This is a genomic window from Streptomyces sp. NPDC046308 (assembly GCF_055588065.1).
This window is the reverse complement of record NZ_JBVJFB010000002.1, coordinates 658,526-715,922: the sequence shown is the minus strand read 5'-3', so window position 1 is coordinate 715,922 and position 57,397 is coordinate 658,526. Positions and strand designations below refer to the sequence as shown.

Sequence of the window (57,397 nt, the reverse complement as noted above, 5' to 3'; positions counted from 1 at the left end):
GTTGACGACCGGCGTACCACTGGCCGAGGCGGAGACCTTCGGGAAGTTCCTGGGCGGCTCCCCGGCCAACGTGGCCGTCGCGGCCGCCCGGCTGGGACGGCGGGTGGCGGTGATCACCCGGACCGGCGCGGACCCCTTCGGCACGTATCTGCGCTCCGAGCTGCGGGGGTTCGGGGTGGACGACCGATGGGCGACCGAGGTGACGGGCCTGCCCACGCCGATCACCTTCTGCGAGATCTTCCCGCCGGACCACTTCCCCCTGTACTTCTACCGGCTGCCCAAGGCCCCGGACCTGGAGATCGCCCCGGACGAGGTGGACCTGGAGGCGGTACGGGCGGCCCGCGTGTTCTGGATGACGGGCACCGGCCTGAGCGAGGAGCCCTCGCGGGCGGCGACGCTCGCGGCGCTGGAGACCAGGGCCAAGGCGGGGACGACGGTGTTCGACCTGGACTGGCGGCCGATGCTGTGGCGGGAGAAACCCGGGCCGTACTACGAGCGGGCGCTCGCTTCGGCGACGGTGGCCGTCGGGAACGCCGAGGAGTGCGAGATCGCCACGGGCGAGTCCGAGCCGTACGAGGCGGCGCGGGCGCTGCTCGCCGCCGGGGTGGAACTGGCCGTGGTCAAACGGGGCCCGGAGGGCGTGCTGGCCGTCCACCGCGACGGGACGGTGGCACAGGCGCCGCCGGTTCCCGTCCGGGTGGTGAACGGGCTCGGAGCGGGGGACGCGTTCGGGGGCGCGCTGTGCCACGGGTTGTTGGCGGGGTGGGAGCTGGACCGCGTGGTGCGGTACGCCAACGCGGCGGGGGCGATCGTCGCCTCGCGGCTGGCGTGCTCGACCGCGATGCCGTTCTCTCACGAGGTGGAGGAGGTGTTGGGGCGTGCCGGTGGTGTCTGAGTGGGGGATGGAGTGGACGCGGTTGAAGGTGCTGGCGCTTGACCCGGGCGAGACGTACGGGTTCGCCTGCGGCGATGCGGAATGGATCGTGCTCCCGCTGTCGGGCGGCTGCGAGGTCCGCTCCCGGGACTCCGCCCCGGACCCCGCGCCTCAAACGCCGGCGGGGCTGGATCATCGGGGCTCCGCCCCGGACCCCACGCCTCAAACGCCGGCGGGGCTCGGTGGTGCGGCGGGGCCGGGCAATTCAGCCTCGCCGGCGTTTGAGGCGCGGGGGTTCGGGGGCGGCGCCCCCGCAGCGGAGCCGCACGTGTTCGAACTGCGAGGGCGGAACGGGGTGTTCGCAGGTGTCACCGACTTCGCGTACGTGCCTCGCGACGCGCACGTCGAGGTGACCTCCGCCGCCGGCGGGCGGTTCGCGCTCGCGGGGGCCCGCTGCCGGCGGCGCCTGCCCGCGCGCTACGGCCCGGCCAGCGGGGTGCCCGTGGAGCTGCGCGGCGCGGGCCAGTGCTCCCGGCAGGTCAACAACTTCGCGGCGGCCGGGGCGTTCCCCGCCGACCGGCTGATCGCCGTCGAGGTGCTGACCCCCGGCGGGAACTGGTCCTCGTACCCGCCCCACAAGCACGACGAGCACCACCCCGGCGAGGAGTCCCGCCTGGAGGAGATCTACTACTTCGAGATCGCCCCGCACGGGGACACCCCCGGGTACGGCTACCAGCGGGTCTCGCCTTCCCCCGCCGGGAAGACCGACGTCCTCGCCGAGGTGCGGACCGGGGACGCCGTGCTGATCCCCGACGGCTGGCACGGGCCGTCCATCGCGGCCCCGGGGCACGATATGTACTACCTGAACGTGATGGCCGGGCCGGGCGAGACCCGGGAGTGGCTGATCCGGGACCACCCCGACCACGGCTGGATCCGCGGCAGCTGGGACGGCCAGGACGTCGACCCCAGGCTCCCCTTCCCCTCCGACCCCGCCGACCCCTCTGACCCCTTCGACCCCTCCGAGGAGGCCAACCGGTGAGGCTCACCGTCGCCCAGGCGCTCGTACGCTTCCTGGCCCGCCAGTACACCGAGCGCGACGGCCACAGGCAGCGCCTGATCGCCGCCACCTGGGGCATCTTCGGGCACGGGAACGTCGCCGGGATCGGGCAGGCGCTGCTGGAGGCCGGGCCGGACGCCATGCCCTTCCTCCAGGGGCGCAACGAGCAGGCCATGGTGCACGCCGCCGTCGGGTACGCCCGCCAGCGCGGCCGGCTCTCCGCGCACGCCGTCACCACCTCGATCGGGCCCGGCGCCACCAACCTCGTCACCGGCGCCGCCCTCGCCACGATCAACCGGATCCCGGTGCTCCTGCTGCCCGGGGACACCTTCGCGACCCGGCCCGCCGACCCCGTGCTGCAGCAGCTCGAGGTCCCGTACGCAGGGGACCTGTCCGTCAACGACACCCTGCGGCCCGTCTCCCGCCACTTCGACCGGATCACCCGCCCCGAGGCCCTGATCCCGGCCGCCCTCCAGGCCGTGCGGGTGCTGACCGACCCCGTCCAGACCGGCGCCGTCACCCTGGCGCTGCCCCAGGACGTGCAGGCGGAGGCGTACGACTGGCCCGAGGAGTTCTTCGCCGAGCGCGTGTGGGGCGTACGGCGGCCCCGGCCCGACCGCACCGAGCTCGCCGCGGCCGCCGCGGCCGTACGGGGCTCCGCGCGCCCCCTGATCGTCGCCGGCGGCGGAATCCGGCACAGCGGGGCCGGGGCCGCCCTCGCCGCCTTCGCCGACGCCACGGGGATCCCGGTGGCCTTCACGCAGGCGGGCAAGGGCGTGCTCCCGTACGACCACCCGGCCGAGGTGGGCGGGATCGGCCACACCGGCACCGCCACCGCCGACGAACTGGCCCGGGAGGCCGACCTGGTGATCGCCGCCGGGACCCGGCTGACGGATTTCACCACCGCCTCCGCGACCCTCTTCCAGAATCCGGCCGTCCGGTTCATCGGCCTCAACCTGGACCCGTACGACGCCCACAAGCTCGCCGCCCGCCCGCTGGTCGCCGACGCGCGCGAGGGGCTCGACGAGCTCCGGGAGGCGGTCGCCGGGTACCGGGTGGACCCGGCGTACGAGAGCGCGTACGCGGGGCGCAGGAGCGCGTGGGAGGGCCGAGTCGACCGCGCGTACGCCGTGTCCGCGGCCGAGGAGGGCCTCCCGCCCACCCAGGCCCAGGTGCTCGGGCTGCTCGACGGGCTGGTCGACGGCACCGACATCCTGATCAACGCGGCCGGATCGCTCCCCGGAGACCTGCACAAGCTGTGGCGTGCCAGGTCGGCGGACCAGTACCACGTGGAGTACGGGTACTCCTGCATGGGCTACGAGATCCCGGCCGCGATCGGGGTGGGGATGGCCGCGCCCGGCCGGCCGGTGTGGGCGCTGGTCGGCGACGGGACGTACCTGATGAACCCGACCGAGATCGTCACGGCCGTCCAGGAGGGCGTCCCGATCAAGCTGGTGATCCTCGACAACCACGGCTACGCCTCCATCGGCGGCCTCTCGGGGGCGGTGGGCGCCGAGGGATTCGGCACCGCGTACCGCTTCCGGGCGCCCGACGCCTCGTACACCGGCGACCCCCTTCCGGTGGACCTCGCGGCCAACGCCGCCTCCCTCGGAATGGCCGTGATCCGCGCCCGCACCGTACGTGACCTGCGCGAAGCCCTGGCGCAGGCCCGCTCGGCGACGGCTCCCACATGTGTCTACACACAGACCCGAACGCCCGACACTGTGTCGGGCCCACCCCCGGCACAGGCGTGGTGGGATGTTCCCGTGGCCGAGACCGCGACCCGCAAGGCGGCGGCCCAGGCCCGTGAAGAGTACGACCGGCAAGCCGCGCAGCGACGTCGCCATCTGTGAAGGAGCAAGGCAATGAAGACCGTCAACCACTGGATCGGTGGCAAGACCGTCGAGGGCGCGTCGGGCAACTACGGCCCGGTCACCGACCCGGCCACCGGCGAGGTCACCACGCAGGTCGCGCTCGCCTCGGCCGAGGAGGTCGACGCGGCGGTACAGGTCGCCAAGGAGGCCTTCCAGACCTGGGGCCAGTCCTCGCTGGCCGCCCGCACCAAGGTGCTGTTCGCCTACCGCGCCCTGCTGGACGCCAACCGCGACGCCATCGCCGAGCTGATCACCGCCGAGCACGGCAAGGTCCACTCCGACGCGCTGGGCGAGGTCGCGCGCGGCCTGGAGATCGTCGAGCTCGCCTGCGGGATCACCACCCAGCTCAAGGGGGAGCTGTCCACCTCGGTCTCCAGCCGGGTCGACGTCGCGGCCATCCGTCAGCCGCTCGGCGTCGTTGCCGGCATCACCCCCTTCAACTTCCCGGCGATGGTGCCGATGTGGATGTTCCCGCTGGCCGTCGCCTGCGGGAACACCTTCATCCTCAAGCCGAGCGAGAAGGACCCGTCGGCCTCCAACAAGCTGGCCGAGCTGGCGAGCGAGGCCGGTCTGCCGGCGGGCGTGCTGAACGTGGTCCACGGTGACAAGGTGGCCGTCGACGCGCTGCTGGCCCACCCCGACATCGCGGCCGTCTCCTTCGTCGGCTCGACCCCGATCGCCCGCCACATCCACACCACCGCCTCCGCCAACGGCAAGCGCGTGCAGGCCCTGGGCGGCGCCAAGAACCACATGCTGGTGCTCCCGGACGCCGACCTGGACGCGGCCGCCGACGCGGCGGTCTCCGCCGCCTACGGCTCGGCCGGCGAGCGCTGCATGGCGATCTCCGCGGTCGTGGCCGTCGGCTCCATCGCCGACACCCTCGTCGACAAGATCCGCGAGCGCGCCGAGAAGATCAAGATCGGCCCCGGCAACGACCCGACCTCCGAGATGGGCCCGCTCATCACGGCCGCCCACCGCGACAAGGTCGCCTCGTACGTCAAGGGCGCGGCCGCCCAGGGCGCCGACGTGGTCCTCGACGGCACCGGCTACACGGTCGAGGGCAACGAGAACGGCCACTGGATCGGCCTCTCCCTGCTCGACAACGTGAAGACCGACTCCGACGCCTACCGCGACGAGATCTTCGGGCCGGTGCTGTGCGTGCTGCGCACCGAGACCTACGAGGAGGGCGTGGCGCTCATCAACGCCTCGCCGTTCGGCAACGGCACCGCGATCTTCACCCGCGACGGCGGCGCCGCCCGCCGCTTCCAGCTGGAGATCGAGGCCGGCATGGTCGGCGTCAACGTCCCGATCCCGGTGCCGGTGGGCTACCACTCCTTCGGCGGCTGGAAGGACTCGCTCTTCGGCGACCACCACATCTACGGCAACGACGGCACCCACTTCTACACCCGCGGCAAGGTCGTCACGACCCGCTGGCCGGACCCGTCCGAGGCCCCGGTGGGCGTCGACCTGGGCTTCCCCCGCAACCACTGACCGCCGGCCGCGCGCAAGCGCCGTAGTCCCGCCCCGCCCCCCGCACACCTCACCGCGGGGGGCGGGGCGCGTTTCAGAGCAGCGACCAGACGTCCTTCGCCGCTCCCGTGCCCCAGACCGCGTCGCCGTGGCCGTAGCCCGGGACGACCGTGAAGGCGACGCGGTCGTTGCCGGCGGCGCGGATCAGCTCCGCGCCGCGCGGGTGGTCACCGCGGCCCAGTCCGGTGTTGACCCAGGCCACCTCGGCGCGGATCCGGTCCCAGGCGATCCGGTACGTCTCGTCACCGTCACCGTCACCGTCGTGGTCGCCGTCGCCGTCGTCGCCCGCCCAGACCGCGGCGAGGTCCCGCATCAGCGCGGTCGGCAGGAGCCCGCTCCCGAGGGCGGCGGTCGCCGCGTGCCAGGTGGCCAGCGGGGTGTGGGTGAGGGCGTACCGGTCCTCGGCCGGCGTGGCGCCGAAGGTGTAGGTCCCGGCGCTGTGCCCCTGGGCGTAGATCCAGTTCGCCGGTCCCGGGAGGGCGGCCGTGCGGATCAGCGCGAAGTGCGCGAGCCCGGCGTGGGTGAAGCGCCGGGTCGGGTCCGGCGGCCAAGGCGCCGGGGAGACGCCGTCCGGATCGGCCACCGCCTTGGCGATCACGGCCGCCAGTCCCGGATCGACGATGTGGACGCCCTGCGCGAGCTGGGTGGCGTACGCGTCCCGAGTGTCGGCCGCGCGCACCGCCAGGTCGCCGGTGTACGGGCCGGTGGTGTCCAGGACCAGCACCCGGCGCAGCCTCGGCGAGGTGTCGTGCGAGGCCGCGTCCAGGGCGAGGGCGGCCCCGGCGGAATGCCCGGCGTACTGGTAGGGCAGGCCCAGTACGGAGTCCAGTGCGCCCACCACCCGGGCCAGGTCCCGGCGGTGCGCCGCGAGGCCCCAGTCGGCGGTGATGTCGGCGGCCGCCGCGGCGTCCTCGCGCGGGGTGACCCCGACCACGAGCAGGCCGCGGCCGCGCAGTTCGTGGGCGAGGTTGTGGTCGGCCGGGCCGCCCGGGGTGAAGAAGTCCGCCGCGAAGTTCAGCCCGCCGCCGGGCAGCAGGTACGCGATCCCGCGCGGGGCCCGTCTCGTGTCAGCGATCACGTCCACGGTGACGGGGGCCGGGCCGCCGTCGTCGAGCGGGAGGGTGAGCCGGATCCAGCCGTCGCCCGGGAGGTAGACGGCGGTGCCCGTGCCCAGCGCGCGCTCGATGCGGGTCAGCAGCCCCGTGCCCTTGGCCGCGTCGCCGTGCTGTCGTTCCATCGAAGGTGCCTCCCCGCCCCAGGGTGATGGCCGAATACCGTCACCCTGGGACACCTTCGCCGGTCAGCGCGCCTGAGCCAAGTCCGGGGCGGGTTCGTCCTGTTCGTGTTCCGTGCGGCGCCGGCGGCGCAGCACCCACAGGGTGACTCCGGCGCCCGCCACGACCAGGAACACGCCCACGGCCGGCCACGGGACGGCGATGAAGTCGGTCTCGGACCGCGAGACCAGATCGGGGTGGGCGCTCGCGCCCGCCGTGATGCCGACGGTCACCCAGTCGGACTGGGGGGCGTCCGGCCAGGGTTCGGTCAGCTCGACGCGCTGCCCCGGCAGCAGGGTCAGCTTCAGCTCACGGGCCGGCCGGTCCAGCACCCGGCGCCCGAACAGGCCCTCCGCGGAGACCGCCACCTTGGGCTCGACGACCACGTTGCCGCGGTTGACCAGCGCGTACGAGACCGTGGCGCGGGCGCTGCGGATCCACGGCAGCAGCGGCGCCGACCGGCTGATCCGCACGTCCTCCACGCTCAGCCCCGGAGTCAGGGGCCCGGGAACCCGGAAGTACAGCCGGGCGCCCACCGAGCGCTTCACCCCGACCTGCACCTTGCCGTCCTGCTGCACGCCCTCCACGGCGGTGTTCAGGGCGACGATCCCGCCGACGTGGTCACCGGGCGTCGCGTCCGCCGGGACCTGCACGGTGAACGGGATGTCCTTGCGGCCCTTGGCCGGCACGGTGACGGCGGCGGCGGTCTCCGGCGGCAGCGCGATCCACGCGCCGACGTCCTTGGGCCTGGTCTCCACCGGGAGCAGTGCGAAGGCGCCGCCCGCCGGGGTGTTCATCGCGTCGGTGGCGAAGACCTGGAACGTCAGTTCCTTGTCGGAGGAGTTGAGGATCGTCACGCTGTCGCCGAGGGTGGTCCCGGCCGTGCCCTGGTGGAAGAAGTACGCGCGGTCGGTCATCGCCGCACCGGCCGCGGGGGTGGGGAAGACCCCCCACGTGCCGTTGTCCGCGGCGCTCGCCGCGCCGCCCGGGAGCAGGCCCGCACCCAGGAGCAGCAGGCCGAGGAGCAGGCCGTGGAGCAGACCGTGGAGAGGGGTGCGGGTGCGGCGAAGCGTACGGCTGCGGGTGCGCATGGGCGGTCTCCAGTCGGCGCCGGAAGGGGAAAGGGGTGGTGCGGCGCCGGAGCGCCGCACCACCCTGGCGGAGCGGGCCGTACGGGTCAGGCGATCGAGAAGGTCACGACCGTCTGGTAGGTGTCGGCGAACATGAACGGCGGGAGCTGGATCATCCCGGCGCCGCCCACGGCGAACTCACCGCCGGTCAGCTCGTCCCCGCCGGCGGCCTGGGAGGCCACCTTCATCGGGACGTCGGAGATCGCGCCGGGCGTGCCCGCGGTGCAGGTGCTCGGGCTGTCGGGGTTGGTCACGGTGCAGGACGGCTGGATGCCGATCTGCGCCTTCGCCATCGAGTGGCCGGTGGCCTGGTTCAGGAACGGCGTACGCGTCGCCGTCACGTCCCAGCCGAGCGAGCCGCCGCGGAAGTCCTGGACGGTCGCGGCGTTGAAGACGCCGACCACCGACTGGGCCTTGCCGTTGATGGTGACCGAGCCGAAGCTGACGGCCGGCTGGCCGTCCTTCGGGCCGAGGGCCAGCGGGCCGGGGAGGACCTCGACGTCGACCGGGTTCTTGACGCCGGCCTGCTGCTCCACGAAGACGAACGGCTTGGAGGTGGTCGCACCGTTGATCTTGATCGTGTCGGCCTTCTTGGTGACCGTGAGGGTGCAGGTGGCCACGCCGGCGGCGTCCGCGGTGCCGGTGCCGTTGTCACCGGTCGGCGTGCCCGCGAGGAGGGCGGAGCAGGTGACGGCGCCGGGCGGCATGTTGGCGCCGCTGACGACGACCTCCTGGCCCGCCGGGCCGCTGTTGGGCGTCAGCTTCGTCGTGATCGGGTCCTTGGGCAGGGCCTCGACCGCGACGGAGCCGAGCGAGGCGCTCGGGCGGGGCGCCGGGGTACAGGTGGTGGTGAAGACCGAACCGGAGAGGTCCGCGTCGGTCACCGCGAGGTCGAGCGCGACGTTGACCGTGGTGCCCTCGGTGCCGTCCGGGATCTTGATCGTTCCGGCGAAGGCCTTGGGGTCGAGCGGCTGCCCGGCCACGACGCTGACGGTCTCGGGCGGGCTGGTGACCACCTGGGTGGTCGTCCCGACCTTGAGGGTGATCTTGGAGGTGTTCACCGTAGTGACGGAGAACCCGGGGATCAGCGGGCTCGCGCCCGGGTCGATCGTGATCGGGACGACGTCGCCGGCCTTGGCCCCGTCGGGCAGGGTGACCGTCCAGTTCTGGTTGCCCGAGCCGTCCGGCTGCGGCGCCGGGGCGTCGCAGTTCTCGAAGACGGCGGTGGTCTTCGTCGCGGCCTGCGCGGAACCTGCCAGGCCCACCACGCCGCCCGTCAGGGCCAGAGACAGGGCTCCCGCCCCGGCCAGCACTCTTCGTCTGAGCGTTCTCGTACTCACTGGGTCGCGACTCCTTCGTCATGACGAACCCCTCCCCCCACCCGCTGTGTGGGGGAGGCCGAGCCGGTGCGGTGGCCGATATTGACGCGTCGCGGTGATGAGAAGTCAATGACTTGCTTTCGCCCGAAGCACACAGAAATTGATGGGCCATCAGGGGCGGTCTGATGGCCCATCGGATACCGACTGGTCGGGGTGGGCGCCGGGTGTGCCGGGTGTGCCGGGTGTTGCCCTCGGTGCCCCGGGTTCGCCGGGTTCGCTGAAAGAGGCGGCCTAGCGGTCTGCGGGGACGTGGAGCAGCCGGTTCGGGGTGTCCGCCGGCAGGGCGGTGATCCGGTCGGGCACGGCGTCGCGCAGCAGCGCCTCGGAGACCTGGGCGGGAGTGCGTGCCGTACCGCGCGCCAGGACGAGCGCGGCGACCCCCGCCACGTGCGGGGCGGCCATCGAGGTGCCGGAGGCGCGGGCGGTGGCGGTGGTGGAGTCCTTCCAGGCCGAGGTGACGCCGACGCCCGGGGCGGAGAGGTCCACACAGGGGCCGTGGCTGGAGAACGGAGCGCGCCGGTCCGCGGCGTCGGTCGCGCCGACCGTGATCGCCTGTGGGACGCGGGCGGGGGAGCCGACGCAGGCGTCCTTGCCGTCGTTGCCCGCGGCCACGGTGAAGGTGATCCCGGCGGCCACGGCCCGCACCACCGCCGCGTCGAGGGCGTGGCTGGGGGTGCCGCCCATGCTCATGTTGGCCACCGCCGGGGTGCCCGGGGCCTTCGCCGCGTCCTTCACCACCCAGTCGAGGCCCTTGAGGATGGCCGACAGGCTCCCGGAACCGCGGCAGTCGGCCACCTTCACCCCGACGAGCGAGACCCCCTTCGCGACCCCGTACGTCTCCCCGCCCACGGTCGCGGCGACGTGCGTGCCGTGCCCGTTGCAGTCGCGGGAGCTCCCGAGGAACACCGCGTTGTAACCGAACCGGGCGCGGCCGCCGAACTCCCGGTGGAGGGTGTTGATCCCGGTGTCGACGATGTAGACGGTGACGCCCTCGGCCCGGGTGGCGTACGTGTACGAGCCGTCGAGCGGGAGCTCGCGCTGGTCGATGCGGTCCAGCGGCCAGGGCGCGGACGCCTGGGCCTGCGGCTGCGTGCCGGGGGCGGCAGGGGTGTCGGCGGTGGCGCGGGTGGTCGTGGCGCTGGGGGTGCTGGTAGGGGCGTTGGTGTGGAACTCCGCGTCCGGCTCCACGGAGGCCACCCGGGGGTCGGCGGCCAGGGCGGCGGCCCGGGCGGCGGTGGTACGGACGGCGAAGCCGTTGAGGGCGGCCTCGTAGACCGGCCCGACCTCGTCGCCGGAGTCCGCGACCTCGGCGGCCAGGGCGCGGGCCGGGGCGCGGGCGCTGGTGTCCTTGAGGACGACGACGTAGGGGGCGACGGGGGTTTCGGCGGAGGCGGAGGCGGAGGCGGGGTGCGGCGGGAGGGCGGCGGCCGTGGTGGCCGCCGCGAGGAGCGCGACGGCGGCGGGGAGGAGCGGGACGAATGCGGTCATGCGGCCGATGCTCGGCGAGCGGCGGCGCGGGCGCGCGGAGGGTGCGCCGAGTGGGCGCACGACACGCCGCCGCGCGGGCTACGGGGTGAGGGGCCAGCCGCGCATCGCGAAGACGCCCTCGTCGCGGGCGCCGGCGGCGTCGTAGGTGGCCAGGGCGGCCTCGTTGTCGGTGTCGACCCCCACCCACATGCCGTAACAGCCGCGGGCCTTCGCCTCGTCGGCGAGGGCCAGGGTCAGGGCGCGGCCGATCCCGCGGCGGCGGTACCCCTCGTCCACGGACAGCTCGTACAGGCACATCTCGGTGCCCTTGTCGGGGTGGCTCATCTCGATGCCGGAGACCATTCCCGCGGGCACGCCGTCGACGTAGGCGATGAGCATCACGTGCCCCGGGGCGGCGAGGAAGCGCTCGGACCACTCCTCGCGGGCCGGCCCGTCGAGGAGCGATTCTGCGGCGGAGAGCTCGGCGGGGGTGAGGGCCCGGCGGATGTCCATGCCGGCCACGATAATGCGCGCGTGACGGATGGTGAGCCCAAGTCCGGCGCGGCGCGGCGGGCGGCCGGAAACTCCCGACCGGACGGCCGCGGACGGGCCGGCGTCGCCCGCGGACCGGCCGGCGTCGCCCGCGGCGAAACGTCCCGGTCGTGGCGCCCGGAGGGGGACGGCCTAGCGTGGCCCTTCCGTCGGACAACTGAGGGGGAGTCTCGTGAGAAGTGCCGTCGTCACTCCGGAAGAGGACCGGATCCGCTGGGTCGAGCTGCCGGGGGAGGAGCCGGCCCGGGTGTACGTGCACGGGCTCGGGGCCACCTCGCCGGCCTACTTCGCGGCGAGCGCCACGCATCCGCTGCTGGCTGGGAGGCGCTCCCTGCTGGTCGATCTGCTGGGCCACGGGCACAGCGACCGGCCCGAGCGGTTCGACTACAGCCTCGAAGCGCATGCCGACACGCTCGCGGCCGCCCTCGTCGAAGCCGGGGTGGGAGGCGCCGAGCTGATCGCGCACAGCATGGGCGGATCCGTGGCCATCGTGCTCGCCGATCGCCATCCCCACCTGGTGTCCCGGCTGGTGCTCGTCGACGCCAACCTCGATCCGCTGCCGCGCGTCCCGGGCACGGCCGGCAGCAGCGGGATCGCCGCCTACACCGAGGAGGAGTTCCTGGCCGGCGGCTGGGCCGAGGTGCGTGACCGGGTCGGCGCGCACTGGTGGTCCACGATGCGGCTCGCGGACCGGACGGCCCTCCACCGCTCGGCCATCCACCTCGTCGCCGGCACCACGCCCACCATGCGTGAACTGCTGCTGGAGCTGAAGATCCCGCGCAGCTACCTGCTGCCCGAAGCGGGCGGCCCGCTTCCAGGCGCCGAGGCCCTGGAGGCGGCGGGCGTGGCGGTGGTGCCGGTCCCCGACTGCGGTCACAACATCATGCTGGACAACCCCGAAGGCTTCGCCCGCGCCACCGCGACCGCGCTTGCCCGCGGATAGAAGTCCGCCCGGACGGGGTCTAGTTACCACCGGGCGGGGACGGGGTGCCGTCGGTCCAGGCGTAGACGTGCTTGCCGCGCACCGCGACCTGGTACTGGTGGGCGTCGCGGCACTCGGAGCGCACCTCGGCCCGGAGGCTGCCCGGCCACCACTTGGCGTGCAGGGCCGGGGCTCTCAGCTGCTTCGGCGAGCCCGCGCTGCACTGCGGGCCGTCGAGCGGTGTCGCGCCCAGGGTGAACCGGATCACCCGGGCCTCGCCGTTGGTGCGCATCCGTATGCGGACGTCGGTGGCGTCCCTGGGTATCCAGTACGGCAGGGCGAACCCGGTCTTCGTGCGCGGGGGCGCGTCGGCGGCGGTCGCGAAACGCCGGCCCTTCTCCTTGTACACCCGCTGCTCGATCGTGTCGGTGACGGGATTGGGCGGCAGGTTGGGCAGGGCGAAGGCCGCGGTGGCGAGGACTCCCACCGTGGCGGCGGCGACGACGAGCGGGCGGCGTTTCATAGGTCCAGTCTCGGCTGGGAGACGCTCCTCGCGCGTCCCTCCGTAGGACGAACCGTGCGTGGGTCGGAAGTCTTATCCCGTCTCATACCTGGGAGGGGCGCCGGTTCGGGCCGCACCGGCGCGCAGTAACCGGACGGCGCCCGCGGGAGTTGGCCGGAGGTGATCCGTCCACCCCGGCCCCGAGGACCTTCCATGCGCCGTCGCCGCCTCGTCCCCGCTCTCGCCACCGCAGCCGCCACCGCGGTGCTCGCCCTCGCACCGGCCGCCTGGGCCGCGCCGGCGGTCCCGGCCGACAAACCGCTGGTGCTGAGCCGCTGGACGCAGCCCAGCGCCGCCAGTTACCACGCGTGGGCCGACGCGCGCGAGCACCGGGACGCGTGGGCGGCGTACGGCTTCGACTGGTCGACCGACCAGTGCACGTCCTCGCCGGACAACCCCTTCGGCTTCCCCTTCGCCGGGGCCTGCGCCCGGCACGACTTCGGCTACCGCAACCACCGGGCGGCAGGGCTGTTTCCGGCCGCCAAGGCACGGCTGGACCAGGCGTTCCACGCGGACATGAGGCGGGTGTGCGCCCAGTACTCGGGCAGCCGCAAGAGCTCCTGCGAGGGCACCGCGTGGACGTACTACCAGGCGGTCAGGGTCCTCGGAATCTCGTAGCGACCTCCGGGCGCACACGTTTTCTGTTCGTGCCACGGGTGGACGTCGCACGACGCCCAGTCGTCGGCACGGCTCGGACCAGGGCGCCAAGCGCGGCGGTCCCGAAGCTGCGGCGCCAACATCCACGAGCTCGGCCGCAGTCCGCACGCGCACAGCAGCCTCGCGGAGGCCGACTGGGTGACCGCCCTCGGGGTGATGTCCCCCAGCACGGGCACCAGCGCCCCCACCCGCACCGGCAGCCCGATGTCGGTCTACGGGGATCCGCGCCTCGGCGAGGCGAACGTGTGAATGGAGGTCCGCGACCGGCTGCGCCAGCCCGGCGGCGCCTTCTCCGGCGGCCGGTAGCAGCGCCCGCGCACCGCCCGTTCCCCCGCGGTCCGCCCCCGGATCCTGCTGGTGGACGAACCCTGCTCCGCCACGAACCCGCCCAGGTAACCAACGTGATCGTCACCCACAACACGCAGCAGGCGGCCCACGTTTGCGACCAGTGCGCCTTCTTCCTGGCGGAACACGGCCCCGCCGCGCCCACGTTCTCCACCCCCTCCGCCCCCGCACGGCGGACTACGTCGAGGGCCGCTCCGGCTGGCGCGGCGCCCGGCCGGCGGGGCTACCGGACGAGGTGCCGGACGAACCAGTCCCTGGCCAGGGCGGCCACCTCGTCCAGGGCACCCGGCTCCTCGAAGAGGTGGGTGGCTCCGGGGACGATCTCCAGCCGGTTCTCGCAGCGCAGAGCGCGCTGGGCCCCGCGGTTGAGGTCGAGCACCGTCGTGTCCCGGCTCCCGACGACGAGGAGCGTGGGCGCCCGTACGGCGGCCAGCCGCGGGCCGGCGAGGTCGGGCCGGCCGCCGCGGGAGACCACCGCGCCGATTCCGGCGTCCGCGTCGCCTTCCGGGGCCTCCGCGGCCTCCGCGGCCGCCCACAACGCCGCCGCGGCCCCGGTGCTCGCCCCGAAGTAGCCGATCGGCAGGGGCACACGGCGCCGCAGCCAGCGGGTCGCCTCCGCGAGCCGGCCGGCCAGGGGCTCGATGGCGAAGACGTTGGCCCGGTCGGCCTCCTCTGCGGGCGTGAGCAGGTCGAAGAGCAGGGTGCCGAGGCGCGCCCGGTTCAGCTCCGCCGCCACCGCGCGGTTGCGCGGGCTGCGGCGGCTGCTGCCCGAGCCGTGGGCGAACACCACGACCGCCCCGGCATCCTCCGGCAGGGCGAGGTCCCCGGCCAGGGCGAGGCCGCCGGCCTCCACCTCGACCGCGGTAGCCCGGATGTTCGCGCCGGGAGCCGGCCCGGGAGGGGCCGCGGCCCGCGCCAGCAGGGCGACGACCTCCTCGTCGGAGGTCTGGGCGAAGTCCTCGTACCACTCGCCGACGGCGCGGAAGGCGTGCGGTGCGGACAGGCACACCACCTCGTCGGCCGCGGTGCGCAGCCGGGCGACGGCGTCCGGCGGTGCCACGGGAACGGCCAGCACCACCCGCGCCGCGCCCTGCGCCCGTACGACCTCGCAGGCGGCCGCGGCCGTCGACCCGGTGGCGATCCCGTCGTCCACCACGATCACCGTGCGCCCCGCGAGGGCCACCCGCGGCCGCTCGCCGCGGAACCTCCGCGCCCGCCGGGCCAGCTCGGCCTCCTCGGCCTCCTCGACTGCGGCGAGGTCCTGTGGCCGGATCCGGCTGCTGCGGACGATGCCCTCGTTGATGACGCGTACGCCGCCCTCGCCGATGGCGCCGAAGCCCAGCTCGCGGTGGTACGGGACGCCGAGCTTGCGGACCACGATCACGTCGAGCGGGGCGCCGAGCGCCCGCGCCACCGGGAAGGCGACCGGCACTCCGCCGCGGGGCAGGCCGAGAACGACGGGATCCTCCCCCCGCAGGTGACGGAGCGCCTCGGCGAGACGCTCACCCGCATCCGTGCGGTGGAGGAACAGCACGGGGTTCACCCCCAAACGAGGGGAGACGACAACCATGCCCCGAGATCCACGCTACTCCGCCCCGGCGGGCCCCGGCGGGCCCCGGCGGGCCCCGGCGGGCACCGGCGCGTCCCCGCGTTTTCGCGCGAGGGAGGTGTCCACGGCGGGGAGTTGAGCGGGCGCGCCACCCCGGCCGACCCCTTGAGGACCGCCCTGACCTGCACGAAAGCCCTCCGCAAGGGGAGGGCTCGGGCGGTGCGGAAAGTGTGCCCCCGGCAGGACTCGAACCTGCGGCCAAGTGCTTAGAAGGCACCTGCTCTATCCACTGAGCTACGGGGGCCGGAAGGTGGCCGTGGTGGGCCTGGAGCCCCTGGTGGGGGTGGGACTGCGGTCCGTGCCGGGTCAAGGATAGGGCTCCGGCCGCCTTGTCCCGGTTGCTTCACTCGCGGGCCACGATGTGGAGGTTCCGTGAAGCGGTCCCGATAATCGCAGGCAGGTGCGATTCTCGCATCGCTTTTGCGCCGCGGCGCCCTTGGTGTTGTGCACTCGTTATGCCTGCGCCCCACTCGTCCGTCGTGCCCAGAATGTCCCACTGGAGTCGCGGTCGGCGCGCAGAGGGCGTATAAGCTTCAAAAATGGTCCTAAATTGGGCATTCTTCGCATGTGGTGACCTTGGATGTTCGGCCTCAGCTGCTCGATGCCCTGTCCGCCCTGCGCGACCGGGTCGCGTCCGTGCGTCTGCCGCTGCCCCTGCCCGGCGCCCCGCGCGCGCGCCAGACCAGAGCCGAGCTGCTGGCGCAGCTCGACGACTACCTCGTACCCCGGCTGAAGGCGCCCGAGGCGCCGATGCTCGCCGTCGTCGGCGGGTCCACCGGAGCCGGTAAGTCCACCCTCGTCAACTCCCTCGTCGGACGGCAGGTCAGCGAAGCCGGGGTGCTGCGCCCGACCACGCGCACGCCGGTGCTGGTCTGCCATCCGGACGACCACCACTGGTTCGCCGGAATGCGCGTGCTGCCCGACCTGATGCGCGTCTGGGTGCCCCCCGAAGAGGAGGAGCCCCCGACCAAGTCCCGGGCCCGGCCCCGCGACCGCGGCCAAGGCCACACCCACGCCACCCGCGAAATGCGCATCGAGACCGTCTCCAGCCTGCCCCGCGGACTCGCCCTCCTCGACGCCCCCGACATCGACTCCCTCGTCGTCGAGAACCGGACGCTCGCCGCCGAACTCATCTGCGCGGCCGACGTCTGGGTGATGGTCACCACCGCCTCGCGGTACGCCGACGCCGTCCCCTGGCACCTGCTGCGCACGGCCAAGCAGTACAAGGCCACCCTCGTCACCGTCCTCGACCGGGTACCGCACCAGGTGCTCGCCGAGGTCTCCCGGCAGTACGGGGCCCTGCTCACCAAGGCCGGGCTGGGCGATGTGCCGCGCTTCACCGTGCCGGAACTGCCCGAATCGGCCGGCGGGGGCGGGCTGCTGCCGGCCAGCGCCGTCGCCCCGCTGTACGCCTGGCTGGCCCACCACGCCCAGGACCCGGCCGCCCGGCAGTACGCCGTCGGACGGACCGCGCTCGGCGCGCTGGACTCCCTGGGCCGGCGGATGCCGGAACTCGCCTCCGCGGTCGCCGCCCAGCACGCCGCCGCCGTACGGCTGACCTCGGCCGTCGAGGACGCGTACCGGCGCGAGGGCAAGAGGGTCCGGGCCCGCCTCGACCACGGCGCCGTACTCGCCGGGGACGCGCTGACCCGGTGGCGCGGCTACCCGCTCGACACGAGCGCCGACGAACTGCTCGACTCCCTCGCAGAGTCCCTCGCCGCGCTGCTCCAGTGCGCCGTCGCCGCCGCCGACGAGCGGATCGCCGAGGCCTGGCGGCGCGAGCCCGCCGCCGGTGCGGTGACCCTGCCCGCGCCCGACCGGCAGGCGGGCGAACGCATCGGCATGGCCGTGCGGCGCTGGCGGCGCGTACTGGAGGAACTGGCCGAGGAGGAGGTCGCCAAGCTCGACAAGCAGCCCGCGCCCGACCCCGACGGCGTCGCGGCCCTGCTCGTCGCCGCCCTGCTCGGCGGCAAGCGGGCCCGGCCCGCGGGGGAGAAGCTCGCCGAACGCATCGGCGCCCAGGCCGCCCTGCGGCTGCGCGACCGGGGCGGCGAACTCGTCGGCGACCACCTCGACCAGGTGCTGCGCGCCGAGCGCGACCGCCGGCTCGCCCCGCTCGAAGCGCTCGAAGTGAGCCCGGAACCACAGGCCGAGCTGATCGCCGCGCTGTCCGTACTGCAGAAGGAGAGGTGACGCGGTGACCGCCCTGACCGACCGCACCGACGACCGCTGGGACGACGGACTCATCGCGCGCTCGCGCCCCCGGGCCGCCGGCGGGATCGAGGAGGGCGGGGCCGACGGAGCCGACGGGTCCGAAGAGGACGACATCGGCGACGACGCGCTCGTACGCGCCGTCTCCGGCGCCGGCAGCGACGGCGGCAAGTCGCCCGCGCCCCCGCTCAGCCCCGAGGCACAGGCCCTGCGGCTGCGCCTCGACGCGCTGCGCCAGCTCGTCGGGCTGTCGCGCACCAGGCTCGACGGCAAGACCCTCGCCGAGGCCGGGCGGGTCCTCGACGAGGCGGCCGCGCGCCGCGGACTCTCCCCGCAGCACACGGTCGTCGCCATCGCCGGAGCCACCGGAAGCGGCAAGTCCACACTCTTCAATTCACTCGCCGGGGTGCAGATCTCCGAGACCGGTCTGCGCCGCCCGACGACCGCGGCGCCCATCGCGTGCAGCTGGTCGGACGGGGCCGCCGGACTGCTGGACCGCCTGGAGATCCCGGGACGGCTGCGCCGCCGCCCCCGCGAGACCCCGGAGGCGGAGGCACTGCGCGGCATGGTCCTCGTCGACCTGCCCGACCTGGACTCGGCGGTCGGCGCGCACCGGGACCACGTCGACCGCGTCCTGGCGCTGGTCGACGCCGTGGTGTGGGTGGTGGACCCGGAGAAGTACGCGGACGCCGTCCTGCACGAGCGGTACCTGCGGCCGCTGGCCGGGCACGCGGAGGTGACCTTCGTCGTGCTGAACCAGGTGGACCGGCTGCCCGGCGAGGCGGCCGACCTCGTACTGGACGACCTGCGCCGGCTCCTCGACGACGACGGCATCGCGCTCGGCGAGCACGGCGAGCCCGGCGCCACGGTCCTCGGGCTCTCCGCACTGACCGGGGAGGGCGTGGGGGAACTGCGCGAACTCCTCGGACAGTTCACCCAGGAGAGGGGCGCCGCCACCCGGCGGATCTCCGCCGACGTCGACCGCGCGGCCGTGCGCCTGCGACCGCTCTACGTCGCCGACGGGCACTCGGGGCCGGAGATCGGCGAGGCGGCGCGCGCCGAGTTCGAGGACCGCCTCGCCGAGGCGGTCGGGGCGTACGCGGCCGGACTCGCCGCCGAGCGCGCCTGGCGGCGCAACGCGGGCAAGGCCTGCGGGACGCCCTGGCTGCGGCTGTGGCGGTGGTACGAGAGCCGGCGCGCCCCGCGCTCCCTGGCGGGCCTGGCCGCGCTCGCGGCGATCGGCAGCCGCGGCCAGACGGTCGCGCAGGCGCCGGTCGAGGCGGAGGTGACCGCACGTCAGCGGGTGGAACAGGCCGTACGGGCGGTTGCCGACGAGGCGGTGACCGGCCTGCCCGAACCGTGGGCGCAGGCGGTCCGCGAGACCGCCGTGCGCGGCGCCGACGGGCTCCCGGAGGCGCTCGACGAGATCGCGGTGACGCTCGGGGCGGCGGTCGCGGTGCCCACCGCCAAACCGCCGCGGCCCACGTGGTGGCCGGCCGCCGTGCTGGGCCAGGCGGCGATGACGCTCGTGCAGATCTACGGCGGGCTGTGGCTGGTCGGGCAGATCGTCGGGGTCCTGGAGCCGAAGCTGCTGCCGCCGGTGCTGCTGATGGTGGCGGGCATCATCGGCGGGCCCCTCGTCGAATGGGCCTGCTCGATCGCCGCCCGGGGCCCGGCGCGCCGGTACGGGCAGGACGCGGAGCGCAGGCTGCGGCAGGCGGCGGCCGGATGCGGGCGGGCCCGGGTGCTGGAACCGGTGGCGGCGGAACTGCTGCGCTACCGGGAGGTGCGCGAGCAGTACGCCACCGTCGCCGCAGGGGGGAGCAGGTTGTCCACAACCCGCCAGTAATCCACAGGCCGGAGCGGGGATCGGCGGCCTGCCCCAGCATGGCTCGTAGCTCGTACGGATGGACCGCACGGGCACGGACGACGGGGGAGGGCGGCCGGGATGAACGACACCCAGGTGACGCTGGTGGGCTGCGTGGCCACGCAGGTCGACTACAAGGAGACGGTGAACGGTCCGTCGGCGCGCTTCCGCTTCGCGGTGACGCCGAGGTACTTCGACCGGCGCAAGGAGGCCTGGACGGACGGGGCCACCAGCTTCTACACCGTGTGGGCGCGGCGGGTGCTCGCCGTCAACCTCGCCGGTTCCGTATCGGTCGGCGAACCACTGGTCGTGCACGGGCGGCTGCGCGTGCGGGAGGACCCGCCCGACACCGACGGCAAGCGGTGGGTGTCCGCGGAGATCGACGCGACCGCCATCGGGCACGACCTGAACCGCGGCACGGCGGCCTTCCGGCGCGTGGTGCGAACGGATACTCCACTGATGGCCACTCAGAAGGCGGCGGTGGTCTGAGTGTTCGAGACGGTTAGGATTCCCCGGTACTCACGGGCACCTGGGTCTTTGGCCCGAAGGGGAAGACTGTGTCGATTGCCGTTCCCGCATCCTCCGCTCCTGAACCCGCCGCAGGCGCCGCGCCGCGCGCCGAAGCCGGCTCCGCGCCTCACTCCGCAGCCGTGCCCGCTCCTCTCGAACCTCCCGCCGCGCTACGGGGCTCCGCGCGCCGGCCGCTGGCGGTGGCCCTGCTGGCCGCGGCCCTCGCCGCCGCACCCGCCGCCCGGGCCGCCGCCGCCTCCGACCCGGTGGCGCCCCGGGCACCGGAGGGCGCGAGCGCCGTGCTGGACGGACTGAAGACGTACGGGCAGGCGGTCCTGCGCTCCGGGGACGGGTCGGTCCGGCAGATCCCGGCCGGGCTCTACGAGATGCGGGTCGACGGCGGCGGGATGCTCCAGACGTACGGGGTCGGCGTGGCGGGCAACGCCCAGCCGCAGTCCCGTTACACCGAGAGCGGCTGGGCCGGCAGCCCGCTCGCCGGCAACCGGGAGGCGGGCCGGATCCGCTGGGTCCTGGAGCACTCCTACCCGCAGCTGAACGACCTGGCGGGGCTCGCCAAGGCGGCCGGTGCCGGGGCGCTCACTGCGGAGAGCGCGGCGGCCGGCACCCAGGTGGCGATCTGGCGGCTGGCGGACGGGGTGCAGGTCGAGGCCGCCGATCCGGCGGCGGAGAAGCTGGCCGACTACCTCCAGCGGGCGGCCGGGCAGCTGCCGGAGCCGCCGGCCTCGCTGGGGCTGGACCCCGGCGACGTGTCGGGACCGGTCGGCACCCGGCTCGGCCCGGTGACCGTGCGGACCGGGGCGCGGAGCGTGTCGGTCGTCCCGGACGCGGCGGCCGTCGCGATGGGGGTGCGGGTGGTGGACGCCGAAGGGGCGCCCGTGGACACCGCCGTCAACGGGAGCCGGTTGTACTTCGAGGTGCCCGCGGGCACCCCCGACGGCACGGCCTCGGTCACCGTCCACGGCGCGACCAAGGTGCCCGTCGGGCGGGTCTTCACCGGTGAGGTGCCCGCGCAGGCTCAGATCGTGGCGGGCTCCAGCGAGTCCGCGGCCGCCGCCACGGCCACGGCGCTGTGGCCGCCGGCCCCGGTGGCCGAGGCCGGCACCGCCTCCGGCTCGGACGCGGTGGCGCTGGGCGCGCCGTCGGCGGCCGTGCCGACGACCTCCCCGGACGAGGAGCGGCTGGCGACGAGCGGCAGCTCGGCGGCCACCCCGGTCATCGCCTCCCTGGCGGTGGGCCTGGTGGTCCTGGGCGGTCTGGTGGTCCTGCTGCTGCGCAAGCGCCCGCTGGACGAGGAGGACGGGGCGTAGCCCGTCGCGGGCCCGGAAGGGTGCCCGCAGGGCATGTCGGGGCCGCTGGGCCGGGTGGCCGCCGGGGCGGATTCGGATCTCCCGCCCCGGGTATGGGCAGGAAATGGCTGATCAGGAACTGACCTTGCGGGGCGCCGTCGCCCGATGGGACCGGCAGTTGTTCGACGTGGTGGCCCGCCGGCACTGGCCCGGGGCGGACCGGGTGCTGCCCCGGCTCGGGCGGGCCGCGAACCACGGCGTGCTGTGGGGCGGGGCCGCCGCCGCGATCGCCGTCTTCGGCTCGGCCAAGGGCCGCAAGGCCGCCGGGCGCGCGGTCGCCTCGCTCGCACTGGCCTCCGCGACCATCAACACCCTCGGCAAGTGGTCCGTACGCCGGCCGCGCCCGCTGCTCGACGGGGTGCCCGCCGTGCGGCAGCTGGCGACGCAGCCGCAGACCACCTCCTTCCCGTCCGGGCACGCGGCGTCGGCGTTCGCCTTCACCGCGGGGCTGGCGCTGGAGTCCCCGGGCTTGGCGGCAGCGCTGGCCCCCGTGGCCGCGTCGGTGGCGTTCTCCCGCGTCTACACCGGGGTGCACTACCCCTCCGACGTGCTCGTGGGCGCGGCGCTGGGGGTGGCCGCGGCCGGAGTCGTACGCCGCCTCGCGCGGGACGTCCAGGAGGCGCGGGTGGTGCCGGGCGACGAACGGGCGGCCGCCGGGGCGCCCGCGCTGCCCGACGGGGCCGGGCTGACCGTGGTGGTCAACACCGCGTCGGGAACGGCCGCCGAGGCGGGGCTCGACCTGCTGCGCACCCGGCTCCCCAAAGCCGAGGTGATCGAGTGCACGGGCGAGGAGCTGGTCCCCGCCCTGACGGAGGCGGCCGGGCGGGCCGCCGTGCTCGGGGTCTGCGGCGGCGACGGCACGATCAACGCGGCCGCCACCGCCGCCCTGCGCGCCGGGGTACCGCTGGCCGTGTTCCCCGGCGGCACGCTCAACCACTTCGCGATGGACCTCGGCCTCGTCGGCACCGACGACACCTGCCGCGCCGTGGCCGACGGGCACGCCGTCCGCGTCGGCGTGGGCCGCTTCTCCCCCGGCCCCGGGGAAGGCCCGGCGGCGGAGCCCGGATACTTCCTGAACAACTTCAGCATCGGCGCCTACCCGGAGCTGCTGGGCCACCGGCTGCGCTGGGGCCCGCGCATCGGCGGCGGCCCCGCCGCGCTCCTGGCGGCCTGGCGGGTACTGCGCGCCCAGCGGCCCGTACGGCTGCGGCTCGCCGGGCGGCCCCGCAGCGTGTGGCTGCTCTTCGCGGGCAACGGCACCTACCACGGCACCGGCCCTACTCCCCGCCGCCGTGACAGCCTCGCCGAGGGCCTGCTCGACCTCCGGATCGTCTACGGCGGCGGCCGCCCCGGCCCCCGCCTCCTCGCCGCCGCCCTCGCGGGCCCCCTCAGCCGCTCCCCGGTCCACACCGCCACCCGCCTGCGCAGCCTTCGCATCGGCGACATCCCCCCGGGCACCCCCTTCGCCTACGACGGCGAATACGCCGAAGCCCCCACGGCCCTGGTCCTCGACGAACTCACGGAAGCCCTCACGGTCTACCGCCCCCGCTGACCCCGCCCCGGGTCCTCGCGGCCGGGGCAGCGGTGACGGGGCGAGGGCGAGCCCGACCGCGGAAACGAGCGGGATGTGGGCCGGCCCGCACGTGGCCCTGCCGGGCAAGCGGATTCCCCGGAGGTGGCCGCCACGCCCGTCACCTGCGAGAACGGGACCGCGAGGGACTGCCGCCGGGCCGTCCCCCGGGCCGTCCCCGGGCCGGCGGAGGGGGCCCGAGGAGGGCCAAAGACGACCAACGACGGCCACGACCGTCACGTCTCCCTCGTCCCGGTGCGCAGATCAGGGCGCCGGAACCATACGCGTTTCCCCCGGGGTATGGACGCCTGGCAAGATGGGGTGTATCTGCCCACCATCGATCTGCCGGACGGTTTCTCTTGGCTGAGTTCATCTACACCATGCGCAAGACGCGCAAGGCGCACGGCGACAAGGTGATTCTTGATGACGTCACCCTGAACTTCCTGCCCGGGGCGAAGATCGGTGTGGTCGGCCCGAACGGTGCCGGTAAGTCCACCGTTCTGAAGATCATGGCGGGCCTGGAGCAGCCGTCCAACGGCGACGCCTTCCTGTCGCCCGGCTTCACCGTCGGCATCCTCATGCAGGAGCCCAAGCTCGACGAGTCCAAGACCGTCCTGGAGAACGTCCAGGACGGCGCGGCCGAGACCATGGCGAAGCTCAAGCGCTTCAACGAGGTCGCCGAGCTGATGGGCGTCGAGTACACCGACGCCCTCATGGACGAGATGGGCAAGCTCCAGGACGACCTGGACCACTCCAACGCCTGGGACCTCGACGCCCAGCTGGAGCAGGCCATGGACGCGCTGGGCTGCCCGCCCGGCGACTGGCCCGTCACCAACCTCTCCGGTGGCGAGAAGCGCCGCGTCGCGCTGTGCAAGCTGCTGATCGAGGCCCCGGACCTGCTCCTCCTCGACGAGCCCACCAACCACCTCGACGCCGAGTCGGTGAACTGGCTGGAGCAGCACCTTTCGCAGTACAAGGGTGCCGTCGTCGCCGTCACCCACGACCGCTACTTCCTGAACAACGTCGCCGAGTGGATCCTCGAGCTCGACCGCGGCCGCGCCCACCCCTACGAGGGCAACTACTCCACGTACCTGGAGAAGAAGGCCACCCGCCTCAAGGTCGAGGGCCGCAAGGACGAGAAGCGCCAGAAGCGCCTCAAGGAAGAGCTGGAGTGGGTCCGCTCCAACGCCAAGGGCCGCCAGACCAAGTCCAAGGCGCGTCTCGCCCGCTACGAGGAGATGGCCGCCGAGGCGGACAAGATGCGGAAGCTGGACTTCGAGGAGATCCAGATCCCGCCGGGCCCGCGTCTGGGCTCGATCGTGGTCGAGGTCAACAACCTCTCCAAGGCGTTCGGTGACAAGGTCCTCATCGACGACCTGTCCTTCACGCTGCCGCGCAACGGCATCGTCGGCATCATCGGTCCGAACGGCGCCGGCAAGACCACGCTCTTCAAGATGATCCAGGGTCTGGAGGCGCCGGACTCCGGCTCCGTCAAGATCGGCGAGACCGTCAAGATCTCGTACGTCGACCAGAGCCGCGCCAACATCGACCCCAAGAAGACCCTCTGGGCGGTCGTGTCGGACGAGCTGGACTACATCAACGTGGGCCAGGTCGAGATGCCGTCCCGCGCGTACGTCAGCGCCTTCGGCTTCAAGGGCCCGGACCAGCAGAAGCCGGCCGGCGTCCTCTCCGGTGGTGAGCGCAACCGCCTCAACCTGGCGCTGACGCTCAAGGAGGGCGGCAACCTGCTGCTCCTCGACGAGCCCACCAACGACCTCGACGTCGAGACGCTCTCCTCCCTGGAGAACGCCCTGCTCGAGTTCCCCGGTGCCGCCGTGGTCATCTCCCACGACCGCTGGTTCCTCGACCGGGTCGCCACGCACATCCTGGCGTACGAGGGCGAGTCCAAGTGGTACTGGTTCGAGGGCAACTTCGAGTCGTACGAGAAGAACAAGGTCGAGCGTCTCGGCGTGGACGCCACCCGCCCGCACCGTGCCACCTACAAGAAGCTCACCCGAGGCTGAGGTAGCCGTCATGGCCAGACACCACTACCGGTGCCCCCTGCGCTGGGCGGACATGGATGCCTTCGGGCACGTCAACAACGTCGTCTTCCTCCGTTACCTGGAGGAGGCGCGGATCGACTTCATGTTCCGCCTCGCGCCGGGGGAGGGCAGCGAATCCTTCACGGGCGGCTCCGTCGTGGCCCGTCACGAGATCGACTACAAGCTGCCCCTCGTGCACCGTCACGAGCCGGTCCTCATCGAGTCCTGGGTGACCCGGATCGGCGCCGCGTCCCTGACCATCCGCTACGAGGTCAAGGACGAGGCGACCGAGGACGCGCCCGAGACGGTCTACGTGCGCGCCGAGACCGTGGTCGTGCCCTACGACCTCGCCGCGGGGCGGCCCCGCCGCATCACGGCCGAGGAGAGGCGCTTCCTGGAGGAGTACCTCGACGAGCCCGTGGCCGCGTCGGCGGGTGCGTCCGCTTCCGCTTCTTCCTCCGCGTCCGCCTCCGCTTCCGGCGCCCGCCGGGAAGGACGCCTCGCGGCATGAACGAGCAGCTGCGCTTCGCCGACTCCGGGGAGGCGGCGGACCTCGCCGCCTTCCTGGGCCGGCTGGTGCACTACGACCGCGCCGCCGCCGTCCGCCTCCTGGGGGCCCCTCCCACGCCGAAGGCTGTGGGGGAGGGCGGCGGTGCGCTCGGCGTCTTCGGACGGCCGCCGACCTTCGAGGTCCTGGCCATCCGGACGGTGCGGCTCGCCGTGCCCGTCGCCACCCCGCTCGACCTGACCGTGTCCGCCGGCGAGCTCCTGGAGTCCGTGGACGAGGCCTCGGCCGCGGCCACCGTGCCCGGGCCGGTCACCGGACCGCCCTGGACCGGGGTGCTCCCGCCCCGCGGCGGCTGGCGGCAGCTGCCGGGGCTGCCCGGCCCCCGGGAGATGGGCGCGGCCGTGGCGGCCGCCGTCGCCGAGTTCCGCGCCCGCGACGAGGCCCTGCCCGCGCAGCACCGGACCCGGTCCGAGCGCGACCGGATCGGCCGCGAGATCTGGTCCCGCACCCTGGGCGACACCGAACTCCCGCTGCGCGTCGTCCACGCCGCGCAGTCCCTGGGCTTCCTGCGGCCGGTCCGGGCCGCCGTGCCCGCCTCCGCGGCCCCCGTGCCCGCCGCCGAAGCCGCCGACGCCGTCGCGCTGCTCGCCGCCGGGAGCTGGCTGCGACTGCGCACCCCGTACGGCTCCGTCGCCACCCGCCGCCCCGGCGCCATGGGCGGCCTGGGCGCCCTGCAGGTCCGCCCGCTCTGACCGCCGGCCCCGCGGCCCGGCCGGGGGCCAGGCCCTAGCCCGCCGTGTTGATCATCGACGCGGCGGCGTACGTCAGGTACTTCCACAGCTGCGCCTCGTGCTCCGGCGCCAGGCCCAGCTCGTCCACCGCGACCCGCATGTGCCTCAGCCAGGCGTCGTGCGCCGCCGCGTCCACCCGGAACGGCGCGTGCCGCATCCGCAGGCGCGGGTGCCCGCGGTGCTGGCTGTAGGTGGTCGGCCCGCCCCAGTACTGCATCAGGAACAGCGTGAACCGTTCCTCGGCGGGGCCCAGGTCCTCCTCCGGGTACATCGGGCGCAGCAGCGGGTCCTCCGCGACCCCCTCGTAGAAGCGCCGGACGAGGCGGCGGAAGGTGTCCTCGCCGCCCACCTGCTCGTAAAAGGTCTGCTCCTGGACCGTGCCCCGCGGAATCTCATTCACCCGACCATCGTCTCAGACACCCGGACGGAGGACCGGGGTCCTAGGACTCTTCGACGGCGGCCGGCAGCGGCCGCGCGTTCGCACGCGAAGGCCGTGCGCAGGACAGTGGAGGCATGGGCGCACACACCGCACGCACCGGGACGCGCGATCTGCGTGAGACCGCGCACGCCGCCCAGGTGCGGGAGCTGACCGCCGCCGGGGTGCTGGAGGACCCGCTCTGGCGGGCGGCGTTCGCCGCCGTGCCCCGGCACGTCTTCGTCCCCTACTTCTGGACCGGCCGCGGCGCCGGCCATGAGCGGCTCTGGGCCGAGGACCCCGACCCCGAACGCCGGGCCCGCTGGCTGCGCGGAGTCTACGTCGACACCCCGCTGGCGACCCGGCTGCGCGACGGCCGGCTGGTCTCCTCCAGCAGCCAGCCCTCCCTGATGGCGAAGATGCTGCACGCCCTCGACGTGCGCGACGGCGACGACGTCCTGGAGATCGGCGCGGGCACCGGCTACAACGCGGCCCTGCTCTGCCACCGGCTCGGCGACGAGCACGTCACCACCGTGGACCTGGACGAGGAGATCACCGACTCCGCGCGGGCGCACCTGGCCCGGCTCGGCTACCACCCGGCCGTGGTCACCGGGGACGGCGCGCGCGGCTGCCCCGCCCGGGCCCCCTTCGACCGGATCATGGTGACCTGCACGCTGCCGCTGATCCCGCACGCCTGGCTCGGCCAGTGCCGGCCGGGCGCGCGGATCCTGGCCCCGCTGTCGACCGGGCTGATCGCCCTCACGGTGCGGGACGCCGATTTCGCGGAGGGCCGCTTCCTGCACACCTCGGCGTACTTCGTCCCGCTGCGCGGAGCCACCGCCTCGCCGCCGCCCGAGCCGGGCGGGACGGCGTACGGGCTCCCGTACGAGCTGGTGGAGAACGAGCGGTTGCAGTTCATGCTGGTGCTGACCGCGGGCGTACTGCACCCCCGCGAGGCCCTGGACCTGTGGCGCAGCGAGGGCCGTCCGGCCCGCGAGCGCTTCGGCGTCTCGGTGGGCCCGGAGGGCCAGTGGTCCTGGCTCGACGATCCCCAGGGGCCCTACGTGTGGCCCCTGGGGGAGGCGTGATCAGCCGCGGCGGATCGTGATCGTGGTCCAGGCGCCCACGTGGACGCGGTCGCCGTCGGCGAGCGGGACCGGGACGTACGGCTGGATCGGCTCCTCGCCGCCGTTGATGGTGGTGCCGTTGGTGGAGTTCTGGTCCACCACCGCCCAGCTGAGGTCGGGCTGCTGCACGAGGACCGCGTGCTGGTGGGAGACGCCCGGGTCCTCCGGGGGCACCGACAGGTCGATGTCGGGGGACTCGCCCGTGGAGGCGCGGCGGCGGCCGATCGTGATCTGGCCGCCGGAGAGCGGAAGGTGCTGCTCCGGGGAGTAGGCGGGCAGGTTGAGCCCGGCCGCCTCGGGACCGCTGCGCTGCATCATGGCCATGAAGTACGAGCGGTCGGGGCCGACCGTGGCGGACCAGGCGCCGCCCTGCGGCGGGAACGACTGGTGCTGCTGGGGCGGAGGCTGCTGCTGGTACTGCTGCTGCGGCGGGGCCTGCTGCTGGTACTCCTGCTGGTACTCCCGCTGCGGCGGCGGCGGGGGCTGCTGCTGGTACTGGGGCTGCGCGGGCTGCTGGTACTCCCGCGGCTGCTCGTGCGCGGGCGGCGGCAGCAGCCAGTCGTCCTCGCGCTGGAGGGGCTCGGCCGGCCGGTTGACCCGGGACGGCCGCGAGCCCTGGTACTCGAAGTGGTCCTGGGAGTAGTTCCCGGGAGCGGGCACGGGCGGCGGAGGCGTACCACCGGGACCGGGACCGGGACCCGGACCGGCGGCCGAACCGGGGCCGACGCCCGCACCCGTCGGCTGCGGGCCCGCGTCCGGCGCCGGCGGCGCGTACGAGGTCGCCGAACGGGTCAGGAAGTTGTACCGGCACTCCTCGCAGAACGGGGCCATGGCCTCCCGCGGGGTCCGGCACTGGGGGCAGAGCTCGGCCTGGGCGGTCGGCTCACCGGCGGTCGGGGGGAAACCGTAGCCGTAGGAGGGCACCGGGGGAGGCCCCTCCGGGGCACCCATGCGGTGGCCGCAGACCTCGCACCAGTCGTCGGAGGCGGACTGGTGCCCGTTCGGGCAGGTCGGCATGGCGGCGCTTCCCCCTTCATCTCCCTGCGTCTGCACGTCAGGTCTCAGGATTTCTTCACTCGGACGGTCTGCGTCGATCGCGTTTCGAGAGTCATCTCGTCGGCATCGGCGACCCTGGCTTTCAGCCGCACAGTACCCGCCACGGCGTCCACGACATCCACCACCTTCGCCAGGAGCTTGGCTGTGTCGGCGTTCCCGGAGGCGCTCGCCAGTTGTACGGCGCGTCCCAGTTTGGCCGTGGCCCCATCGACATCCCCCAGTTTGCGGGCTTCCAGGCCCTGTTGAATAGCCTGCGCCAGCTCCGCCTGTCCGGTGTAGTGGGCGACCTGCGGGCTGATGGCGGTGGACGCGGCCAGATCGGTCGTCCACACCGCGCGCACCAGGCCCTGGGCGAGCACGGTCTCGGACCCGCCCGCCGCTCCCGGCAGAACGAGCGTCGCGCGGGCGGCGAGCATCTCCTGGCCGACGGCCGCCCCCGGGACGCGCACGCACACGTGGTACTCGCGGGACTCGTCGCCCCACGAGCCGGTCGGGTAGTCGCCGGCGCGCGGGCCCGCCGCGACGCGGCGCTCGGTCAGGTCCTGCACGGCGGGCGCGACCTGCTTCACGTACTGGATCTCCGCACCGACCGGGGTCCACAGGCGCAGGGCGACGTCCGCGACCTCCTTGCCCATGACGTTCTCCATCATGCGCGTGAAGTCCTCGGTCAGGTGCGCCGGGTCGGCGACGATGTCGGCGGAGCCGAGCAGCGCGCTCGCGATGCCCGTGACCTCCTTGACCTCCCAGTCGGTGCCCACCCCGCGGGCGTCGCAGGTGAAGCGGCCCGCGCAGGCGTCGAGGGTGGCCCGGAGCACGGCCGGCTCCTCGTGCTCGTTGCGGCCGTCGGTGAGCAGGATGCCGTGCCGGATGACGGCCGTCGAGCCGCGCAGCAGGCCGTCGGCGAGCCGCAGCCAGGTGCCGATGGCGGTGCCGCCGCCGGAGCTGAGCCCGCGCAGGGCCTCCTTGGCCTGGGCCCGGGTCGTCGGGTCGGCGATGGCGAGGCGGCCCTGGCCCGGGTAGACCTCCTTGGCCACGTGCGTACCGGCGATCACGGCGAAGGCGGTGCCGTCGCGCAGGGTGTCGACGGCCGCCGCCGTGGCCTCGCGGGCGCCCCGCATCTTCTCCGGCGGGTACTCCATGGACCCCGAGCAGTCGACCATGATCACGACGGCGGCCGTGCCGTCGGCGGCCGCCGCCCGGGTGGCCGCGGCGCCACCGGTGGCGGTGACCGTGACGATGGCGTGGACGTCCCGCCCGCCCTCGGGGAGGAACTCGTTCTGGTACACCTCCACGGTGAAGCGCGGGGCGCTCGGCTTGGCGAAATTCGCCATCGGTGGGACTCCTGGGGGGCTCGGGCAGGCGGGTCAGACCTGCGGGCGCGCTTCCGCTTCCGGTTCCGGTCGTGCTGCCGGGCCCGGCTCCGCATCGGGTCCCGGTTGCTGCTCGGGGTGCGTCGCGAACGGCACCACGGCCACGGTGACGTTGTCGTGGCCGCCGCCGTCGAGGGCGTGCCCCACCAGGACCTGCGCGCTGTGCAGCGGGCGGGTCGCGGCGTCGGCGGGCAGCACCTGGGCCATCTCCCGTGCGGACTCCGCGTAGTTCCACAGTCCGTCGGTGCAGACCACCACCACCCCGGGGTGGTCGGGCTTGAAGGTCGCGGTGTGCGGTTCGAGGTCGTACGCGTCGGCCCCCAGCCAGCCGGTGATGGCGTGCGCGCGGACGTCCGCGTAGGCCTCGGCCTCGCCCATCAGACCGGCGGCGACCATCTGCGCCGCCCACGAGTCGTCCTCGGTGAGCCGGCGGGGCAGCGCGGCACGGTCGTCGGGCACCCAGTACGCACGGCTGTCGCCCACCCAGCCGATGGTCAGCAGACCGCCGCTGACGACCGCGCCCACCAGGGTGCAGGCGGGCGCGTTCTGCGCGCCCGGGGTCTGCGGGGCCAGGGCGTTCACCGCGGCGGCGGCGGCCAGGATCGCCTCGTGCATGGCCTCCTGCGGATGGGCGCCGCGCGGCAGCGCCTCCAGCAGCGCCTCGTTGGCGGCGCCGGCCGCGGCGGCCGAGGCCTCGTCGGGGCGGCTCGCGGAGGAGACGCCGTCGCAGACGATGGCCACGGTGGCGGCGGACCCGTCGGGCAGGGCGGTGGCCGCCACGGCGAAGGAGTCCTCGTTGCGGTGGTGGCGCAGCCCCCGGTCACTGACGGCGGCGACGCTCCCGAGCTCCTCTTCGAGGTGGTCCCGCTCCCGGGGCTGGGCGTGCCCGCAGTGCTCGCAGTACCCGTCGGTGTCCACGTGCCCGGCCCGGCAGGCCACGCAGGTCCTGCCGCCGGCCGCCGCACCCGGCGGGGAGGCGCTTTCGTAGGGCGCCGCCTCGTAGGGGGCTGTCTCGTACGGGGCCTCGCCCGACCCCCAGGGCGTCTCCGGGGGCGTGCCGGGGCCGCCGCCGGGCCGGTCGTGGCGGGTCTCTGGTCCGTCCGCGGCGCTGCCGCGGGGCGAGCCGACGTGCCCCTGCTCCTGGGCGGGCCCGGGGGCGTACGGGCCGTCGCCCGATCCCCACGCGGTCCCCTCCGGGGGCGTGCCGGGGCCGTACGTGCCCTGGTGGCCCGGGCTCCCGTACGCGGCCCCGGCCGGGCCCGGGTGCGGCAGGAGCCCGGGCTCCGCCGTCGCGGCGCTCCAGCCGGCCGGCTCGTCGACGAGCGTCGGCGCGGCCGCGGCCACGCTGCCCCAGCCGGGCGCCGGTTCGGCGGCGCCGTCGTGGTGCGCGCCGGGCGCCGGGGTCCCGTAGCCGCCCGCGGGGGCGGTCGGCGGGGCCGGTGGGATGGGCAAGGTCGGCTGGTCCGCGGACGCAGCCGGGGGAGGGGAGGTCACGGCGTAGCCGCAGACGCCGCAGAAACGGTCACCCTCCTCCAGGGGTTCCGCGCAGCTGGGGCAGCCCGACAGCCGATGCATCGACATCACTCACACCCACGTCCGGGGACGGAAACGGTTTGCCCGCTCCACCAGTTCGATCCTCTCCTCGCCACGCCGCGCAAGCCGTGCGAGGACGCGGTACGAGCGCTCCAGTCCGAAGCGCAGGCCCCGCTCGTCCAGTTGACTGCCGAGCAGCGAGGTCCGGCCGGGGTCGGAACCCCGGCTTCCCGACAGTACCCAGTCCAGGGCCGAGCCCAGAACCTCCGTCGCGAGCCGCTCCTGCCGCTCCGGATCCAGCCCGAACCGCCGCAGGGCCTCCACCTGGTCGGCTGCCGCCGCCAGATCGGCCAACAGCGGCTCCTGCGGGGACCGGTCGTGCAGACGTGCGCGTACCGCCGCCACCCGGGCGGCGGTGTAGTGGATGGACGCCTCCGGTACGGACTCCAGCGTCCGCACGGCTCCTTCCCGGTCACCGGCGGCCAGCTGGACCCGGGCCAGCCCGAAGGCCGCGCTCACGAACCCCGGGTCGGTGATCCACACGAGCCGGTAGTACTCGGCGGCGTTGTCCAGCTGCCCCAGCACCTCCGCGCACAGCCCGAGGGCCAGCTTCGGCGCGGGCTCGCCCGGGAAGGCGTCGTAGATCGCGTCGAAGGACAGCGCCGCGATCTCGTTGTCACCGGTGGCCAGCGAGGCGATGCCGCGGGCCCACACCACCCGCCAGTCGTCCGGATGCCCGGCCTCCAGCTCCGCCAGGGTGCGCCCGGCCGACGACAGCTCGCCCAGCTCCAGCCGGGCCCGCAGCTCGCGCAGCCGCAGCTCGGCCGAGTCGGCGGGCGCCGCCGCCAGCGCGCCCAGCAGGTCACCCGGCGCGGAGGCCAGCAGACCCGTCAGGAAACCGGCGTTCGGATCGCCCGCGTCCACCAGCGGCACCGGCAACGCCAGCGCCGTGTCGCGGGCGTCCAGGGTGGTCGCTCCCGCCGGGGCCGCGGCCGCGATGGGAGCGGCCGGGGACGCCGGGGCCGCTGCGGGCCCCTGGTCCGGCGCCTGCCGGGCCCGCGGCACGGCCGCCCCGGCCACGTGCGTGGCGGTGGTCCCGAGCGCGGGGACCGGAGCCCCGGCCGGCCCGGACGCGGGCGTCCCGGACCCGGGCGTCCCGCCGAAGGGTGCGCCCGCCCACGGGCCGGCGCCCCCGGCGGACGACGCCGAGGCCGGGCCGCCCACCGCTCCGGGCGCCTGCGTCCCCGTACCGGCCGGGCCGCCGGCGTGCGGCTGCCCCCAGGGGCCGGCCGGGAGGGCACCCGAGCCGTACGGGGTCACGCCCGCGGGCGGGGAGACTCCCCCCGGCGGGGTGCCGGGCAGAGCGGCCCGGCTGCCCGCGGGCACGGCCGTCCCGCCGTGCGACGGTCCCCACGGGCCGGAGGTACCGGCGGGCGCCGCCCCGGGCAGGGGCGTCGCGCCCGGCCGCGTGCCGTCGGGGAGCTCGTGGCCCCGCGCCCCGGCGGGGAGGGCCGCGCCGCCCGGCGCGTGCGCTCCCGCGGGACGGGCCGGGCGGCGGCCGAGGATCCCGAGCAGCCCGCCACCCCGCCGGGAGGCGAGCGGCCGCCCGCCCAGCCGGGACACGACCGTGCCCGGGGCGTCCGCGAACAGCTGCGTGTCCGGAACGCGCAGCTCCGGGCCGAAGAGGGTCGACAGCTGAGGCCGCGGCCGGCCCGTCTGGAGCGCCACCACCTCGCGCAGCACGCCCGTCAGCTGGTCCGCCATCTCCTGCGCGGAGGAGAACCGCCGACCCGGGTCGGGGTCGGTCGCCCGGACGAGCAGCCGGTAGAAGGACTCGTACCGTCTGAACACCTCGATGTGCTCCGGGTCCGGCAGCGAATCCGCGAACACGTTGGTGTAGCCCTGGAAGTCGAAGGTCAGGACCGCCAGCGTCCGCGCCACCGTGTAGAGGTCGGAGGCCACCGACGGGCCCAGCTCCGCGACCTCCGGAGCCTGGTAGCCCACCGTGCCGTAGATGGCCGACTCCTCGTCGTCCATCCGGCGCACCGCGCCCATGTCGATCAGCTTCAGCTGGTCCTGCTGCTGGATCGCGTTGTCGACCTTGAAGTCGCAGTACAGGAGGTTCCTGCTGTGCAGGTGGCCCAGCGCCTCCAGCGCCTCGATCCCGTACGCGCACGCCTGTTCCACCGGCAGCGGATCGCGCCGCCCGTCCGGCCGCCGCCGCTCGTTCGCGATCTCCTTCAGCGACTTGCCGCCGACGTACTCCATGACGATGTACCCGTCCAGCGAACCGGTCCGCTGGTCCAGGTGCTCCACGAAGTTGTAGATCCGCACGATGTTCGAGTGCTCGATCTCCGCGAGGAAGCGCCGCTCCGATATCGCCGCCTCCATCGCGTCCTGGTCGCCCGTGTCGAGCAGGCCCTTCAGGACCACCCACCGGTCCGCGACCGCCCGGTCCACCGCCAGATACACCCAGCCGAGACCGCCGTGCGCGAGGCAGCCCGCCACCTCGTACTGGCCGCGCACCACATCGCCCGGGTTCAGCTTGGGCACGAAGGAGTACGGGTGCCCGCACTTCGTGCAGAACCCTTCCGTCCGGCCCGGCCGGTCCCCGCGGGAGCGGCCCACCGGGGCCCCGCAGTCCGAGCGCGAGCAGAACCGCTTGCGCTCCGGCACCTCCGGGTTCTCCAGGACTGCCGCCGAAGGATCAGGACGCGGCACCTCCGGAACGTTGACCAGCCCCGCTCCCAGCCGGCTGCGCCCCGAGGACGCCGCCGAGCCCGAACTGCGCACCGACACCGACCGGGTGGACGCCGTCCCCGACAGGGACCGCGACAGCCGCCCCGACACCGAGCGACGGGAGGACGAGGACCGGGAGGAGCGGGCCGAGGCCGAGGACCGCGCCGAGCCGTGCGAACCGTGCGAGCCCTGGGACCCCATCGACCCACGAGACCCACGGGACCCGTCGGATCCCGGTGAACCCCGGGCCGCGCTCGTCATCCCCGTCGGGGGCGACACCAGGTCGTCCGCCCCCGCCGCGACCGAGCCGATCGGCGCCAGCCCGCACGTGTCGCAGTACAGCTCGCCGCCGCCCATGTCCTCGTACGTCCCCGGGCAGTCGGGGCGAACGCACGCGGTTCCGACCAGACTCATGCGTCCTCCTTCCCCGGCCCCTCGGGCCGGACCTGCTCGGGTCGATGATCTTCGCGCCTCGCCTGCTGCGGCACCAGCGACTCCGCCGCCGCCTGCTGATAACGCAGGACGGCCTGCTCCGCCGCCCGCAGATCGCAGGGCGCGCTCCACAGCATCCGGCGGGCCGCGTCGTACCGCTCGACCAGCAGCGGATCCTCCGCCATCCCGTGGCGGGCCACCTTCGCCTTGTACGCGTCGAGCCGCCCCCGCAGCTCGGCCCGCACCGCCAGGGGCGCCGTCACAGCCGTCAACGACTCACGGGCCCGTCGCAGTTCTTCCTCGGCCCGCACCTCCAGGGACTCCAGCAGCGGCGAGAGCCGGTGCCAGCGCGACTGACGCCGGTGCTCGGCCGCCGCCGCCAGCTGCTCCTGCAGCACCGTCGGCGGCCCGCTCACCGCCGGCACCTCGGACGCGGCGATCTTCGCCAGCACCTCACCGCGCGCCGTCCGCGCCTCCGCCAGCGTCCGGTCCGCCCGCGAGAGCACGTCCCGCAGGCTGATCAGCCGCTGCTCGGCGTCCTGCCGCACGTCCAGCACCGCCTCGACCTCCCGGCGTACGTCCTCCAGCGCGAGCGCCGCCCGGTCGTAGCGCGCGGTGTCCGGACGGCCGCCGCCCGGCGCCGAACTCCCCGCCGCCGGCAGCCAGAACGCCAGCGGGTCGGCGATCACCTGCGCCCGCAGCTCCACCAGCTCGGCCGTGATGTCCTCCAGGTCGTCGCCCGCCGGGTGCTCGCCCGGCCGCACCCCCACCGAGTGGGCCAGCGAGCGCGTGCGGTGCAGCTCCGCGGCCAGCAGGTCGATCCGGGCGGGGAGCGCCGACCACACCGCGTCCGCGGCGACCACCACGTCCAGCGAACGCGCGTACAGATCGTTCATCCGCGCCACCAGCTCCGCGAGCGAGAGCCGCTCCGCCAGCGCGACACCCTCCGCCGCCGCCCCCGCGATCAGCACCCCCGGCCCGCGCAGCCGCTCCGTCAGCTCGATCAGGTCCTCGCGGTTCGGCCAGCGGCGCCGCTCCCGGACCTCCCGGGCAGCCGCCAGGGCCCCGCTGTAGGCGTCGAAGTACGTCCACAGCCGCGTGATGTCCGCGTCGGCGGCCGTCCACCGGTCCTTGGTGACCCCGGTCAGCGCGGCGCCCTCCAGCAGCCGGCGCCCCGCGTGGTCCTGGAGGGCGAGCAGCGAGGTCTCGACGGCCTCGTGCTCCGCGCCCAGCCTGGCCAGGGCGCGGTCGACGCCGTCCCGGTCCATCACTGCCGAACCCGCCTCCACCGACTGTGCCTCCGTTTCCGCTGCCGCCTCCGTGTCCCTCTCCGCGTGTTCCGCGTGTTCCGCGTCCGGTCCCGTACCCGGTCCCGTGCCCGAAACCGCCACCGGCCTCAGCCGTCCCGGTACTTGGGGGCGGGCGGCGCGGACACGCCGGGCAGCACCGGCTGGAGGTGCTTGAGGTACGCCTTCATCCAGGGGCTGTCCTGGCCGCCCGCGCGGTAGTTCTCCAGCACCTTGTTGACCCGGCGGACCAGGTCCGAGGCGTCCTTGTTCATCGCCACACCGTAGAACTCCCGGGTGAAGGGCGAGCCCACCAGCTGCACCGAGGGGTCCTGCGCGGCCTGCCCGGCCGCCAGGGCGTTGTCCGTGATGATGCCGTCGACCTCGCCCAGCTGGAGCCGGACCAGGCAGTCCAGCTGGTTGGCCACGGTGACCGGGACCGAACCGTACGACTGCGACTTCAGCGCCGCCTCCGCCGTGGAACCCGCCGCGAAGCAGATCCGCTTGTCCTTCAGCGAGGTGTCGTAGCCGGTGATCGCCGAACCCCTGGGCGCCAGCACCTGCTGCCCGGCCTCGAAGTACGCCGTCGAGAAGGCCACGTCCTCCAGCCGCTTGCAGTTGATGGTCATGGTCCGCACGACGATGTCGACACGGCCCTCCTGGAGGGCCGGGATGCGCTGACTCGTCGGGATGGCCCGGTAGATCACCGCGTTCTCGTCGCCCAGGATGTCCCGGGCGATGGCCTTGACCAGGTCGATGTCGAAGCCGTCGAGGCGGCTGCCCTCCGCGGTCTGGTTGCGGTAGCCCCAGCGGAAGCTGTTCTGGTCGACACCGGCCACGAGCTTGCCCGCCGCCTTGATCCGCGCGATGGCGGCGCCGTCCACGTCCGACGGGCGCAGGCTCGCCTCCGGGTCCTGGCAGGTGTCGGTCGGGGACCACGGCGCGGCCGGGGCCACCGCCATCGAGGCAGGCCCCCGGCCCGCCGGCCCGCCGGTGTCGGGCGTCGCGTGGGCCAGCGGCAGCAGCACGACCGCGGCCGTCACCGCACAGGCGACGGCCATCGCGCTCACACCGCCCCAGCCGCGCAGCCGGCCCGCGGCCCGCCTCGGCCGCATGCCGGACCCGGCGCCGCCTGCGGACCCGGCGCCCTCGTGCGCCGCCCGGCCCTGGTGGCTCCCGTACCCCTCGTGACCTTCGGCGGTCCGCCTCGCTCGTATCCGCATCGCGTTCACCTGTACTCCGAAAGCCTGCGCCCGATACCGAGCACCGCCGCCGCCGCGCCGATGACCACCAGGGCGGCCGCACCCGTCACCAGACCGCCCAGCGCGCCGAGCCCGTCCCGCGCGGCCCGGGTGAACTCCCGCTGCTCGTGCGCCACGGCCTGGTCCAGGGAGGCGTCCACCGTGTCGAAGGCGGCGCCGCTGCTCTCCTTGTGCCTCTCGTCCCCGACGACCTGGGGCAGCGCGGCTTCGTAGTCGCCCTTCAAGTCCGCCTCCCGGGCCGCCGAGTGCCGCTGCTTCCACTGCGCCACGCCGTCCACCGCGCGGCTCACCGGGCTCCGGCCGGCCTCGTCGTCGGCCAGCCGCAGCGCGGTCGCCAGCCCGGCGTCCAGCTGCTTCATGTTGTTCGTGAAGTCCACGTCGTACTTGTCGGACTTCTTGTCCTCCGCCAGTACGGCGCCCCGCGCGATCAGGGTCAGGTTCTCACCGGCCCGCGCCTGCAAGGAGGCGATCCGCGCGTCGTTGAGCACCTTCATCGACTCCTGCCCGTCCGCCCGCGCTTCACTCAGCGAGGAACGCGCCACCGTGTGTCCCACGGCCAGCCACAGCAGCACCACCACCGACGCGGCCGTCGCGGCCAGCAGCCCGTGGTTGAAGACCCGGTTCGTGTGCCGGTAGTTGCGCCGCTGCGCCCACACCAGGGCCGCCACCGCGAGCAGGCCCGCACCGAGCGAGGCCAGCGGCCAGGACCGGGCGTCGTCGTAGTCCTCGTAGAGCCGGCCGGTCTCGGCCTCGTACAGCCGCTGCGCGGCGGGCAGCAGCTGGGTGGTCATCTGCTCGTTGGCGTACCGGAGGTAGGCGCCGCCCAGCGGCAGCCCCTGCCGGTTGGTGGCCCGGGCCTGCTCGACCAGACCGGTGTAGCGCGGCAACTGCTCGCTCAGCAGGGCGATCTGCTCGCGGGAGTCCTCGTTGCCGCCGGTGTTGGCGGCCGCGCTCACCAGCAGCTTGGAGGCGTTGGCGATGTCCCTCTCGTACCGCTGGCGCACCTCGCGCGGTTCCCGGGCGCCCAGCAGGAAGCCACTGGAGGAGGTCGTGTCGGCGTCGGCCAGGGAACGGTAGATGCTCGCCGCGTCCGCGCTCAGCGGCTGGCTGCGGCCCACCACGTCGTCGGCGGCCGTGGTCCGCTCGGAGATCTCCCAGACGCTCACCGTGCCGAACAGCACGATCAGGGCGGCCAGTGCGGCGCCGATGATCCGCAGCCGGCCCGGCTCGGTGGTCGCCGCCTCGCGCAGCCGCTCCACGCCCTCGGCCCAGGCGGTGCTCCGCCCGGGCGGCCCGTCGGGCGGCACGGCAACGCCGCCCCCGGGCGCGGGCGCGCGTGATGTGATCGTCACCGTGACCTCCCCCTCGGTCCTGTCGTCCCCCGGCCAACGGCGGGAGGCACCCCCTGCGCAGCAGTATGGACGTAGTGCCGGCCGACCACAGCACCCGGTGCTGCATCCGGGACGATCCCTCCCCCTGACCGCCCTGCGCCACCCCTTCACCGTCATTACGCCCGCACGAGCGCCACGGTTCCAGACCGGCGGCCGTCCGGGTTGGATTCAGCCGAAATGGGCGCGGAGTTTTCCGTAGGCGGGGGGTGGGGAGCCGAGGGCGTCCAGGCCCAGGAGGGCGGCGCCCAGGACCGGTCGGGCCGTGACCACGTGGACGCGGGCGTGCGGGGCGCGTTCGGCGAGGCGCTCGGTGACCCGGTCGTTCAGCTGCGGGTGCCGCGCCGCCAGGACGCTGCCGCCCAGGACCACCGGCACCTCCTCGTGCAGCAGGCCCAGGCGGTCCAGGGCCACCGAGGCCATGGCCACGATCTCGTCCGCCTGCCGGTGCACCAGCGAGAGGGCGACCGGGTCCCCGGCGGCGGCCACCGCGAACAGCACCGGGGCCAGTTCGTGCCGCCACCCCGCCGGGATCCGGCCCAGGTGCAGCGCCTCGATCAGCGCGGCCATCGAGTCGTCGCCCAGGTGCGCGGGCAGCGCCCGGGCCAGTTCCGTCGGCTCGCCCCGCCCGTCCTCGGCCCGGGCCGCGAACCACATGGCCTCCTCGGCCAGTCCGCCCCCGCCGCCCCAGTCGCCGGAGATCCGCCCGATCGCGGGGAAGCGCGCGGTCCGCCCGTCGGGGGTCATCCCGACGCAGTTGATGCCGGCCCCGCACACCACCGCGACGCCGCGCGCTTCGGCGCCCACGGGCAGGCCGGCGCGCAGCAGGGCGAAGGTGTCGTTGCGCACCTGCGTCACGCGCCCCCAGTTGCGGCGCCCGATCTCGCGCGCCAGCTCCCGCTCCTCCAGCGGGAAGTCCGCGTTGGCCAGGCAGGCCGACACGTGTTCGGCGCAGGGCCCGAGGCCGCGTCCCTCCCGGTGGTCCAGTCCGGCGTCGGCCATCGCCTCGGCCAGTACGTCGACGGCCGCGGCCACCCCCGTACGGGACGGCTGGAAGCCGCCGGCCTGCCCGGAGCACAGCACCGAGCCGTCCGGGCCGAGCAGGGCCACGTCCGTCTTGCTGTTGCCCGCGTCGATCGCCAGGACGGAACAGGGGTTCACGCCCATGGCAGGTGCTCCTTGTTGTGCGCGAGCAGGCGGTCGGTCAGTCCCTCGGCCAGCTCGTACCGGCCGACCAGCGGGTGGGCGAGCAGGGCCTTGAAGACCCGTTCGCGCCCGCCGCGCAGCGCCGCGTCCAGTGCGAGGTCCTCGTACGCGCTCACGTGCGAGACCAGCCCGGCGTAGAGCGGGTCCAGCCGCGGGGCCGGCAGCGGCCGGGGGCCCGAGGCGTCGACGCGCGCCTGCACCTCGACGACCGCGTCGTCGGGGAGGAAGGGCAGGGTGCCGTGGTTGTACGTGTTGACGACCTGGAGGGCCGGGCCGCCGTCGCCCAGCAGCGAGGCGGCCAGGTCCACGGCGGCCTCCGAGTAGAAGGCGCCGCCCCGCTTGGCCAGCAGCGCCGGCTTCTCGTCCAGCGCGGGATCCCCGTACAGGGCGAGCAGTTCCCGCTCCATCGCGGCGACCTCGGCGGCCCGGGAGGGCTTCGTGCCGAGTTCCCGTACGACCTCGTCGTGGGCGTAGAAGTAGCGCAGGTAGTACGAGGGCACGACGCCGAGCCGGTCCAGCACGGCCCGCGGCAGGCGCAGGTCCGCGGCGATCGCCTGCCCGTGCGCGGCGAGCAGGCCCGGCAGCAGGTCCTCGCCGTCCGGGCCGCCGCGGCGCACGCCCAGTTCCCACGTGAGGTGGTTGAGGCCCACGTGGTCCAGGTGGATCTCGCCGGGGGCCAGGTCCAGCAGGGCCGCGAACTTGCGCTGGAGGCCGATGGCGACGTTGCACAGCCCGACGGCCTTGTGTCCGGCCTGCAGGAGGGCGCGGGTGACGATCCCGACCGGGTTGGTGAAGTCGATGATCCACGCGTTCGGGTTGGCCCGCCGGACCCGTTCGGCGATGTCGAGGACCACGGGGACCGTGCGCAGCGCCTTGGCGAGGCCGCCCGCGCCGGTGGTCTCCTGCCCGACGCAGCCGCATTCCAGCGGCCAGGTCTCGTCCTGGAGCCGGGCGGCCTGTCCGCCGACGCGCAGCTGGAGCAGGACGGCGTCGGCGCCGTCGACTCCCGCGTCGAGGTCGGCGGTGGTGGTGACCCGGCCCGGGTGTCCCTGCCGGGCGAGGATCCGCCGGGCGAGGCCGCCGATGAGTTCGAGGCGGTCGGTGGCCGGGTCGATCAGGACGAGTTCGGTGACCGGCAGGGTGTCGCGCAGCCGAGCGAAGCCGTCGATCAGTTCGGGGGTGTAGGTGGAACCGCCGCCCACCACTGCGAGTTTCATCGTCGTCAGCCTTTCACGCCGGTCAGGGTGACTCCCTCGACGAACGCCTTCTGGGCGAAGAAGAAGAGGACGATCACCGGGGCCATGACCAGCACGGTCGCTGCCATGGTCAGGTTCCAGTTGGTGTGGTGCGCGCCCTTGAAGGACTCCAGTCCGTAACTGAGGGTCCAGGCGGCCGGGTTGTCGGAGGCGTAGATCTGCGGGCCGAAGTAGTCGTTCCAGGCGCAGAAGAACTGGAAGAGCGCGACGGCGGCGATGCCGGGCCTGGCCATCGGCAGCACCACGCGCAGCAGGGTGCGGACCTCTCCGCAGCCGTCGACGCGGGCCGCGTCCAGGTACTCGTCGGGGATGGTCAGCAGGAACTGGCGGAGCAGGAAGATGGAGAAGGCGTCGCCGAAGGCCATGGGGACGATCAGGGGCCACAGGGTGCCGGACAGGTCGAGCTGCTTCGCCCAGAAGAGGTACATGGGGATGACGACCACCTGCGGCGGCAGCATCATCATGGCGATCACGAGCAGCAGCGAGAGCCGCCGCCAGCGGAAGCGGAACTTGGCGAGGGCGTAGGCGACGGGCACGGAGGAGACCACGGTCAACAGGGTGCCGAGTCCGGCGTACAGGAGGGTGTTGCGCCACCAGGTCAGGAAGCCGGGCGTGTGCCACACCGTGGCGTAGTTGTCCCATTCCCAGGTGTCGGGCCACAGGTCGCGGGTGAGTGCCTGGCGGTCGCCCATCAGGGAGGTGAGCAGGATGAAGACGAAGGGGAGGACGAAGAAGAGGGCCGCGGCCACGCCGAGCGCGTGGACGCCGATCCAGTGCAGTGCGGCCTTGCGCGCGTGCGCGTTCACTCGCCGGCTCCGATCAGTCCGCCACGGCGCCGCATCAGGAGCGCGGTGAAGGTCATGGAGAGGGCGAACAGGACGAGCGCGACGACACACGCCGTGCCGTAGTCGAAGCGCTGGAACCCCAGGTTGTAGACGAGCTGCGGGAGGGTGAGGGTGGACTTGTCGGGGTAGCCCGGTTCGAACTGCTGGCCGGAGCCGCCGATCACCCCGGCCGCGACCTTTCCGGCGACCAGCGGCTGGGCGTAGTACTGCATGGCCTGGATGACGCCGGTGACCACGGCGAAGGCGATGATCGGCGAGATGTTGGGCAGGGTGATGTGCCGGAACCGCGCCCAGGCCCCGGCCCCGTCGAGCTCGGCGGCCTCGTACTGCTCCTTCGGTACGTCGAGCAGTGCGGCCATGAAGATGACCATCAGGTCGCCCACCCCCCACAGGGCGAGGGCGGTGAGCGCGGGTTTGGACCAGTCGGCGTCGGTGAACCAGCCCGGGGTGGGCAGCCCCACGGCGTCGAGCAGGGTGTTGACGGGGCCGGTGCCGGGGTTGAGCAGGAAGACGAAGGCCAGGGTCGCGGCGACGGGCGGGGCCAGGTAGGGCAGGTAGAACAGGGTCCGGAAGATCCCGACCCCCGTCTTGATCTTGGTGACGAGCAGGCCGACGCCGAGGCCGAAGACGACCCGGCAGGTCACCATCACCACCACGAGCCACAGGGTGTTGCGCATCGCCGGCCAGAACAGCGGATAGTCGGTGAAGACGTAGCTCCAGTTGTCCGTGCCGTTGGGTGCGGGCGGGCGGAAGCCGTCGTACCGGGTGAAGGAGAAGTACAGGGTGGACAGCAGGGGGTAGGCGAAGAAGACCGCGAACCCGATGAGCCAGGGGGACATGAAGGCCGCGGTCCGCAGGGCGGAGCGGCGGCGCTTCGACCGCAGGGTGGGGTGGGTCGTCCGGTTCATGCGGGGCTACTTCGCCTTCGCGATGTCCGTGTCGATCTGCTGGTCGGCCTTGGCGAGGCCGGCCGGGATGTCGGTGACGTCGCCCTTCTCGACCGCGTACGCGAAGTCCTGGAAGGTCAGCTGGTAGGTGCCGCCGTCCGCCTGGGCGGGGGTGGTGCCGGACTTCGGGTGCCGGGCGATGTCGAGGAAGGTCTTGAACTCCGGCGTCACCTGGAGGTCCGGCGACTCCAGGGCGGCGAGGGTGGACGGCACGTTGTGGATGGCGTTGGCGAAGGCCACGACCGCCTCGGTGTCGGTGGTCATGTACTTGACCAGCTCCCAGGCGGCGTTCTGCTTCCTGCTGCCGGAGGCGATGCCCATGATCGTGCCGGAGAGGTAGCCCTTGCCGTAGTCGGCGGCCTGCTCGTCGGGTACGGGCAGCGGCGCGGTGCCGATCTCGAACGCGACCCCGGCCTCCTTGGCCATCGGGGCCCGCCATTCGCCGTCGATCTGCATGGCCACCTGGCCGGTGTGGAAGGGGTGCTCGGCGCTCCACTCGTCGCCGAAGGTGCTGCGGAACCGTTCCAGCTTCTCGTAGCCCCCGAGCTTGTCCACCAGGTCCTTCTGCGCGGTCAGCATCCTGGCGAAGCCGGGGTCCTTGGCCAGGGCCGACTTGCCGTCCGCGCCGAAGTAGGCGGGGCTCCACTGCGCGGCGAGCCGCATGGGGGTGGTCTCGTAGCCGTGGAAGGTGGGCATCAGACCGACCTGCTCGTACGAGTCCCCCTTGGGCTTGGTGAGCTTCTGCGCGACCTCGGTGAACTGGCTCCACGTCCTCGGGGGTTCGGTGATCCCGGCGGCCGCGAAGGCGGTCTTGTTGTAGACGAGGCCGTACGCGTCGTGCAGCAGGGGCAGCGTGCACTGGTTGCCGTCGAACTGGGTGTACTCCAGCAGGGTCTTGGGGAAGACCCTCGTCTTGTCGACCCCGGACCCCCGCAGGAAGGGGTTGAGGTCGGCGAAGGCGCGGGAGTTGCAGAACTTGCCGACGCTGTCGGTGGTGAAGGACGACACCACGTCGGGGGCCTTGTCCCCGCCCGCCCGCAGGGCCTGGTTGATCTTGTCGTCGGTCATGTTGCCGGTGACCTTGACCTTGATGTTCGGGTGCGTCTGCTCGAAGCGGGCGATGTTGTCCTCGATGGCCTTGGTCTCGCTCGGTGCGGACCAGCCGTGCCAGAAGGTGAGGGTGACGTCCGCCTTCGGGTCGTCGGAGGCGGTGTCGGCGCCCTGGCCGGTACAGGCCGTGGCGAGTGCGGATATCGCGACGAGGAGGGCTGCTGCGGTGGTCAGGCGTCCGGTTCCGGGCATGGCGGGGCTCGCTCTCTGCGGGAGACGAAACTTCCGGTGGGGGGAGGGGGTGGGACGGGCGGGGCGGGTCAGCGGGTGGTGTCGAACACTTCGTCCCGGGTGGCGGCCAGCGCGCTCTCCAGCGCGCCGTGCAGGACCGGCCGTTCCCGTACCTCGCCGGGGACCAGCCGGGGCCGGGAGGGAGCCAGTTCGGCGAGCTCGGCCTCCAGCAGCGCGCGCAGCGGTTCGCCGCCCGCGCTGATCGCGGCCCCGGACAGGACCACGATCTCCGGGTCCAGCACGGCGACGAGGGAGGCAAGACCGGTGGCGAGGGCGGTGGCGTACGACTGGAGGAAGCTCAGGTGCGCGCCCTCGGGCGCGGCCGCGGCCTGCCCGAGCAGGGCGACGGCGGCGGCGACCTCCGGGCTGTGCGGGGTGTCCGGGCCGTGCGGGGTGTCCGGGGTGCCGGAGGCGGGACCGGGCGCGACCGCCATGCCCAGTTCCGCGGCGAGCCGGGGCAGTCCCTCGACGCCGGCCAGCTCCTGGTAGCCGCCGGAGTTGGCGCGGGTGACCTGCCGGACCAGGGGGCGGCCGGGTACGGGCAGGAAGCCCACCTCGCCCGCGCCGCCGGTCCAGCCGCGGTGCAGCCGGCCGCCGAGCACCAGGGCGGCGCCGAGACCCTCCTCGTTCCAGAGCAGGACGAAGTCCTCGTGGCCGCGGGCCGCGCCGAGGCGCTGCTCGGCGACGGCGGCGAGGTTGACGTCGTTCTCGTACTCCACGGGCATCGGCAGGGCCGCCGCCAGGTCCTCGAGCAGGGTGGGGGAGTGCCAGCCGGGCAGGTGGCTGGCGTAGCGCAGCCGGCCGCTCTGCGGGTCGAAGGCGCCCGGGGTGGCGATGACCACCCGGTGCAGGTCGGAGCGGTGCAGACCGGCGGCCTTGACGGCCCCGCCGAGGGCCTCGGTCACCTGGTGCACGGCCTGGGCGCCCTCGGTGTACGGAACCTCGTGGGAGGCGATCACCGTGCCGGTGAGGTCGGCGACGGCCGCCAGCACGCGCCCCGGGGTGACGTCGAGTCCGCCGACGTACGCGGCCCGGGGGTTGAGCGAGTACAGCTGGGCGCTGGGACCGGGGCGGCCGCCGTCGGTGCCGGTGGCCAGGACGAGCCCGGCGGCCTCCAGGCGGGCCAGCAGCTGGGAGGCGGTGGGTTTGGACAGTCCGGTCAGGTGCCCGATGCGGGTCCGGGAGAGCGGGCCGTGCGTCAGCAGGAGTTCGAGCGCGGCCCGGTCGTTCATGGCGCGCAACAGGCTGGGCGTTCCGGGCGTGGAGGCGGGCATGGAGCGGTCTCTCCCTCACCGAGGTAATCTGTTAGGTAAGTTTCCTATCACCGTTTGACCCGTGTCAATGCCGCTGCCCCGCAGGTCATTCGCGAATGACGTGCGGGGCAGCGGGGACGGAACGGCGGCGGAGCGGCTACTTGGTGATCCGCGGGCCGGCCGGCGGCGGTATCGGGGCCGTGGCCAGCGACTGCGGGGAGGCCGGGTTCGCCAGTGCGGACGGCGCGGCGACGGAGGCCGACGGGTCCGCCGGGGCCTCGTCCTCCTCGTCCCCGGCCGGCAGGCCGCCGATGATCCGGATGCCCGCGGCGTCGAAGGCCTCCTTGATCCGCCAGCGCAGCTCCCGCTCCACGGCGAACTGCTGGCCCGGCATGGTCTTCGCCGACACCTTCACGGTCATCGAGGCGAGCAGCACCTCGTCCAGACCCAGGACCTCCACCGGACCCCACAGGCGCTCGTCCCACGGGGACTCCTTCGCCAGGGTGTCGGCGACCTGCTGGACCACCTCGCGGATCCGCGACAGGCTCTCCGAGGGCTTGACCTGGACGGCCACGCCCGCGGTCGCCCAGCCCTGGCTGAGGTTGCCGATCCGCTTGATCTCGCCGTTGCGCACGTACCAGATCTCGCCGTTGTCGCCGCGCAGCTTGGTCACGCGCAGCCCGACCTCGATGACCTCGCCCGAGGCGACGCCCGCGTCGATCTTGTCCCCGACGCCGTACTGGTCCTCCATGATCATGAAGACGCCGGACAGGAAGTCCGTGACCAGGTTCCGGGCGCCGAAACCGATGGCCACACCCGCCACACCGGCACTCGCCAGGAGCGGGGCCAGATCGATCTTCAGCGCGGCCAAGACCATCAGCGCGGCCGTGCCGAGGATCAGGAACGAGGCCACCGAACGCAGGACCGAGCCGATCGCCTCCGAACGCTGGCGCCGCCGCTCCGCATTGACCAGCAGCCCGCCGAGCGCGGTGCCCTCGACCGCCTCCGCGCTGGTGTTCATCCGCTTGATGAGCTTGGTCAGTGCCTTGCGGACCGCCGAGCGTATGACCGCGGCGATCACCACGATCAGCAGGATCCGCAGGCCGATGCTCAGCCAGGTGGCCCAGTTCTGCTCGATGAAGCTCGCGGCCTCGGTGACGCTGGCCTGCGCCTCCTTGACCGAGGCGGGGGTGTCCGGAACGTCGGCTGCCAACGGCAGCAGAGCGGCGGGCCAGGGCACGACGGGAACCTCCAGGTGTAGCGGTCTGCCCGCGGAACGGGTTGTAGGGGCAGACCAACCACACTAACGGGGCAATCCCTTCACCTTGGTGCCGTGTTCGAGGGAGAGACCAGACTCACCTGGGGATGACTGACTGTGGTTGAAAACACCTCGGACCCGTTACGGGCGCGTGGTGGCGCTTCGACCAGCCGTAAGGAGAGACTGGAGAGCAGATCGTCCCGGCGCGAGCCACGCGCCGCCGACGTACAAGGAGGCAGTCCGTGCCGCACGTCCTGGTCCTCAACGCGTCGTACGAGCCCCTCGGCGTCGTACCGCTCCGCCGCGCGCTCGTCCTCGTCCTGGAGAACAAAGCGGTCTCCCTGGAGGAATCCGGCGCCTATCTGCACAGCGCGACGAGGGTCGTCCCCGCTCCCAGCGTGGTACGGCTCAAGCGCTTCGTGCGGGTCCCCTACCGGGGGCCCGTTCCACTCACCCGGCGCGCCCTGTTCGCGCGGGACGGCGGCCGCTGCATGTACTGCGGGGCCGTCGCCACCAGCGTCGACCACGTCATCCCGCGCAGCCGGGGCGGGCAGCACGCATGGGACAACGTCGTCGCCGCGTGCCGGCGCTGCAACCACGTCAAGGCGGACCGGCACCTGCTGGAACTCGGCTGGCGCCTGCGCCACCAGCCGGCGCCGCCGTCCGGACTGGCGTGGCGGATCATCGGGACGGGGCACAGGGATCCCCGCTGGATGCCGTACCTCCAGCCGTACGGGGCCGAGGACGCGCTGGAGCGCATCGGGGTCGCGGCGTCGTAGCCGGCCCCCTGCCGGGGCTGCGCCCCGTACCCCGCGCCTCAGACGCCGGCGGGGCCGGATCTTTCGGCCCCGCCGGGAAGTGCATACGGCTGAGGCCGGCCCCATCCGGCCCCGCGGCGGTCGATGCGCGGGGGTTCGGGGCCGGCCCCCGCAACGGCGCGCCGCACCCTACGGCGTGACGGCGTAGGCCTCCGCCGACCACAGGGAGCAGCCGTAGCGGGTGGCGCGGCGGTCGCACGTGATGCGGAGGTAGCGGGTGTCGGGCGCGTCCAGGCGCAGGGACTCGCGGCCGCCCGCGGAGGCCGCGACCGTGGCCGCCGGGCGCCACGTGACCCCGTCCGCGGAGGTCTCCACCCGGTAGGCGGACGGGTACGCGTCCTGCCAGTGCAGCTCCAGCCGGCCGATCCGGGCCGCGGCGGGCAGCTGCGCCTGCCACCACGCCCCGTCCACCGGCGGTGAGGACCAGCGGGTGGTCGCGGAGCCGTCCACGGCCGCCGAGGCCGGGAAGGCGCGGGTCTCGTCCGCCGAGGAGGTGGCCCGCGCGGCGCGCAGCAGGTCCGGGCCGCCGGTGCGGGGCACGGCCCGCACCGTCAGGGTGCGGGTCTCGCCGTCGAAGGTCACCGGGATCGCGTAGCTGCCGGGCGCGGTGCCCGGCGCCACCACGACCTCCAGCGGGATCGACACCTGCCCGCCGCGCGGCACCACCGCGACCGCCGGCAGGCGGACCTCGATGCCCGCCGGCGGCCGCGCCGACAGCGGTCCGCGGACCTCGGCGGGGCCCGGCGCGGACAGCTGCGCCGACACCCGTCCGGGGGCGCCGCCGATCTCGGCGTCGGTCGCGGCCCCGTCCGCCAGCTCGAAGCGGGCCCGCGGGCCGTCCCCGAACCACGGCACCACCCGGTGGACCGTGGGCGCGGTGCCCGTTCCGGCCCAGGACAGCCGTACCGCGTCCGCGGTCAGCCCGGCCGTGTCCACCTGGGTCCAGCCCGAGGCCGAGGCGTCGGCGATCTTGCGCCAGCCCTCGCCCGGTACGTGCGCCTCCACCGCCGCGCCCCGCGCCCCCGCCGGGAACGGCTCCGTCATCACCGTCACCGCCGACAAGGGGCGCGCGGCGTCCAGCCGGACCGTCCAGGACTCCGGTTCCTTCGTCACCGTGCCCGTGGTGCGGGCGGCTCCGGTCCAGGCGTCCGCCTCCGCCGCCGCCTTCTTCAGGAAGGGCTCCAGGACGGCCTCGTCCACCCGGGCGGTCCCCGGTTGCGCCAGTGCCTCGCGCGCCTCGGCCAGGGCGCGGGAGGCCTGCCAGGCGGCGGCCCCGTCCCCGCGGGCCTGCGCCTGGAGGACGTCCACGGCCAGTTCGCCGGCCGTTCCGTAGCGGGCCAGCCGCTCCAGCCAGGGCCCCGCCTCGTCCGACAGGACCGGCAGTCGGCCGGGGGCCTCGCGCAGGACCGTGAACGCCTTGCGCAGCTCCGCCCCGGCCGCCGGATCACCCGCGGCGCGGGCCTTCCAGAACTGCTCGACCAGCGGCTTCAGATACGCCGACTCCTCCTGCTTCAGCCCCGACGACGCGGTGTTCCCGGCGAGGGCCGCCACCGCCGCGCGCTCGCGCGGGTCGGAGCCCGCGAGATCGCGCACCGCCGCCTGCCAGGACTCCCCGGCCCGGTAGCCGCGCGGGTTCCAGGCGAAGTCCGCCGCCGTGAACAGCGGGATCCGCGACAGGATCGGCTGCTGCATCGCGTTGGCCAGCAGCGCCGCCGAGCCGCCCGCCACCGCGGGATCGCGGCCCGCGTACGGGCCGAGGAAGACGCGGCCCGGATCCCAGTCGTTGACCGGGTAGTTGTCCATGGTGATCAGGGGCTGCTGCCCCATGGCGGAGCGCGCCCCGGCCAGTTCCCGGCCCGTGATCGTGCGCGGCACCACACCGACGCCCGTCCAGGCCACCTCCACCCGCTTGTCCAGCGCGCCCGCCAGGGCCGTCCGGTAGGAGGTGGAGCCCTCCTGGTAGTACTCCGTCGGCAGCAGCGACAGGGCGGGCGCGCCCGGATACCGGGCGGCCAGGTGCGCGGCCAGCTCGTTCGCGACCTCCGCGTGCGCCTTCGCGGCCGCCGCCGGGCCCTTCCCGTACCGCTCCCGGTCCGCGCGGCAGCCCCATTCCGAGTAGCTGACGTCCTGGAACTGCACCTGGAAGGCACGGAAGCCGAGGTCCCACATCGAGTCCAGCTTGCGCGCGAGCGCCGCCCGGTCGGCGGCCGAGGACAGGCACATCGACTGGCCGGGGGTGACCGCCCAGGCCAGGACCACCCGGTTGGCGCGGGCCCGTTCGGCCAGCGCGCGGAACTCCTGCTGCTGCGCCTGCGGGTAGTCGGTGCGCCAGCCCGTCGTCCGGTACTGGTCGTCCCCGGGCGCGAGCAGCAGCCGGTTCTGCTTGGTGCGGCCCATGAAGTCCACTTGCGCGAGACGCTGTTCGTTGGTCCACGGCTGCCCGTAGAAGCCCTCGGTGATCCCGCGCACCGGCGCGATCGGCCAGTCCCGCACCAGTACCCCGGGCACCTTCCCGCCGCCCGCCGCGAGCAGCTGGCGCAGCGTCTGCGCCGCGTGGAACAGCCCCGAGTCCCCCACGCCGGCGAGCGCGACCGTGTCCCGGCCGCCGGGCCGCCCCACGGCCAGCCGGTAGCCCCCGTCCGGCAGGTCCTTCGCGGCGGCCGCGCCCAGGGCCCGCAGCGCCTGCTCGGCGCCCGCGTCGTCGAGCCGCACGACGGTGCCCCGCTCGGGCACCGGCGCCCCCGGGGCGGGCTCGTGCAGGGTCTTCACGCCCGCCTTGCGCAGGGCCTCGCGCACCACTTGGAGCGCGTACGGGTCCGTGTCGGCCGGCGCCACCAGTACGGCCTCCGTGCCCAGCGGCACCTCGCGCCCGGGATCGGCGGTCATCGACTGCGGCCGGGGCCACACGGCGGGCCCCTCGGAGGCGGTCCGGGGGGTGTCGGCGCCGGGGTCGAGTACGGGGCCGACGGCGCCGCCCGCACCGGCCGCGGCGCCTGCGGCGGCGGCGCCGCCGCCCGGTGCGGGGGTCGGCGCGTCCGGGACGGAGGGCGCCGTCAGGGTGCCGGGCGGCGCGGCGGCCACGGCGCCGCCGAGCAGCGACCCGATCACCGCGATGGCGGCGGCCGTCGACCGTTTCCTGCCCCTGAGCTGCACCGAGCCTCCTCGTCCCGAGACGTCCCCCACTCGTACGAATGAGCCCGAGCCCACCATTCGTGCGGCCGGGGTGTCAATGCGGGTGGGTGATCTGACCCGGATATGACAGGAATGCGGTCCCTCCGAGTGGGTATGGCTGGCGTGTTCCCCCGCGGCGTCCCGCCCTTCTGCACCACGCTTCTGACTCACCCTCAAGCCCTCATGCCCGCACGCACGAAGGAGCGCCCGATGGACGACCTGGCCCGGCTCGCTGCCCTGTACGGCATCGCCACCGCCTACCAGCCCGCCGCGAACGTCACCGTCCAGGTGCCGGAGACCACCGTGAAGACCGTCCTCGGCCTGCTCGGGGTGGTCACGGACGACGCCGAGAGCATCCGGGTGGCCGCCGAGGAGGAGTCACGGGAGACGGCCGCGCGGCTCCTGCCGCCGACGGTGGTGCTCTGGCAGGGGGAGCCCGTGCCGGCGCGGCCGGCCGCCCTCCCACCGGGCACCCGGGTCCGCGTGGTGGCCGAGGAGACGGGGGAGGAACTCGTGTGGGGCCCCGGACTGCCCCTGGGCGTCCACCGGCTCTCCGCCCGGGCCTCCGACGGGCGGATCGCCGAGGCCACCCTGGTCGTGGCCCCGGAGCGGGCCCCCGCCGCGCCCGAGCGGGCCCACGGGCTGCTGGTCCAGCTCTACTCCCTGCTCTCCGAGCACTCCTGGGGCATGGGCGACCTCGGCGACCTCGCCGCGCTCGCCCGCTGGGCCGGCCGCACCCACGGAGCCGGCTTCATCCAGGTCAACCCGCTGCACGCGGCCGTACCCGGCACCCCGACCGACCCCTCCCCGTACCGGCCCTCCTCCCGCCGCTTCCCGGACCCGGTGCACCTGCGGATCGAGGACGTCCCCGAGTACGCCGACTGCCCCGACCGCGCGGCCCTGGCCGCGCTCGCCGGGCAGGGCGCGCGGCTGCGCCACGACGTGCTGGAGAAGGGCGCGCTCATTGACCGGGACGCCGTCTGGGACCTCAAGCGGCAGGCCCTGGAGCTGCTGTACGCCGTCCCGCGCACACCGGGGCGCGAGGCGGCCTACCGGGCGTTCTGCGCCGAGCAGGGCGCACCGCTGGACGTGCACGCCGCCTGGTGCGCCGAACACGCGGGGGAGGAACCGAAGGAGCGGGCCGACTTCCACCGCTGGCTGGTCTGGCTGACGGACGGCCAGCTCGCCGCCGCCCAGCGGGCCGCCCGCGAGGCCGGCATGACGGTCGGCATCGTCCACGACCTCGCCGTCGGGGTGCACCCGCAGGGTTCCGACGTCTTCGGGTCGCCCTGCTACGCGCGGCACATCTCGGTCGGGGCGCCGCCGGACGCCTTCAACGCGCGCGGCCAGGACTGGGGGCTGCCGCCGTGGCGCCCCGACGTGCTGGCCGCCACCGCCTACGCCCCCTTCCGGTCCCTGCTGCGCGGGGTGTTCAGCTACGCGGGCGCGCTGCGGATCGACCACGTGATGGGCCTGTTCCGGCTGTGGTGGATCCCGGAGGGCACCCCGCCCGCCGAGGGCACGTACGTGGGCTACGACGGCGAGGCCATGCTGGCGATCCTGGTCCTGGAGGCCCACCGGGCCGGCGCCCTGGTCATCGGCGAGGACCTCGGGACGGTGGAGCCGCGGGTGCGCCGGGAACTGGCCCGGCGCGGGGTCCTCGGCACCTCGGTGCTCTGGTTCGAGCGGGACTGGGCCGGCACCGGGAGCCCGCTCCCGCCGCAGGCGTGGCGGGCCGACTGCCTGGCCACCGCCACCACCCACGACCTGCCGCCCACGGCCGCCAAACTCGCCGGGGCCCACGTGGAGCTGCGCGACCGGCTCGGCCTGCTGACCCGCCCGGCCGCGCAGGAACGGGCCGAGGACGCCGCCGACACCGCGCAGTGGCTGGAGCTGCTGGACGGGCTCGGCCTGGAGACCAAGGGCGAGGAGGCCGCCGTACGGGCCCTGTACGAGTTCCTGCTGCGGACCCCGGCACGGCTGGTCGGTGTCTGGCTGCCGGACGCGGTGGGGGACCGGCGGCCGCAGAACCTGCCCGGCACCTGGGACCAGTACCCCAATTGGCGGCTGCCGCTCGCCGATGCCGGGGGCAGGCCCCTGACGCTGGAGGAACTGGTCGCCTCGCCGCGGGCGAACGCCCTGCTGGGGGCGCTGGCGCAGGGCGTGCGACCTCGTACGGCACCCCCGGGCGAGCGCCCCGTTTAGGTGTTCGCTACGTTTGCACCGTGGACAAGAAGAACGCTCTGCGCGCCGGCGCCGTCACGGCCGGAACGACGCTGATGATGCTGCTGATGACGTCTCCCGCCCTCGCGCTGACCCGCGACGACGGCGACGACCCGGGCCCGGGCCTGAGCATTGGCGAGACGCTCGGCCTGTACGTGGCCCTGCCGATCGTGCTGTTCCTGGTCATCGCGGGTCTCGTGATGGTCCTCGACAAGTCGGACAGGCCGCAGAAGCAGGCCTGAGCAGGTCCGGCCCCCACGGGGTCGGGACCGCCGGACTTCCCGGGCGCCGGGGGTCCGCACCGCCGATTCACCTCGGCCGTGCGGCGACCCCCGGCGCCTTGTCGTGTCCGCGGACACGGCGCGTGCCTCAGATGCCGGCCAGCAGCTTGCGGAGCAGGCCGGTGAGTACGCCGACCTCCTCGTCGCTCAGCCCGGTCAGCGCGTCGCGCTGCACCTCCAGGCCGGCGACGACCGCCTCGTCGATGAGCGCGAGGCCGCGGTCGGTGATCGTCACCTGGAGCCCCCGCCGGTCGTGCGGATCGGGCTTGCGGCAGAGCAGCCCGGCCTTCTCCAGCTTGTCCAGCCGCCCGGTCATGCCGCCCGTGGTGAGCATGAGCGTCGCCGAGAGCTGGCGGGGCGAGAGCGTGTACGGGGCGCCCGAACGGCGCAGGGTGGCGACGACGTCGAACTCCCCGCGCGAGATGCCGAAGCGCGCGTAGCGCTCCTCCATCGCGTCGCCCATGGCCTTGGCGATCCGGTAGATGCGTCCGAAGACGGCCATGGGGACCGTGTCCAAGTCGGGGCGCACGGCGAACCACTGGGCCGTTATCGCGTCGACGGCGTCCTTGTCGTCACTCATGAGTGCAGTATTCCGCTTCCCTGAGATCGTTCGCAAGAAAGTTGCTTGACGAAAAGTAGCTTAGCGATAAGCTACTTACCAGCAACCGAATCTGGGGGAGGGGCCGTCATGACGGTGTTCAGGAGCAAGGCAGCCACCACCGGGGAGGCGAAGGTCGCGGGGGAGCGGTCGCTTCTCCTCGGCATCGGCATCAGCGCGGTCGGGATCGGCATGTACGTCCCGTTCTCGCTGGTCTTCTTCCACCACGTCACCGGCCTCTCCCTCACCCTCGTCGGCCTGGTCATGACGGTCACCGGCCTGGCCGGACTGGCGTTCATGCCGCTGGCCGGCTCGGCCGTCGACCGGTTCGGCGCCAAGAGGGTCAACCTGGTGCTCTACGGGATACGGGCGCTCGGCTTCGCCCTCTACCCCTTCGCGAGCTCCCTGCCCGCCTTCGCGGCCGTCGCCCTGGTGACCGCGCTCGCCGACCGCTCCTTCAGCGTCGTGCAGCAGTCCCTGATCGGCGAGGTGGCGCGGGGCGCCGCCCGCGACCGGCTCCAGGCCTCCACCCGGGCCCTGCAGAACGCCGGGATGGGCGCGGGCGCCCTGCTCGTCTCCGGCGTGCTGGCCCTGTGGGGCACCGGCGGGTTCACGTACACCGCCTGGGGCAACTCCCTCGCCTTCGCCCTCGCCGGACTGCTCGTCAGCCGGGTCCGCCCGGTCCGCGACGCCACGACGGGCTCCGTGAGGCGGGCTCCCGCCGGATACCGGATGGTCCTGCGCGACCGCCCCTTCCTCGGCCTCACCGCCGCCAACTTCCTCACCGCGCTGGGCTACTCCGCCCTCTCCGTCCTCTTCCCGCTCTACCTCTCCAGCTGGCTGGCGGCCCCCGACTCGCTCACCGGAGCCGCCTTCACCGTCAACACCGTCCTGTGCGCCGGGATCGGCGTGCTGATCGCGGGCCGGGTCCGCCGCTCCGGTGCCCGCCGCACCCGCGCGGCCGCCCTCGGCGCCCTGCTCTTCGCCGCCGCCTTCGTCGGACAGATCGTGCTCGGCACGCTGCGCCCCGGCCGGACAGTGACCCTGGTCGCCCTGCTCGCCATCGTCGTCGTCTACACCCTCGGCGAACTGGTGCACAGCCCCTCCGGCGGCGCCCTCTCGGTCTCCGCCGCCCCCGAGGCCGTCCGCGGCCGCTACCTGGCCACCTACCAGCTGTCCTACTCGCTGGCCAGTGCGCTCGCCCCCTCCCTCTTCACCGCCCTGCTCGCCGTCGACGGCCGCCTGCCCTGGGCCGTCCTCACCGTCGCCGCGCTCGGCGCCGCCCTCGCACTGGTCCGGCTGGAGCCGCACCTGCCGGCCGGAGCCGTGCACGCCGAGCCGCCGGCCGCCGCGGTCGGCACCGCGGCCGTCCCCGGCGACGGAGCGGCCCCGCAGCGCCGGCCGGCCGCCGTCGCCGCCTGAACCGCTCCGCCCCCTCCCGCCTTCCTCACCCGACAGGGGAGCCACCCGCCATGAAGCGCCTCGCCACCGTCGCCCTGACCGCCCTCGCCCCCATCTCCTGGGGCTCCACCTACGCCGTGGCCACCGAACTGCTGCCGCCCGACCGGCCGCTGTTCACCGGGGTCATGCGGGCCCTGCCCGCCGGCCTGCTGCTGACCGCCCTGGCCCGCACCCTGCCCAAGGGCGCGTGGTGGTGGAAGTCCGCCGTCCTCGGCATCCTCAACATCGGCGCCTTCTTCCCGCTCCTCTTCCTCTCCGCCTACCGGCTCCCCGGCGGTGTCGCGGCCGTACTGGGCGCCGTGGGCCCGCTGTTCGTCGTGGGACTCGCCGCCCTCGTCCTCGGGGAGCGGGCGAGCCTGCGCACCGTACTGGCCGCCGTCGTCGGGGCGCTCGGCGTGAGCATGGTGGTCCTGACCGCCGAGGCGGAGCTCGACCTCGTCGGTGTCGTCGCCGGTGTGATCTCCTCCGCCTCCATGGGCGCCGGCACTGTCATGACCAAGCGCTGGGGCCGCCCCGAGGGCGTCGGCCCGCTGGCCATGACCGGCTGGCAGCTCACCGCCGGCGGACTGTTCATCATCCCGGTGGCCGCCCTCGTCGAAGGGGCCCCGCCCGTGCTCGACGGCCGCGCCTTCCTCGGCTACGGCTACATGATGCTGATCAACACGGGGATCGCGTACTGGCTCTGGTTCCGCGGCATCGGACAGCTCACCGCGACCTCGGTCACCCTGCTCGGCCCGCTCTCCCCGCTCACCGCCGCCGTCATCGGCTGGGCGGCGCTCGGGCAGGCGCTCTCGCCCGTCCAGCTCGCCGGGATGGCGATCGCCTTCGGGGCCACCGTCGCCGGCCAGCTCGCGGCTGCCCGCACCAGTCAACCGTTCAGTTCTCCTGAAAAGAACGATCAGAACATTTCGATGGACCTGATGGATGGCGAAGTGCGACGGTAGGGCACACGCACCACCCGCCGACTCCGAGGAGCAGACCCACAGTGGCCGTCATGGACCGCGTCCGTACCGTCTCGCAGACCGAGCCCGGCACCACCCGCAGAAAGGGTGTCGCCGGGCTCGGCGTGCTCCTCGCGCTGCTCGCGACGGTCGTCTGGTCCGGCAGCTTCGTCGCCACCCGCGGAATGGCCGAGACCGTCCCGCCCGTCCAGGCGGTCTTCTGGCGCTGGATCATCGCCCTCGTCGCCGTCGCCCCCTTCGCCGCCCGCCAGGCGTGGCAGCAGCGGGCCCTGATCCGGCGGCACTTCGGCTACGTCGCCCTCGCCTCGCTGTTCGGCGTCGCCCTCTACAACACCCTCGTGCACCAGGCCGGACTGACCACCTCCGCCTCCAACATGGGCATGATCATGGCCGCCTCGCCCGTCATCATGGCGCTCTACGCCCGCATCGGCGGAGAACGGCTCGGCAAGCGGCGCACCTTCGGCATGCTGCTCGCCGCCTTCGGCGTGCTGCTGCTCGTCGGGGACGGCTCCCTCGGCTTCGACTTCGGCGCCGGCGACCTGTGGATGTTCGCCGCCGCCCTCTCCTTCGCCACGTACAGCGCCCTGCTCAAGCGCAAGCCCGCCGAACTGGGCGGACTGGCCTTCCTGATCACCACCTTCGTGCTCGGCGCGCTGATGCTGGCACCCGTCTACGCCGTCTCCGTCTCCGTCCAGGGCGGCTTCGAGATCACCACCGGGACGGTCGGACCGCTGCTGTACGTCGGGGTCTTCTCCTCGGCCGTCGCCTTCTTCGCCTGGAACAAGGCGATCACGCTCATCGGGGCGGCCCGGGCCGGAGTCGTCTACTACCTCCAGCCGGTGTGCGTGGCGGGGCTCGGCTTCCTCCTCCTGGGCGAGCACACGGGAGGAGCCCAACTGCTCTGCATGGCGCTGATCCTGGGCGGTGTCGGGCTCGGTGCACGGCGGTAGGTTCGGGCCCGTGACCGAGTGGGACATCAAGAAGCTGCGGATCCTGCGGGCCCTCGCCGAACGGGGGACCGTGACCCGGGCGGCCGAGGCGCTGCACATGACGCCCTCGGCCGTTTCGCAG

At 74.2% G+C, this 57,397-nt stretch carries 46 protein-coding genes and 1 tRNA gene (2 of these 47 cut by a window edge); 22 read left to right on the top strand and 25 right to left on the bottom strand.

Annotation, left to right across the window (positions count from 1 at the left end; all coding sequences use genetic code 11):
• The 4 genes in view from iolC to ACZ6JT_RS10645 are tightly spaced (at most 12 nt apart) and all read left to right on the top strand, a layout consistent with a single transcriptional unit that may run on beyond the window.
• On the top strand, positions 1 to 895 hold the 3' portion of the coding sequence (gene iolC, locus ACZ6JT_RS10660; RefSeq protein WP_469209084.1) for a 5-dehydro-2-deoxygluconokinase. It extends 86 nt beyond the left edge of the window; the window shows 895 of its 981 coding nt (coding positions 87-981); the start codon falls outside the window, past its left edge; it ends in the stop codon at positions 893 to 895.
• A gap of 7 nt (positions 896 to 902) precedes the next feature.
• Positions 903 to 1,913, top strand: coding sequence for a 5-deoxy-glucuronate isomerase (gene iolB / locus ACZ6JT_RS10655; protein WP_469209626.1), 1,011 nt, complete (start codon positions 903 to 905; stop codon positions 1,911 to 1,913).
• Positions 1,910 to 3,784 (top strand): 3D-(3,5/4)-trihydroxycyclohexane-1,2-dione acylhydrolase (decyclizing), encoded by a 1,875-nt coding sequence (gene iolD, locus ACZ6JT_RS10650; protein WP_469209083.1) that lies wholly within the window; start codon positions 1,910 to 1,912, stop codon positions 3,782 to 3,784. Before iolB ends, iolD begins: the two co-directional genes overlap by 4 nt.
• 12 nt (positions 3,785 to 3,796) lie before the next feature.
• On the top strand, positions 3,797 to 5,296 hold the full coding sequence (locus ACZ6JT_RS10645) for a CoA-acylating methylmalonate-semialdehyde dehydrogenase (protein WP_469209082.1): 1,500 nt from the start codon (positions 3,797 to 3,799) through the stop codon (positions 5,294 to 5,296).
• Positions 5,297 to 5,369: 73 nt separating this feature from the next.
• Here ACZ6JT_RS10645 and ACZ6JT_RS10640 read toward each other — a convergent pair whose 3' ends face one another.
• The 5 genes from ACZ6JT_RS10640 to ACZ6JT_RS10620 form a co-directional block, all read right to left on the bottom strand.
• A complete protein-coding gene (locus ACZ6JT_RS10640) occupies positions 5,370 to 6,572 on the bottom strand; it encodes a hypothetical protein (protein WP_469209081.1) in 1,203 nt (400 codons plus the stop codon).
• A gap of 63 nt (positions 6,573 to 6,635) precedes the next feature.
• A complete protein-coding gene (locus ACZ6JT_RS10635; protein WP_469209080.1) occupies positions 6,636 to 7,700 on the bottom strand; it encodes a WxL protein peptidoglycan domain-containing protein in 1,065 nt (354 codons plus the stop codon).
• 86 nt (positions 7,701 to 7,786) lie between these two features.
• A complete protein-coding gene (locus tag ACZ6JT_RS10630; RefSeq protein ID WP_469209079.1) occupies positions 7,787 to 9,079 on the bottom strand; it encodes a hypothetical protein in 1,293 nt (430 codons plus the stop codon).
• Positions 9,080 to 9,349: 270 nt separating this feature from the next.
• The gene (locus tag ACZ6JT_RS10625) at positions 9,350 to 10,606 is read right to left on the bottom strand and encodes a S8 family peptidase (RefSeq protein WP_469209078.1); all 1,257 of its coding nucleotides are present in this window, start codon (positions 10,604 to 10,606) and stop codon (positions 9,350 to 9,352) included.
• A 78-nt stretch (positions 10,607 to 10,684) separates the two neighbouring features.
• Positions 10,685 to 11,098, bottom strand: a complete 414-nt coding sequence (locus tag ACZ6JT_RS10620; protein ID WP_030710710.1) for a GNAT family N-acetyltransferase — start codon at positions 11,096 to 11,098, stop codon at positions 10,685 to 10,687.
• Positions 11,099 to 11,309: 211 nt separating this feature from the next.
• Between ACZ6JT_RS10620 and ACZ6JT_RS10615 the strand changes: the two genes are divergently transcribed.
• Complete coding sequence (locus ACZ6JT_RS10615) at positions 11,310 to 12,080, top strand: alpha/beta fold hydrolase (protein ID WP_469209077.1); 771 nt, start codon at positions 11,310 to 11,312, stop codon at positions 12,078 to 12,080.
• Between the two features lie 19 nt (positions 12,081 to 12,099).
• On the opposite strand, the gene ACZ6JT_RS10610 is transcribed toward ACZ6JT_RS10615, so the two are convergent.
• Positions 12,100 to 12,582, bottom strand: coding sequence for a hypothetical protein (locus ACZ6JT_RS10610; RefSeq protein ID WP_469209076.1), 483 nt, complete (start codon positions 12,580 to 12,582; stop codon positions 12,100 to 12,102).
• 192 nt (positions 12,583 to 12,774) lie between these two features.
• Here ACZ6JT_RS10610 and ACZ6JT_RS10605 point away from each other — a divergent pair, with 192 nt between their 5' ends.
• Entirely contained in the window at positions 12,775 to 13,239 is a 465-nt protein-coding gene (locus ACZ6JT_RS10605; protein WP_469209075.1) for a phospholipase, read from the top strand.
• A 607-nt stretch (positions 13,240 to 13,846) separates the two neighbouring features.
• On the opposite strand, the gene ACZ6JT_RS10600 is transcribed toward ACZ6JT_RS10605, so the two are convergent.
• Positions 13,847 to 15,157 (bottom strand): phosphoribosyltransferase family protein, encoded by a 1,311-nt coding sequence (locus ACZ6JT_RS10600; RefSeq protein ID WP_469209074.1) that lies wholly within the window; start codon positions 15,155 to 15,157, stop codon positions 13,847 to 13,849.
• 246 nt (positions 15,158 to 15,403) lie between these two features.
• Positions 15,404 to 15,476, bottom strand: a tRNA-Arg gene (locus ACZ6JT_RS10595).
• Positions 15,477 to 15,808: 332 nt separating this feature from the next.
• Between ACZ6JT_RS10595 and ACZ6JT_RS10590 the strand changes: the two genes are divergently transcribed.
• From ACZ6JT_RS10590 to ACZ6JT_RS10555, 8 genes are all read left to right on the top strand, one after another.
• On the top strand, positions 15,809 to 17,425 hold the full coding sequence (locus ACZ6JT_RS10590; RefSeq protein ID WP_469209073.1) for a dynamin family protein: 1,617 nt from the start codon (positions 15,809 to 15,811) through the stop codon (positions 17,423 to 17,425).
• Positions 17,426 to 17,429: 4 nt separating this feature from the next.
• Positions 17,430 to 19,292 (top strand): GTPase, encoded by a 1,863-nt coding sequence (locus tag ACZ6JT_RS10585; protein WP_469209072.1) that lies wholly within the window; start codon positions 17,430 to 17,432, stop codon positions 19,290 to 19,292.
• Positions 19,293 to 19,391: 99 nt separating this feature from the next.
• Positions 19,392 to 19,799 (top strand): single-stranded DNA-binding protein, encoded by a 408-nt coding sequence (locus ACZ6JT_RS10580; protein WP_376616236.1) that lies wholly within the window; start codon positions 19,392 to 19,394, stop codon positions 19,797 to 19,799.
• A gap of 161 nt (positions 19,800 to 19,960) precedes the next feature.
• Positions 19,961 to 21,148, top strand: a complete 1,188-nt coding sequence (locus ACZ6JT_RS10575; RefSeq protein WP_469209071.1) for a thioester domain-containing protein — start codon at positions 19,961 to 19,963, stop codon at positions 21,146 to 21,148.
• Positions 21,149 to 21,251: 103 nt separating this feature from the next.
• Positions 21,252 to 22,739: a phosphatase PAP2 family protein gene (locus ACZ6JT_RS10570; protein ID WP_469209070.1), complete on the top strand. Its 1,488-nt coding sequence runs from the start codon at positions 21,252 to 21,254 to the stop codon at positions 22,737 to 22,739.
• A 377-nt stretch (positions 22,740 to 23,116) separates the two neighbouring features.
• Positions 23,117 to 24,781, top strand: coding sequence for an energy-dependent translational throttle protein EttA (gene ettA, locus ACZ6JT_RS10565; protein WP_469209069.1), 1,665 nt, complete (start codon positions 23,117 to 23,119; stop codon positions 24,779 to 24,781).
• Positions 24,782 to 24,791: 10 nt separating this feature from the next.
• Complete coding sequence (locus ACZ6JT_RS10560) at positions 24,792 to 25,310, top strand: acyl-CoA thioesterase (protein WP_385814567.1); 519 nt, start codon at positions 24,792 to 24,794, stop codon at positions 25,308 to 25,310.
• Positions 25,307 to 26,059 carry a DUF8010 domain-containing protein gene (locus ACZ6JT_RS10555; protein WP_469209068.1) on the top strand — a complete coding sequence of 251 codons (753 nt, stop codon included), beginning with the start codon at positions 25,307 to 25,309 and terminating at the stop codon, positions 26,057 to 26,059. The genes ACZ6JT_RS10560 and ACZ6JT_RS10555 overlap by 4 nt, the downstream gene beginning before the upstream one ends.
• 34 nt (positions 26,060 to 26,093) lie before the next feature.
• On the opposite strand, the gene ACZ6JT_RS10550 is transcribed toward ACZ6JT_RS10555, so the two are convergent.
• Positions 26,094 to 26,498: a globin gene (locus tag ACZ6JT_RS10550; RefSeq protein WP_469209067.1), complete on the bottom strand. Its 405-nt coding sequence runs from the start codon at positions 26,496 to 26,498 to the stop codon at positions 26,094 to 26,096.
• A gap of 113 nt (positions 26,499 to 26,611) precedes the next feature.
• Between ACZ6JT_RS10550 and ACZ6JT_RS10545 the strand changes: the two genes are divergently transcribed.
• Positions 26,612 to 27,601: a methyltransferase domain-containing protein gene (locus ACZ6JT_RS10545; protein ID WP_469209066.1), complete on the top strand. Its 990-nt coding sequence runs from the start codon at positions 26,612 to 26,614 to the stop codon at positions 27,599 to 27,601.
• On the opposite strand, the gene ACZ6JT_RS10540 is transcribed toward ACZ6JT_RS10545, so the two are convergent.
• From ACZ6JT_RS10540 to ACZ6JT_RS10475, 14 genes are all read right to left on the bottom strand, one after another.
• Entirely contained in the window at positions 27,602 to 28,657 is a 1,056-nt protein-coding gene (locus tag ACZ6JT_RS10540; RefSeq protein ID WP_469209065.1) for an FHA domain-containing protein, read from the bottom strand. It lies immediately after the preceding gene.
• Positions 28,658 to 28,701: 44 nt separating this feature from the next.
• Complete coding sequence (locus ACZ6JT_RS10535) at positions 28,702 to 30,027, bottom strand: VWA domain-containing protein (RefSeq protein WP_469209064.1); 1,326 nt, start codon at positions 30,025 to 30,027, stop codon at positions 28,702 to 28,704.
• A gap of 33 nt (positions 30,028 to 30,060) precedes the next feature.
• Complete coding sequence (locus tag ACZ6JT_RS10530; RefSeq protein ID WP_469209063.1) at positions 30,061 to 31,518, bottom strand: PP2C family protein-serine/threonine phosphatase; 1,458 nt, start codon at positions 31,516 to 31,518, stop codon at positions 30,061 to 30,063.
• Between the two features lie 132 nt (positions 31,519 to 31,650).
• Positions 31,651 to 34,752, bottom strand: a complete 3,102-nt coding sequence (locus ACZ6JT_RS10525; protein WP_469209062.1) for a tetratricopeptide repeat protein — start codon at positions 34,750 to 34,752, stop codon at positions 31,651 to 31,653.
• Positions 34,749 to 36,038 carry a coiled-coil domain-containing protein gene (locus ACZ6JT_RS10520; protein ID WP_469209624.1) on the bottom strand — a complete coding sequence of 430 codons (1,290 nt, stop codon included), beginning with the start codon at positions 36,036 to 36,038 and terminating at the stop codon, positions 34,749 to 34,751. The genes ACZ6JT_RS10525 and ACZ6JT_RS10520 overlap by 4 nt, the downstream gene beginning before the upstream one ends.
• A 128-nt stretch (positions 36,039 to 36,166) precedes the next feature.
• Positions 36,167 to 37,171, bottom strand: coding sequence for a glutamate ABC transporter substrate-binding protein (locus tag ACZ6JT_RS10515; protein WP_469209622.1), 1,005 nt, complete (start codon positions 37,169 to 37,171; stop codon positions 36,167 to 36,169).
• 113 nt (positions 37,172 to 37,284) lie between these two features.
• Positions 37,285 to 38,670, bottom strand: coding sequence for a hypothetical protein (locus ACZ6JT_RS10510; RefSeq protein ID WP_469209061.1), 1,386 nt, complete (start codon positions 38,668 to 38,670; stop codon positions 37,285 to 37,287).
• A 207-nt stretch (positions 38,671 to 38,877) separates the two neighbouring features.
• Positions 38,878 to 39,873 carry an N-acetylglucosamine kinase gene (locus tag ACZ6JT_RS10505; RefSeq protein WP_469209060.1) on the bottom strand — a complete coding sequence of 332 codons (996 nt, stop codon included), beginning with the start codon at positions 39,871 to 39,873 and terminating at the stop codon, positions 38,878 to 38,880.
• Complete coding sequence (locus ACZ6JT_RS10500) at positions 39,864 to 41,129, bottom strand: 6-phospho-beta-glucosidase (RefSeq protein ID WP_469209059.1); 1,266 nt, start codon at positions 41,127 to 41,129, stop codon at positions 39,864 to 39,866. The genes ACZ6JT_RS10505 and ACZ6JT_RS10500 overlap by 10 nt, the downstream gene beginning before the upstream one ends.
• Before the next feature lie 5 nt (positions 41,130 to 41,134).
• Entirely contained in the window at positions 41,135 to 41,974 is an 840-nt protein-coding gene (locus ACZ6JT_RS10495) for a carbohydrate ABC transporter permease (RefSeq protein ID WP_469209058.1), read from the bottom strand.
• Positions 41,971 to 42,921: a carbohydrate ABC transporter permease gene (locus tag ACZ6JT_RS10490; protein WP_469209057.1), complete on the bottom strand. Its 951-nt coding sequence runs from the start codon at positions 42,919 to 42,921 to the stop codon at positions 41,971 to 41,973. Before ACZ6JT_RS10490 ends, ACZ6JT_RS10495 begins: the two co-directional genes overlap by 4 nt.
• Positions 42,922 to 42,927: 6 nt before the next feature.
• Positions 42,928 to 44,262, bottom strand: coding sequence for an ABC transporter substrate-binding protein (locus ACZ6JT_RS10485; RefSeq protein ID WP_469209056.1), 1,335 nt, complete (start codon positions 44,260 to 44,262; stop codon positions 42,928 to 42,930).
• Positions 44,263 to 44,330: 68 nt separating this feature from the next.
• Positions 44,331 to 45,575, bottom strand: coding sequence for an ROK family transcriptional regulator (locus tag ACZ6JT_RS10480; RefSeq protein ID WP_469209055.1), 1,245 nt, complete (start codon positions 45,573 to 45,575; stop codon positions 44,331 to 44,333).
• A 136-nt stretch (positions 45,576 to 45,711) separates the two neighbouring features.
• A complete protein-coding gene (locus ACZ6JT_RS10475; protein ID WP_469209054.1) occupies positions 45,712 to 46,794 on the bottom strand; it encodes a mechanosensitive ion channel family protein in 1,083 nt (360 codons plus the stop codon).
• Positions 46,795 to 47,054: 260 nt separating this feature from the next.
• Between ACZ6JT_RS10475 and ACZ6JT_RS10470 the strand changes: the two genes are divergently transcribed.
• Complete coding sequence (locus tag ACZ6JT_RS10470) at positions 47,055 to 47,591, top strand: HNH endonuclease (RefSeq protein ID WP_189737015.1); 537 nt, start codon at positions 47,055 to 47,057, stop codon at positions 47,589 to 47,591.
• Between the two features lie 168 nt (positions 47,592 to 47,759).
• On the opposite strand, the gene ACZ6JT_RS10465 is transcribed toward ACZ6JT_RS10470, so the two are convergent.
• On the bottom strand, positions 47,760 to 50,783 hold the full coding sequence (locus tag ACZ6JT_RS10465) for a beta-N-acetylglucosaminidase domain-containing protein (protein ID WP_469209053.1): 3,024 nt from the start codon (positions 50,781 to 50,783) through the stop codon (positions 47,760 to 47,762).
• A 201-nt stretch (positions 50,784 to 50,984) separates the two neighbouring features.
• Between ACZ6JT_RS10465 and ACZ6JT_RS10460 the strand changes: the two genes are divergently transcribed.
• Both ACZ6JT_RS10460 and ACZ6JT_RS10455 read left to right on the top strand, forming a co-directional pair.
• Positions 50,985 to 53,006, top strand: a complete 2,022-nt coding sequence (locus tag ACZ6JT_RS10460) for a 4-alpha-glucanotransferase (protein WP_469209052.1) — start codon at positions 50,985 to 50,987, stop codon at positions 53,004 to 53,006.
• A gap of 20 nt (positions 53,007 to 53,026) precedes the next feature.
• Positions 53,027 to 53,266: a hypothetical protein gene (locus tag ACZ6JT_RS10455; RefSeq protein WP_030710771.1), complete on the top strand. Its 240-nt coding sequence runs from the start codon at positions 53,027 to 53,029 to the stop codon at positions 53,264 to 53,266.
• Between the two features lie 127 nt (positions 53,267 to 53,393).
• On the opposite strand, the gene ACZ6JT_RS10450 is transcribed toward ACZ6JT_RS10455, so the two are convergent.
• On the bottom strand, positions 53,394 to 53,885 hold the full coding sequence (locus tag ACZ6JT_RS10450) for a MarR family winged helix-turn-helix transcriptional regulator (protein WP_469209051.1): 492 nt from the start codon (positions 53,883 to 53,885) through the stop codon (positions 53,394 to 53,396).
• A 108-nt stretch (positions 53,886 to 53,993) separates the two neighbouring features.
• On the opposite strand from ACZ6JT_RS10450, the gene ACZ6JT_RS10445 reads away from it, so the two are divergent.
• The 4 genes in view from ACZ6JT_RS10445 to ACZ6JT_RS10430 are tightly spaced (at most 50 nt apart) and all read left to right on the top strand, a layout consistent with a single transcriptional unit that may run on beyond the window.
• Positions 53,994 to 55,325 carry an MFS transporter gene (locus ACZ6JT_RS10445; protein WP_469209050.1) on the top strand — a complete coding sequence of 444 codons (1,332 nt, stop codon included), beginning with the start codon at positions 53,994 to 53,996 and terminating at the stop codon, positions 55,323 to 55,325.
• Between the two features lie 50 nt (positions 55,326 to 55,375).
• Positions 55,376 to 56,308 carry an EamA family transporter gene (locus ACZ6JT_RS10440; RefSeq protein ID WP_469209049.1) on the top strand — a complete coding sequence of 311 codons (933 nt, stop codon included), beginning with the start codon at positions 55,376 to 55,378 and terminating at the stop codon, positions 56,306 to 56,308.
• A gap of 41 nt (positions 56,309 to 56,349) precedes the next feature.
• Positions 56,350 to 57,276, top strand: a complete 927-nt coding sequence (locus ACZ6JT_RS10435; RefSeq protein WP_469209048.1) for a DMT family transporter — start codon at positions 56,350 to 56,352, stop codon at positions 57,274 to 57,276.
• A 10-nt stretch (positions 57,277 to 57,286) separates the two neighbouring features.
• On the top strand, positions 57,287 to 57,397 hold the beginning of the coding sequence (locus ACZ6JT_RS10430; RefSeq protein WP_469209047.1) for a LysR family transcriptional regulator. 789 nt of this gene lie beyond the right edge of the window; 111 of the gene's 900 nt are visible here — the first part of the coding sequence; it begins with the start codon at positions 57,287 to 57,289; its stop codon lies beyond the right edge, outside the window.

What these genes read in the sequence shown, in the direction of transcription:
- iolB (WP_469209626.1), top strand. Translation starts at nt 903, where the DNA reads ATGGAGTGGACGCGGTTGAAGGTGCTGGCGCTTGACCCGGGCGAGACG.
- ACZ6JT_RS10645 (WP_469209082.1), top strand. Translation starts at nt 3,797, where the DNA reads ATGAAGACCGTCAACCACTGGATCGGTGGCAAGACCGTCGAGGGCGCG.
- ACZ6JT_RS10640 (WP_469209081.1), bottom strand. Translation starts at nt 6,572, where the DNA reads ATGGAACGACAGCACGGCGACGCGGCCAAGGGCACGGGGCTGCTGACC.
- ACZ6JT_RS10635 (WP_469209080.1), bottom strand. Translation starts at nt 7,700, where the DNA reads ATGCGCACCCGCAGCCGTACGCTTCGCCGCACCCGCACCCCTCTCCAC.
- ACZ6JT_RS10625 (WP_469209078.1), bottom strand. Translation starts at nt 10,606, where the DNA reads ATGACCGCATTCGTCCCGCTCCTCCCCGCCGCCGTCGCGCTCCTCGCG.
- ACZ6JT_RS10620 (WP_030710710.1), bottom strand. Translation starts at nt 11,098, where the DNA reads ATGGACATCCGCCGGGCCCTCACCCCCGCCGAGCTCTCCGCCGCAGAA.
- ACZ6JT_RS10610 (WP_469209076.1), bottom strand. Translation starts at nt 12,582, where the DNA reads ATGAAACGCCGCCCGCTCGTCGTCGCCGCCGCCACGGTGGGAGTCCTC.
- ACZ6JT_RS10605 (WP_469209075.1), top strand. Translation starts at nt 12,775, where the DNA reads ATGCGCCGTCGCCGCCTCGTCCCCGCTCTCGCCACCGCAGCCGCCACC.
- ACZ6JT_RS10580 (WP_376616236.1), top strand. Translation starts at nt 19,392, where the DNA reads ATGAACGACACCCAGGTGACGCTGGTGGGCTGCGTGGCCACGCAGGTC.
- ACZ6JT_RS10570 (WP_469209070.1), top strand. Translation starts at nt 21,252, where the DNA reads ATGGCTGATCAGGAACTGACCTTGCGGGGCGCCGTCGCCCGATGGGAC.
- ACZ6JT_RS10560 (WP_385814567.1), top strand. Translation starts at nt 24,792, where the DNA reads ATGGCCAGACACCACTACCGGTGCCCCCTGCGCTGGGCGGACATGGAT.
- ACZ6JT_RS10555 (WP_469209068.1), top strand. Translation starts at nt 25,307, where the DNA reads ATGAACGAGCAGCTGCGCTTCGCCGACTCCGGGGAGGCGGCGGACCTC.
- ACZ6JT_RS10545 (WP_469209066.1), top strand. Translation starts at nt 26,612, where the DNA reads ATGGGCGCACACACCGCACGCACCGGGACGCGCGATCTGCGTGAGACC.
- ACZ6JT_RS10540 (WP_469209065.1), bottom strand. Translation starts at nt 28,657, where the DNA reads ATGCCGACCTGCCCGAACGGGCACCAGTCCGCCTCCGACGACTGGTGC.
- ACZ6JT_RS10535 (WP_469209064.1), bottom strand. Translation starts at nt 30,027, where the DNA reads ATGGCGAATTTCGCCAAGCCGAGCGCCCCGCGCTTCACCGTGGAGGTG.
- ACZ6JT_RS10525 (WP_469209062.1), bottom strand. Translation starts at nt 34,752, where the DNA reads ATGAGTCTGGTCGGAACCGCGTGCGTTCGCCCCGACTGCCCGGGGACG.
- ACZ6JT_RS10520 (WP_469209624.1), bottom strand. Translation starts at nt 36,038, where the DNA reads ATGGACCGGGACGGCGTCGACCGCGCCCTGGCCAGGCTGGGCGCGGAG.
- ACZ6JT_RS10515 (WP_469209622.1), bottom strand. Translation starts at nt 37,171, where the DNA reads ATGCGGCCGAGGCGGGCCGCGGGCCGGCTGCGCGGCTGGGGCGGTGTG.
- ACZ6JT_RS10505 (WP_469209060.1), bottom strand. Translation starts at nt 39,873, where the DNA reads ATGGGCGTGAACCCCTGTTCCGTCCTGGCGATCGACGCGGGCAACAGC.
- ACZ6JT_RS10500 (WP_469209059.1), bottom strand. Translation starts at nt 41,129, where the DNA reads ATGAAACTCGCAGTGGTGGGCGGCGGTTCCACCTACACCCCCGAACTG.
- ACZ6JT_RS10490 (WP_469209057.1), bottom strand. Translation starts at nt 42,921, where the DNA reads ATGAACCGGACGACCCACCCCACCCTGCGGTCGAAGCGCCGCCGCTCC.
- ACZ6JT_RS10485 (WP_469209056.1), bottom strand. Translation starts at nt 44,262, where the DNA reads ATGCCCGGAACCGGACGCCTGACCACCGCAGCAGCCCTCCTCGTCGCG.
- ACZ6JT_RS10480 (WP_469209055.1), bottom strand. Translation starts at nt 45,575, where the DNA reads ATGCCCGCCTCCACGCCCGGAACGCCCAGCCTGTTGCGCGCCATGAAC.
- ACZ6JT_RS10460 (WP_469209052.1), top strand. Translation starts at nt 50,985, where the DNA reads ATGCCCGCACGCACGAAGGAGCGCCCGATGGACGACCTGGCCCGGCTC.
- ACZ6JT_RS10450 (WP_469209051.1), bottom strand. Translation starts at nt 53,885, where the DNA reads ATGAGTGACGACAAGGACGCCGTCGACGCGATAACGGCCCAGTGGTTC.
- ACZ6JT_RS10445 (WP_469209050.1), top strand. Translation starts at nt 53,994, where the DNA reads ATGACGGTGTTCAGGAGCAAGGCAGCCACCACCGGGGAGGCGAAGGTC.
- ACZ6JT_RS10440 (WP_469209049.1), top strand. Translation starts at nt 55,376, where the DNA reads ATGAAGCGCCTCGCCACCGTCGCCCTGACCGCCCTCGCCCCCATCTCC.